This is a genomic window from Flavobacterium sp. UBA4197, assembly GCF_002379575.1.
Lineage (GTDB): Bacteria > Bacteroidota > Bacteroidia > Flavobacteriales > Flavobacteriaceae > Flavobacterium > Flavobacterium inviolabile.
Genome location: NZ_DFUB01000028.1, coordinates 1 through 53,951, shown reverse-complemented (window position 1 = coordinate 53,951; position 53,951 = coordinate 1). Strand labels below are relative to the sequence as shown.

Here is a 53,951-nt window from a genome sequence, read left to right as displayed (position 1 = left end):
CAGCATTTGGTGTACCGTTAAAGGTCAACACTGCTGTGTCACCCGAACAGATTGTTGTCGCTCCGCTGATCGTAGCGGTTGGCAATCCGTAATATACAATCGTTACACTTCCGGTCAAGGTATTATGACAGTTTGGTGTACCGTTGGAATCAACACTTACTAAAGTATAAGTAGTATCTGCAGTTACCGGAGGAGTTGTTACCGTTGCGTTACCGGTAGCATCCAACGTAACGTCTGCCGGGTTACCGTCTGCAGTATAATGAACTGTAGCTCCGGCAGGTCCTGAAAACACAATAGTTGCCTGACCTGAACAGATTCCGTTCGGACCGGAAATCGTTGCTGTTGGCAACGCCACAAGAATTAACTGGAATGACGTTGTTCCATAAACAATAGGATCCGACACTTTTTCCATACGAACATAAATTGTTTGTCCTGAACTTGGGAAAGCATTCGCCGGGGTTATAGGATTAATATCAGCATCGGCATTGGCCTGGCTGGTATGATAAGTAATGGTATAATCTGCAGCTAACTGTCCTCCTAATATCGTGGTATTTTGCTCCGTTAAATCAAATATTTCTGTATTATCCGAGTTAACATCACAAGCACGCATATCACCAGGGGTAACAGGATCGGCCGTGCAGGAAATTACATTCAAATTAAATTGTCTGATAACATAACAGGAATTTTCCCCTGTTGAAATATTCACAAAAATCGGAATAGTTACAGCAGTCGGATAATTTGCAGGATTCGGGATATAGTTCGCTCCTATTTCCGCATCGGCAAGGCTGGTATGATAGGTAATAATTGTACTCGGATCAAGACCCGCTAAAATATTAGCATAATTATCATTTAAATTAAAGGGAACCGGAGTTGTTCCGTCACCACATTTTGTCAGATCGACCGGATTACCCGCTGCAATCGGCGGGAATGCTTCAACGGTAATAGGTGTAGGCTGCTGGATACAAGATCCACCGTTATTATTAATAATCACCCCATAAACACCAGGAGCAGAAACACCATAAGAAGCTCCGGTAGCACCCGGAATATTCTGTCCGTTTAAGGTCCATTGAAAAGTATAAAAAGCAGGATTCAATCCTGTATCTAAAGTTCTGATTTCACCCGGACACAATGCCGCTAAATTGTCGATTGTTAAATCTCCGCCCAAAGTAGCCTGTCCAACATTAAAACTTCCCGCTTTAAGGAATACCGCAGAGTCAAATCCTGTATCGGTTCCGTCGGCAATTACCATTTTAATTTTATACAGCGTATTCGGAACTACGGTAGAAGATGCCGTCATTGGAATTGTTCTTCCCATATAGTTAATGGGAGAAGGCGGAAAACCGTTTTCCGGGTAATATGCTCCAAAGAATCCCTGATTCTGGGATACACAGATAGCATTGTACAACTGATTTTTAATTGTAAGGGAAGAAATCGGTGTTGAGGTACCCGGCACAACTGCCAGATTGGTAACCTGACCGGTAGCTGTATTGGTCAATATAAACGCAAAAGCATCAGCATAATCCCCGTTACACTGATATGTTCCATACTCTTCGGAAGCAAATAAAAATTCGAAACTAAAACTATCGGTTAAAGGAACGAAGTCGAATTGCAGATAGGTAGCATTTCTATAAACAAAGGCATTGTTCACTACTCCTGCAGCAACCATCTGCGCTTTCAGATCGGCATCTCCTGTCCAGGAATTAACCCCTTCACTTAAATTTCCGGTATTCGGACCGGGAGCAGACATGGCTCTACCAGTACTTAAAATAACTCCGGACTGAATTGGAAAACCAGCATTGGTATTTTGAAAAAAACCGATGCCGTTCTCAGAGTTCTGCCCGTTTGTATTACCGGTTCTCCAGGTAATATTTGAAACCTGAGCACACTGCGAATTAATCAACACGTCTTGCACTAACTGCGGAACAGTATACGTATTCGTATTAACGGTAATGGGTTGTGCAAATGCCGTAATTGATAATAACAAGACCACTAAAAAGTAGAGCTTCTTCATTGGCTATAACTGGTTATAAATGATTAATCCTTATCCTTATTTTAACGTTAAAACAACGCCTTAATGTTAATTTTTCCTTTAAAATTTCCAAATATACTTATTCAAACGATATATGTTCGTTAAATTTGCAAAAAATCACAAAAAAAATGTTAAAAGTAACAATACGAGATACGCAAAACCCGGCCATTGTAAAATTTGAATTTCCGGATTTCATCACAAAGAGCGAAAGTTTTGAATTTAAGAATATTGACGAAACGGCATCATCCCCTTTGGCCAAACAATTATTCTATCTTCCTTTTGTAAAAACGGTATATATCTCAGGAAATTTTATCGCAATTGAAAAATATTCTATTGTGGAATGGCATGAGGTAAAAGAATTGCTTGCCGAACAGATCGAAACCTTTGTTGACAAAGGCGGCAAGATCATCAACATTGATGAAAATAAAAACAAAAAAATTCCGGTAACCGTTTATGCGGAAACCACTCCAAACCCGTCGGTTTTAAAATTTGTTGCCAGCAAATTACTGACCAAAACAAGTGTGGAGTTTAAAAATATTGACGAAACGGCGGCTTCTCCCCTTGCCAAAGAATTGTTCAAGCTTCCTTTTGTAAAAGAGGTATTCCTTGATGAGAATTATATCTCCATCACTAAATATGAAATTAACGAATGGCAGGAAATCACTCAGGAAGTACGTACCTTCATTAAGAATTACATTGAAGAAGGCAAAACAATCATCGACGAAAGTCAGATCGTTAAAACAGCTAATCACGAGAAACAGCAAGAAGAGTATTTCAACAACCTGGATGTAACTTCACAGCAGATTATCAACATTCTTGACGAATATGTAAAACCGGCTGTAGCCTCCGATGGCGGAAATATTATTTTCGAATCCTATGACGAAACAGACAAACGTGTAAAAGTAATTTTACAGGGTGCCTGCAGCGGATGTCCGTCTTCGACCTTTACGTTGAAAAACGGTATCGAGAACATGCTTAAAGAAATGTTACACGATCACGATATCAAAGTTGAAGCGGTAAACGGTTAACATTCAGCCGAAATCGTTGTTTTTCATTCTTTAATACTGTACCTTTATTAGCTATAACCTTAAAAACTAGCAAATTATGGGAGTATTAAAAGTTATCGAACTGCTCTCCAGTTCAGAAGTAAGTTGGGAAGACGCTACAAGAAAAGCCGTAGCAGAAGCTTCCAAAACATTGAAACACATACGCTCCGTTTACGTTCAGGAACACAGCGCAGTGGTTAACGACGATCAGGTCACCGAATTCAGAGTAAATTTAAAACTCACTTTTGAAATAAAATAGTTTATACAGGCGTTCCTTTGAGAACGCCTTTTTTTAAAATTATGAACGAACTACAATACGAATCCAGCCCCTATTTACTGCAACACGCCAACAACCCGATTCACTGGAAAGCTTGGAACGATACTTCCCTTTCGGCTGCCAGAGAAGCAAATAAGCTTATCATCATCAGTATTGGTTATTCCGCCTGTCACTGGTGTCATGTTATGGAACACGAAAGTTTCGAAAACAGTGAGGTTGCTTCCGTAATGAACTCCGGATTTGTTGCTATAAAAGTAGACCGTGAAGAGCGTCCCGATGTGGATGCTATTTATATGAAAGCGGTACAGCTTATGACCGGACAGGGCGGCTGGCCATTAAATGTGGTTTGCCTGCCAGACGGAAGACCCGTTTGGGGCGGCACCTATTTCAAGAAAGATAATTGGATGGACATTTTGAGCCAGCTCGATAATTTATACCGCACCAATCCGGATAAAGTAATTGAATATGCCGAAAAACTGCATGAAGGTCTCTCTTTTTTAGGTCTTGTAAACCATGCCAATGCCGATAGCGATGCTCAAAATCCGCAGCATATCAAACCACTGGTCGAAAAGTGGTCCAAAAGTTTCGACTGGGATTATGGCGGTTATGCCCGGGCACCTAAATTTATGATGCCCAACAATTACCTGTTTCTTCAGCGTTATGGCTACCAGACTGCTTCGGCAGACTTACTGGACTTTGTAGACCTGACCCTGACCAAAATGGCACATGGCGGGCTTTTTGACGTGTTAGGCGGTGGATTTTCCCGTTATTCGGTCGATATGCGCTGGCATGTTCCTCATTTCGAAAAAATGCTTTACGACAACGGTCAGCTGGTAAGCCTTTATGCCGAAGCCTACAAACGAACCAAAAATCCTTTATATAAAGAAGTCCTTGAAAAAACACTTTCCTTTGTGGAAAGGGAATTGTGCAATCCTGATTTTGGTTTCTACGCTGCCCTGGATGCCGACAGCTTAAATGAAGTTGCCGTTTTGGAAGAAGGCGCTTATTATGTCTGGACAAAAGAGCAGCTGCAAACTTTATTAACAGCAGATTTCGATCTTTTTGCAGCCCTTTTCAATGTTAATGAATTCGGTTTTTGGGAACACGATCATTATGTGCTGATCCAGAACCGGTCTGTTCAGGAAGTTGCGGAGCAGTTCAACCTGTCTGAAGCTGCCTTACTGGCTAAAAAGAAAACATGGGAATCGCTATTGTTCAGCGAAAGGGAGAAACGTCCCAAACCACGTCTGGACGACAAATCACTGACTTCATGGAACGCCATTATGCTAAAAGGGTATGTGGATGCTTACAATGCTTTGGGCGATCTGCACTATATTGCCATTGCCAAAAAGAACGCCGCCTTTATTACCGGCAAAATGTGGTCGGAAGAAGGCCATTTGTGGCACACCTACAAAAACGGCAAAAGTACCATCGTGGGATTTCTCGAAGATTACGCCTTTACAATAGAAGCTTTTATTGCTTTATACCAGGCTACCCTTGAAGAAACTTATTTGCTGCATGCAAAACAATTAACCGATTATTGTTTGGATCATTTCTACAATGAAGAACAGCAATTCTTTTTATTCAAAGCAAAAAACACCACGGCGTTAATTGCTGCTCATTATGAAATTGAAGACAATGTAATTCCTGCCTCCAATTCGGTTATGGCTAATAATCTTTACATCCTCAGCACGCTGTTTCATAACGAATATTATGAAAAAACTGCCCTGCAGATGCTCAACCACCTTATCCCGAATATTGATTATGCTTCGGCCTATTCGAACTGGATGAACCTGTGGATGAACCTATCAAAAGACACTAAAGAACTGGCCGTTTGCGGACCTGATGCTCTGGAAGCTTTAGCAGCTGTTCACTCCGAATACCTGCCGCATGTAATTATTGCCGGTTCCAGACAACCGTCGGCAATACCTTTTCTTCAGAATCGGTTTGACGAAAAAAAATTACTGTTTTATATTTGTGAAAACAGGAATTGTAAACTGCCTGCCACCGCTGTTGAAACAACTTTAAACGAATTAAGAATTAAATAAATATGCCCCCCTATGGAAAAAATGAATAACTTTTTCATTCACTATCTCAACGTACTCCTTGACTATTCCCCAAAAGTAATTTCCGCCGTCATCATTCTGGTTGTCGGTATCTGGGGAATTAAGTTTATCCGGAAAATTGCCGAAACGGTCATGACCAAAAGAGAGCTAGAGCCTACGCTGATCAAGTTCTTATTAGACTTTTTGATCTGGGCATTGCGCATACTGCTTTTTGTATCGGTCATCTCAAAATTAGGAATCGAAACCTCTTCTTTTGTTGCTATTTTAGGAGCAATTGGTTTGGCTGTTGGTTTATCGCTACAGGGTTCCTTATCCAATTTTTCCGGTGGTGTCCTGATCATTCTTTTCAAGCCGTTTAAAGTGGGCGATACGATTGAAGCTCAGGCAGAAAATGGAAAAGTACTGGCAATACAGATTTTTTCGACTAAAATACTGACTTCCCAAAATCAGATCATCTATATTCCGAACGGTATTTTATCGAATGGAAAAATCAAGAACTTTTCGCAGAAACCAACCCGAAGAACCAATTTAGTGGTTCCAACGGCTTATACTTCAGACATACGGGCTATCAAAACACAACTGGAAGAATTGATCAACAATCATCCTGATGTATTAAAAACGCCTGCTCCGGAAGTGGTTATTGAAACGTTGGGTGAAAAAAATGTAAACTTTGCTATTCGTGCCTGGACAAAAAATCAGGATTTCGGAGCCGTTAGTTCCCAGCTTTTAGAACAAAGCAGCAAACTCGTTACCGTTACGGCTTAACAGCCTTGGTAGTCATCACAAAATCCTTTAGATAAAAAGGCTCAAAATAAGCGACATCAACAGTGTCGCTTTTTTTATACTTCTCAAAAGACACTTTGCTCATTTCTTTAGCAGAAGGATAAATAACCGCATCGTGATATATAAAATCTGGCGTGTTTAGGAGTTCCTTGCATTTTGCAGCACCGTCACCAACCAGGTGTATCGTTTCCCGAATGTCCTCATAAATAGTTTCGGTAATGATCTCCGCTTTAGTAGTTCGTAAGCGGGCAAACGATTTATCAAAAATAGCTGTAAATACTTCCATACGGCGGGCATCAATCATCGGGATAATCACACCGTTTTCGATCCGGAGCTGTCTTGCCAGTGTTTCTAAGGTATCCACCGCTATCAGTGGAATGCCCAAAGAATAACACAGTCCTTTTGCAGCCGAAACACCAATGCGCAGTCCGGTATATGACCCCGGTCCCTGACTTACCGCTACCGCATTTAAATCCTGAAAGCCAAGCCCGGCTTCTGCCAAAGCATCCTGAATGAAAACATGAAGTTTTTCTGCGTGCGAATAGCCTTCTTCTGCAATTTCCATAGAAACAAGTGTTTCTCCGTTTTTTGCAATTGTGATCGAACAATTTTTTGTGGCAGTTTCAATATTTAAAATATAAGTCATTCTGATAAAATTATTGGCAAAGATAGTTTATATTTTTTTGCCACGAACCGTATACTTTTCAGCTTCATGGCTAAAACATTTATACAGTTCGTGGCAAAATGGTTATCAGGAATCTTCCTGATGGCAATCAAAAAACTAAACTTTTTTATCTTTTTTCTTATCCGGAATCTCGTCCTTTTTAACAGTCACTCTATCACCCGGATTCAGATCTTTGGTAACCGTTGTATAGGGTCCTACAATGATAACATCGCCTTTTTTCAGTCCGCTTACAATTTCAATATTGGTATCATCCTGAATGCCGGACTTGATTTTACGCAATTCGGCTTTGTCGCCTATTTTTACGAAAACACATTCGAATTTCTTATCTGTTGATCCTTTTACTTTTTCTTTCTCTTCTTTTTCCAGTTCTTCCAGTACGTCTTTTTTACCGGAAATAGTATCCGTTTTCATTACAACAGCACTAATAGGAACTGCCAGAACATTTTCTTTTCGCTTGGTTTCAATATCAACCGTTGCAGTCATACCCGGACGGAAAGGTGAGAAATTTGCCGGTTTGCCCGCAATCAGATCTTCATACGATTCTTTTAATATTCTCACTTTAACTTTAAAGTTCGTTACCTGATCGGCTGTTAGTGTAGAACTTGCCGAGTTGGAAATACTGGTAACGATACCTTTAAATTCTTTTTTCAGGTAGGCATCCACTTCAATTTTTGCCGAATCCCCGATATTAACTTTAACAATATCGTTTTCGTTCACATCCACTTCAACTTCCATATTATTCAGGTTGGCCACTCTTAAAAGTTCTGTTCCTGCCATTTGCTGCGTTCCCAGAACACGTTCTCCCAATTCGACATCCAGTCTTGAGATCGTTCCGTCAACCGGTGCATAAATTGTGGTTCTGTTGAGGTTATCCCTTGCTTCTGTTACCGTAGCCGAAGCACTTTGAACGCTGTAATAAGCCGATTGCTTAGACGCTTGTGCCACTTCATAGGCCGAAACAATTTTATCCCATTCCGATTTGGAAATTACGCCTTTGGTAAATAATTTTTTATTTCTTTCATAGTTGGCTTTCGCTTCCTTAACCTGTGCTTCCGCCTGGCTTAATCCGGCTTTTGATGTAGACAGTGATGCTACCGTTCTGTTTAATCCCGATTCGTATAAATCCGGATTGATCTTAACCAGCAGGTCGCCTTTTTTTACTGTCTGCCCTTCTTTAACCGGCAGCGCAATAATCTCTCCCGATACTTCGGATGAAATTTTCACTTCTATTTCCGGTTGTATTTTTCCGGTTGCCGAAACAGTTTCAATAATGGTCATCTGATTTGCCTGAGCTACTTCTACCTCAGTTCCTTTGTCTTTATTCCCGATGACACCTTTTTTACTTAGTATTAACAACAAGGCAACAACAGCTACGACACCTCCTATTAAAAGAAATTTTGTACTCTTTTTCATGATTTTTTAATTTTGAGTGATCGGCATTCCAAAATAGAATTCTAATATTTTCGTTCTGAAGATATAATCATATTTTGTTCTCAATACTTCCGACTGTGCATTTACAAATAAGGTTTGCGCTTGTGTAAAATCGAAAACATTCATTAAGCCAACTTCATAACGTTCTTTTGCATAATTGAATGATTCCTGTCTTGCCTCTAAGGTTGAAAGCGCCGCTTCATAGGATTTTAACGATCCTTTTGTATCGGTATAAGCCGTATAAACCGTTCTTTCCAAATCCAGCTCCTGTTGTTCCAGGTTGATTTTGGAACGTTCCAAAGCAACTTTTGAACGCTCTACATTATTTCGAACCGACAAACCATTCAGGATAGGAACATTTAAAGAGAAACCGAAATTTTGTCCTTTGTTATCGCTAAACTGATCCAACACCGGAGCCGGACTTCCTAAAATCGGGCGGTAATTATTCTGTAAAACGCTTAATCCGTTTTCGGTAAAATATTGTGTTGCTATCGTCGGGTTGTTAGGATCCTGCTGATAGCCCACTACTCTGTCTGCATAAGCCGCACGGGTACTGAAACTATAGAATCCCTGCAAGGTAGGATGGTATTTTCCTCTTGCGATAGACAGATCTTTTTCGGCAATCGATACGTTTGCTTCCGCTATTTTAATATTCGCTCTGGTTTCCCTTGCTTTTTCAACAATCTTTTCCGGTTCTTCCATCATCACACTGCTGTTTTTCACCGGTGTTTCGTTATCCACGATATCGAATTCCCTGAAACCGTCTAATTGCAGCAATTGCGCCAGACTTAAGCGGGAGATCAACAATGCGTTTTCACTGGCAATCAATTTCTGATTGTCTGCCATTACCGTTGCTTTGACATCCAGAAGATCGCCTTTTGGCACCACTCCGGCATCAACAAGCTCCTGCGTTCTTTCCATCTGCTTGGTATCGTACGCCAGTTGCTCTTTCTGAACTTTCAGATTTTCTTTATTGAACAGGATCTGCAAATAGGCATTGACAATGTTTAACGACACGTCTTCCTGCATTTTCTGCAATTGATACTGTGACGCGATTATGGATAGATTGGCTTTTCGGAGTTGGTTCTGGTGTTGTAACCCTTTATAAATATCGATTCCTACGTTAAGCCCTGCAGAAGTAAACTGAACGGTTTGGTTTTCCAAAAGTCCTGTTGTAATATTCTGGTTCAAACCAACGTTCCATGAGTGGGAAGCCTGACCGTTAATTGTCGGCAGGAAACTACCATAAGCATCTTTTCTTGATATATGTGCTACCTGTTGATCTAAAACGGATTGTTTGATAGAAATATTCTTCTCCATTGCGTGGTTAACGCACTCTTCTAAAGTCCATTTTTTAGTTTGTGCTTTCGCTTGAATTGCCACCATCGACAAGCCCAAAAACAGCAATGTTGTACTCTTCATATCGTTTATTTTCCTACAAATATATAATTTCTGTTAGCATATCACTGCTATTTTTATTATGATTAGACGCTTTTCTTTAACAAACGTTACAATTTTATTTCAATAAAAACCTACTTTTACCGAAGATTTTTAGACGAACCCACTATGAAGCCTTTTTTTTCATTCATCGCTGTTTTTATCTTCGCGATGTTCTTTAGCAATTGCAGTACAACAAGCAGAATAGACGCCTTAAAACCGGAACCCAGCGACAACAAGCCCGCTGTTTTTGAAACCACCACTTCTTTCATCAGCTTACCGGTTGACATTCCTTTAAAAGAAATTGAAAACCAGTTAAACAAATCATTAAACGGTTTAATTTATAACGACAGTATTCTGGTTGACGATAAAACCGAGATGAAGATCTGGAAACAGGCTCCGATCAAGTTAACAGAAAAGGACGGCAAAATCCGTTCGGTACTGCCGCTTAAAATCTGGGCTAAAATAAAATACGGAACGGATTTCCTGGGCTTAAACGATACCAAAGAAATCAACTTAAACGGGCAGATCATCTTATTGAGTGATGCCAAATTATCCAACTGGAAACTGACAACATCTTCTGTAATTGAAGATTTCGAATGGAAAGACAGCCCGAGTATCGTTGTTGGCGGAAAAAATGTCCCGATTACCTATGTGGTCAATCCGACGATACGCCTTTTTAAAGCCAAAATCGCCAAGACAATTGACGATGCCATCAACAAAACAACCGATTTCAAACCTCAGGTATTAGCAGTACTTGAAAAAATAAGCACGCCTTTTAAAACAAGTGAACTATATGAAACCTGGTTTAAGGTTGCTCCGACAGAATTATATGTAACCGATGCCGTACTTTCAAAAAGTAAGATCACGATGGATATGGGACTGAAATGCAAAATGCAGACCATCGTCGGACAGGAACCGTTAAACACTTTTAAAAAGGAATCGATTGTTTTAAAACCGGTTTCAAAAATGCCGGATAAAATTGAAGCTACCGTTGCGGCTGTTTCGACCTATGAAAGTGCTTCCCGTATTATTACCAAGAATTTCCAGGGCAAAGAGTTCGCCTCCGGAAGCCGGAAAATTGTGGTTCAAAAAGTAGATTTATGGCATAAAGACGGCAAGATGATTATTGCCCTGAGCATGACCGGAAGCATCAACGGAATCATTTACCTTTCCGGAATACCCAATTATAACGCTTTAACCAAAGAGATCTATTTCGACCAGATGGATTATGTACTCAATACAAAAGGTATACTGACCAAAACCGCCAACTGGTTAATGCAGGGACTTATTTTAAGCAAAATACAGGAAAGCTGCCGCTATTCTATTAAGGAAAACCTGGAAGAAGGCAAGAAAAACATGCTGCCGTATTTAAACAATTATTCCCCTATGAAAGGTGTTTTTGTGAACGGCAAACTAAATGACTTTATTTTCGACAAGGTAGAAGTAACCGATAAGGCCATTATTGCTTTTATTAAAACTTCCGGACAAATGAGCATCAAGATTGACGGAATGGAGTAACATCCCGTTTATACCATAAAAAAAGCAACCTGATCGGGTTGCTTTTTTATTTAATTCGTTTCCGGCTGTTTGACTTTCTTCCTCGTCTTTAACCGGTAAATAGCATATCCTAAAACACCCACAAGGACATAAGGGATAATCATCAGGTATACAATTCCGTCATTTACCGCTTCCGCCTTTACACCGCCTTCTTCACTTTCCAAAGCAGCCCGGCACATTGCGCATTGTGCACTGGCACTAAATGAAGCCGCTAAAAACAATACTGCTATAAAAACAGACTGCAGGGAAAAAGCGCTTTTCTTTTTTTGTAGTTCTTTAGTGTGCATAATATGGTGAAATCATAAGGTAAACAATCACTCCGGTAACAGCAACATACAACCACATCGGGAATGTTATTTTCGCAAGCTTTTTATGTTTATCAAAACGCTCGGCCAAGGCTCTCACATAAGTAACCAAAACAAACGGTATGATAATTACCGACAGCAGGATGTGCGTTATCAGTATAAAGTAATAGATATACTTAATAGCGCCTTCTCCTCCAAACTTCGTAGAATCCGAAGTCATGTGATAGGCCACATACATTGCTAAAAACGCAACAGAGCACGCTATAGCCACTTTCATCAGGTTTTCATGCAGACTTCTCTTTCCGTTTTTAATCGCCATAACAGCGGCAACCAAAACCACCGCGGTAACACCGTTTATCGTGGCATAAATTGGCGGCAGGAACGATAGCGGTTCCACATCATACCCTAACTTTCGTAAGTTAACCCCAAAAAGCAAGGCTACCACAAGCGGAATAGCAACTGACAATACTACGATCCACTTATTATATTTCTTTTCAACTGAATTCTCCATTACTGTTATTCTTCTAATAATTTTTTGATATCTTCTTTTATTGCTTTTACTCCTGCTTCTTCCAATCCGTCATAATATAAAATCGGGTTGTCAAAGCTGTCTTTGCGGCATCGGATGTTTCCTTCTTTGTCCACCAAGGCAAACAAACCGGAATGTTCAAATCCTCCTGCCTGCTTATCATTTTCCCCGGCATACAGGTTAAATCCTTTTAAAGCCAAATCGTAAATGTATTTTTTATCGCCGGTAAGGAAGTGCCAATTGTAATTTTTAACGCCCAACTGGGTCGCATGTGCTTTTAAAACAGCCGGAGTATCATGAGCCGGATCGATTGTAATGGATGCAATACCGAATTTCGGATTACCATAAAACGCATCCTGCAGCTTTAGCATGTTCTGATTCATAATCGGGCAAATCGTCGGACAGGTTGCAAAAAAGAATTCCACTACATAAACCTTTCCTAAATAATCTTCATTGGATATTTTTTTATTGTCCTGGTCAATCAGTTCAAATTTCGGAACCGGACCGATAACGACTAAATCTGCCATCTGAAATTTATTCAGGATTTTAGGAACTACCCAAATACCAAAAATTAAAACAATAAACGAAATCCCAATGTATGACTTGTTCTTCATAATATATGATTTAAACGTGACAAGATAACCGGCAAAGACAGCTGTTGCTAATTACCTTCAGATGATTATATTTTTCTTTTGTTATTTTTTTTGAGTGCCAGGCGGTATTCTGCCAGAATGATCTTAACATCGTCACTCATTTCATTGTGAAGGTCGGCAGCAGAAATGGTGTTATAACCTTCTTTGTATTCGTCTTCTCCTTTTTTGTTTTTCCCTTTCCGGCCTCTGAGGTTTAAATCTTTATCGATGATAAAAACATTTGGCGTTCTGAGTTTGTCGTCCAGCTTGCCAACCAGTTTCAGGGAATTGTAGTAGGCCTGGATTTCCTCCGGTTTAGCAAACACATAATGCCACACCGCTAAATCGGAAATACCGCTAAGTTCACTTTTCAATTGCTTTGCCTGATCTTCTGTTCCTTCCGGAGCAATCATCACCACCTGAAAATCGGTAAACTCTCTGTTCTTATTATAAATCTTCTGGTCCAGGTTAAAAGCGTCTCCTTTGTTATACAGCATTTCCGAACCCGGAAAGCCAAGAATAGTGATTTTCTCTTTCATCTGAACTTTTTCGCCATCCAGCGATTTCCAATCGGAAAGTTCTTTAATGTTAGGGGTAACGGTGGGTAATTTAGCGAAGCTGTTCACACCGGAAGCGAAGAATAAATAAGCACAGATGGGAAGTGCAAAAAGAACCGTAAGAACAATATATTTTTTCATTATGTAAGGCCTTTATTTTGTGAGTACAAAAATAAAAAAAGGCGGTTGAATAACCGCCTTTTTTATAATTTAATATGCTATTAAAAAATCCATTTATATTCAGAATTTTTAAACACATCAAAGATATAATTACCTTCTACTAGCAAGATGAACACTAAATAGATAATTAAAAAAACTAACGGTCCAACTATTGACCATCTAAAATTACTTTTTTCTCCTTCAAGGTGCATAAAAGCCCACATAATATAGTATGCTTTAACAACAGTAAGAATTATGAAAATCCAGTTCAGTAAGTTCATAGACAGCAAATCTGTCATGTACAATGAATGTGGTTTTATAATACCTAAAATAACTTCTACAGTTGTAATGATGGATAGTAATCCGAAAACAACCCAGATTCTTTTTGTATTTGATTCGTGTGTATGTGCCATGATATTCTTTTGTAATAAATTATACTAAATAGAAGAATGTAAATACGAACACCCAAACTAAATCTACAAAGTGCCAATACAATCCAACTTTCTCAACCATTTCATAACTTCTTCTTTTTTCGTAAGTTCCCAACAATACATTAAAGAAGATCAAGATATTAATCAATACTCCTGTAAATACGTGGAATCCGTGAAATCCTGTGATAAAGAAAAAGAAGTTTGCAAATAATTTATGCCCGTATTCATTTCTGATCAGGTTCGCTCCTTCAACAACATACTTAACGTCGTCTAATTTTTTAAGCGATTCTTCTCTGGATAAAACCGTTTTAACTTTATCCTTAGTATTGAATTCTGAACGGATCAAGATATCCGGATTTGCTTTGAAACCTTCTACAACTTCCTGAACCGAATAGGTAGGAACCGAAGATTCTTTCATAAACCAGGTACCTTTATCTCTTGTTAATTGCTCTCTTTCTTTTGGAAGGTGTGCTGCAAAATCAGCTAATGCCACACGCTTTCCGTCTTTATCAACAAACTGAAGGATAGAACCTCCTTTTGTTTCTACCGCGCCATACGTTCCCTGAATAAAGTTTTTCCACTCCCAAGCCTGAGAACCTAAGAATATAAAACCTCCAACGATCGTTAAAAGCATATAAACGGCAACTTTTGTTTTCTTTAAGTGATGTCCTGCATCTACCGCCAATACCATGGTTACAGATGAGAAAATTAAGATGAATGTCATCAATGCCACATAGTACATTGGTGCATCCACTCCGTGCAAGAACGGAAAGTGATTAAAAACTTCGTCCGCAATTGGCCAAGTTTCAATAAATTTAAATCTTGAAAAACCGTAAGCTGCCAAAAATCCAGAGAATGTTAAGGCATCTGATACGATGAAAAACCACATCATCATCTTGCCATAACTCGCTCCCATCGGTTCATTTCCGCCGTCCCAAGTTTTTCCATTAGTAGCTGTTGTAGTAACTGTCGCTCCCATTATAAAGTTATTAGTTAAAAAGTTCCCAAATTTACATTTTTTTTCTATTTGTAGAAATAGAAAAATAAAAACAAATACACCCAAAGAAAATCCAAAAAGTGCCAAAACATCGCACCAAGCTCAATTCCAAGGGTTTGACCTGAATTGTATTTTTGTTTAAAATGATTATAAATTATAATTAAAAGTGCTATCAACCCTCCAAATAGATGGGCTAAATGCACGATAACTACCACATACAAGAATGACGTTGTGATCGTACTTTCACTTCCGGTAAAGAAATACCCGCTTTGAATTACCTGATCAAACCCCACAAACTGCAAAACAACAAACGCAATCCCTAAAGCAAGCGTTAGCAGCAGAAAATTGGAAGTTGCCGCTCTGTTGTCTTTCTGAATGGCTTTTTTAGCCAAATGAAACGTTGCACTGCTCAACAGCATTACTACCGTACTCGCTATAAAAGCACTTGGAAGCGTAAAATCCTTTAACCAATCCGGTCTGGATTTACTAATCACGTATGCACTTGTTAAGCCTGCAAATACCATAACGATGCTAATCATAGCAAACCAAAGCAGCATCTTGAATGACCTTGCTTTTCTATCGTTATGTTCCTGAACTGACATTTCCATATAATTAACGTAAAAATTTATCTATAACATAAATCAGCTGCAACAATGAAATATAAGTAACGCTAACGAGCATTAATTTTCTTGCTGCTTTCTCATCCATTTCCTTGTACAGCTTCACAGCATAATACAACATCCACAATCCTAAAAGCAATACAAACCCGGCGGCTACATAACTCAATTTCAAATCACCGGTAAATCCTACTACCGGAATTAACGAAGCCACAATAAGCCATACCGTATACAAAATGGTTTGTAAAGCGGTTTTCTTATCCTGTTTCCCTGTAGGTAACATAAAGAAACCGGCTTTCTCATAATCTTTATACAAGAACCAGCCAATAGCCCAAAAGTGAGGGAACTGCCAGAAGAATTGTATTAAAAATAACGTTCCCGCCTCTATACCAAATTCATTTGTTGCGGCTACCCATCCTAACATAAAAGGGATAGCTCCCGGAAAAGCACCCACAAAAACCGATAGCGGCGTCATGGTCTTTAACGGTGTGTAAACACTGGTATAAAGAAAGATTGAAATCGCCCCGAACATTGCTGTTTTAGGGTTGATCGTATACAGGATTGCCAATCCGATCACCGTTAGTACAGCACCTAAAATAAAAGCCGACTGTTTGGTGATTCTCCCTGATGGCAACGGACGATTTTTTGTTCGGTCCATTAAAGCATCCAGGTCTTTTTCTATAATCTGATTGAAAACATTTGAGGCGCCAACCATACAATACCCACCAATACCAAGCAAAACAAAGGTCATCCAGTCAAAAGGAAATTCAGCGGATACACCCAACAAATAACCTACTATTGATGAAAAAACCACACTAATCGCTAAACCAGCTTTAGTGATTCCCTTAAAATCAGTAAATAAAGAAGTGATTGAAATTGATTTTTCTGAAGCGTTCAAAGCAGTTTTCATTATTATTTCTAAAAACGGTGCGCAAATATACTCCAAAATTTACTTCTCATCAAAAGTATACTCTTAAAATCAATCTTTAACAGCACTTTTAACAAAAAAGAGGAACCCGGCAGGCTCCTCTTTTTAAATATTTCTTTTTTTGTGATTACGGTTTTTCAAGAATGGTTTTCAAATCTTTCAGTCCGGCATCTAAAGCACCACCCAATTCTTTATCCATATCCATAAACAACAGCATCAGATTCATCGGATAGTTCATCGTTCCTTTAAAGCCCCATTTCACTTTTGTTTCATTCGGACTAACGGCTTCCGTTATCATATAAGCATTATCTTCTGCCTCAAACGGTTCTTTAAAGCGTAATTTCATGTCGATTCTGTCCCCGTCCACTATATTTACGATTTCCTGTTCTCCTTTACCGACTTCTTTATCACTGCTGTCCCAGGCTGCCACAAATCCTACTTGTCCGTCATTCCCTTTATAGTCTTTTTTCATTGCAGGATCCTTCTTGTTCCAAACACTGTAATTATCCTGATTTTTAACAAACTTCACGTAGTTAAAAACTTCGGCTTTAGGCTTATTGATCACAATCGCCCTTTCTACCGCATACTCTTTTTTAACAAACAATCCCGCTATTAAAAGCAAAACGATTATTCCGATAAAAAAGAAAATAAGTTTTTTCAAGATTCTCATATCACATTATTTTCTGGTTACTTTTTAAAAGTACAAAAAAATATTAATAGTCATAGTACCAATTGAATAAATCCGCCCTTAAGCCAACTGAAAACCAGGTTGTTGAATTTTTAAGCGTTGTAGCGGTTTCCGCCATCGGGTCAAAGTTTCTATAGATGATATTTCCGAAGAATTTCAGATTCATTGCCGGATTAACCAGATACCCAGCCTGGAAGTCGCCAATCAGCACATTGGTTTTATTCCCCTGTCCCGTAACCACACCCGAATCATACGGTCTGTTTTCGTCATAATTTCTATAAATATTCCCTCCGTAGTTAAAGGTATTGTCGGCAGTATTGAAATCCAGACCTCTTTGTCCGTAAATCAGTTTGGCATCGGCAAACCATCGCCCGTAATAATATTTTGCGATCGCTACGACTTCTTTAAAGTTTCCACCCCACAAATGCCCCATGCTTTGGTTGTTATGCCCGTAATTGGTCAGCACATTGCTGTGTGCATAAACATAAGGGCGAACATGGTTGTATTCCAGCTGCAGCAACAGGTTTTTAACTTTAAAAGCATCATAATATTTTGCACCCAGCTGAAAGCCGTATTTATTTTTCCAGCTGTCGTTACCTTCTTTAACGTCTCCTAAAGAGAATTCATCTAACAGAAATTGTCCGTAAAGATTAAACTGGTTACTCAGCTTATATTTTGACGTTAATCCCAACACAGCATTTCCGCTTTTTGAAGAAGAGGAGAATTCAACCGCACGGTAAAAAATAATCGGGTTGACAAAATTGAAATCAAATCCACGGTCGTTGGTATTGCTCCAGATCACCGATTCGAAAAATCCTAAATTAAACCGTTTGGTAACATTCCAGCTCAAATAGTGGTTTGCCATGTATTTTGTAGCGTAGGTTTTCTCGTCGGTCACCTCGTTACGCACATCTTTCAGCCACATATAGGTGTTTGTATATTTGATCTTCCAGAAGGTGGTATTGATCTTAAAGTACGGATACGGACTTGCCGCATCACTAAGCAGTAACGAGCGGTAACCGTCGCCAATAAAGTTTCTTCCGTAACCCAGTTGCAGGTTGATGAATTTATTGGGCGTATAGGTCAGATTTGCTTCCGCCATCGGGAAGTCGTAAGCATCTGTCCGGAATTCTTTTGCAATACCGATACCCGGAATAATTGCCGGATTTCCGCCGGAAGGTTTTATGGATTCTGCATAGGCATTGTAATAATCGGCAAAACGTCCCTGACTTTCATAAACCGACGTCGAGAAACTAAGCTGCTCGCCAATGGCTCCCTGAACCTGAAGTCCGCGGGTATTCACATAAGTATATTTTAAATCACTTCCGAAATCTTTCCCCAACCGCAGGTCGAAAATAGGATTTATCGTAAACCAATAATCCTCACCCTGGATCGCTGCCATATTTTCATTCCACAGCTTTCTTCCCCACCAGGAGGTTTTATTTTTCAGCAGTTTTCGCTGTTCGGCTTCAAAATCATAGTATTTCGCCACTTCTGCATAAGAATACGGTTTGGATGCCGAGTGATTATTGCTTCCCACCTGATTTACAGCCGCATCAAAAACCATATAGTTCTGATGGGTAAACGGGATGTTCAGGTTGCTTTTGAATTGCGGGTTTTGAAACGGTTTGCTCACAATTTTGTCAAACTCTTCCAATTCCTTATTCACATCCGATGTCTTCCTGAACGTACCGGCAACAGCAGTACTGCCCGGCATGGCCGGTTTTACCAGCGGTATGGCAATATGAATGGTATATTTGGCATAGGTTGGTTTTCCGGCATATTTTGCCGGCTCCACTTTATCCAAAGCGGCGAAAACACGTTTGGTTTCTACTGTTAATTCCGGAAAAGCAGCATCGATATACAACGGTTTAAAAGCACCGGTTGTATCGACTTCAAAAAGCGCGATAACCGTTCCTTTATAGTTTTGCTGTACCAGTTCGTCCGGAACTTTAAAGTTGTTATAGAAAAAGTCCTGCACCTGATGGTTAAAACAGGCTTCTTTGTTTTCCTGCGCAACTTCTTTACAGGCTTTAAAAACAGGATACTGCTCTCTCGACATTGTCTGAGAAAATGTTTTGCCATTCATTAAGAACAACAGGAACACACACCAAAAATACCTCATTAACAACGCGTTTTAATAATCGTTTTTAGAAATTTCACCACTCGCTATGGCTTTTGCCGAAGAAGTACCGATTCGTTTTACACCCAAAGCAATCATTTCCAATGCCTCCTGATAGGTACGTACACCACCGGCCGCTTTAACAGATAGCGGGAAAGCATTTTCGATCATCAGTTTGATTGCCGGAACCGTGGCTCCGTTTGGTTTTCCTTCTTCCGTTTTGTAAAAACCGGTTGATGATTTTACAAAAACCGATTCGTATTGCTGTTCTTTAAAGTTGGCAATCACAATATTTTTTATCAAAGCCGAAAGCTGTACAATCTGATGATCGTTCAGTGCCGCAACTTCAATAATCCATTTTACAATTTTATTATGGAAAAGTCCTAAGCGTGTACATTCCAGAACCTGCTTTTTCACCGCATCCACTTCGCCGTTTTTAAAGGCTTCATAATCGAGTACAAAATCCAGATCATCGGCGCCGTCTTCTATAGCCTGTACCGCTTCCGTCAGTTTCTCTTCAAGCGTACCGTTTCCATTCGGGAAATCGATTACCGTTCCGATCGTAAGATTGGATTTCTTCTTTGTAATCATTTTTTTAGCCAGTGCTACCCTGTCCGGTCTGATCATGATCAGTTTAAAACCTTCTTCAATTGCCTCCTCAATGAAAGCGGTTGCGATTTTTATATTTTCTTGTTCGGAAACTCCTGCCTGTCCGGCAGTTTTCAAATAGGTCGAATCTAAATAATTTCTAATATCCATGGTATAAAAATAAAAAAATCCCACAGAAGTGGGATCGTTATATGGTAATTAATTTGGTCTTCTGTTTTTTATCTTTTCTAAAAAATACAAAACAATTACGGCAAACAAACCTCCTGTACTATTGGCTAAAACATCCATAATATCTGCCGATCGTGTTTGGGTAAACAGTCCCTGGCAAATTTCAATGGCTACCCCATAGGTAAAACCGAGAAGAAAGACCGTAATCAGTTTTTTATTCAGCGTCCACTGGTTCTGTTTTTTATCTAAAAACTTAAACCAAAAAAAGGTGAACAGGAAGTAAAAAACAAAATGAACAAACTTATCCTTATTTGGAATATCAATTCCGGTGTTATCATTAAACGTGATCAGACAGGCAATACCTATAAAAAGTGACCAGAATAATGCTAACCAAAGACTTAGTTTAGGCACCGATTAATTCTTTATAGGCATCACTGGACAACAATGAATCGAAATCAGCCACATCGGTAACTTTCACTTTAATCATCCATCCTGCTCCGTAAGGATCCGTGTTTACTTTTTCAGGTTCTGACTCTAATGAATCATTGAATTCAATAATCTCTCCTGTTAAAGGCAAGAACAAATCCGAAACCGTTTTAACGGCTTCTACTGTTCCGAAAACTTCATCTTTATCAAGTGTCTGATCTAAAGTTTCAACTTCTACATAAACGATATCTCCTAATTCTTTCTGAGCAAAATCAGTGATTCCTACCGTTGCAATATCGCCTTCAAGGCTTACCCATTCGTGGTCTTTTGTGTACTTTAAGTTAGATGGTATATTCATTGTGTTTATTTTTATTGGCAAATGTATATTTATTAGTGATAACTATAAAATCTTTTCTTTATTAATTTCCGAAGTTATAGCGCAATGTGAACCCGGCACGAATATTCGTCATTGGGAACGATGTTGAAATAACCGCCTGAGAGAACGAATGATCATAATAGAAAATCGCTGTCAGGTTTCTGCTGAACATATAATCGGCTGTTAGTTTTAGCGACCAGATATCCTGACCTCCTGCCAACTGGTTGTTATCATAATCCAGGTAACGGACAATCGTCTGGTTCTGACGCAATGATAAATCGGCTTTCAGGTTAATATCACTCTTAATGACACCCATTGGATTATCGGCCAGTTTGGAGTTGATCGTTACATCTTTAAAACGGTATCCTAATCCTACGATATATTCATTTCCTTTTACTTCTGTCAGCAATCCGTTATCAAAACTCAACGATAAGCTTCGGTCTTTTTTCATTTCCGCCAAAATCTTGAATGAGTTTTTCATTTCAAAATCCACTCTCATTAACGGGTTGAATTGTTCCACTAAGTTAACATTCGATACTATGGTTTTTACCGGATAATTCTGTGTGGTCTGATTCACAACATCCGGATTGGCATCATATTCAAAATTCGAACGGAAGGAGTTTACCGTATAGGACGCCCGGTATCCATGCTGTAAAGAGAAACGTTTGAAGTTATCTTTAAAGAATTTATAACGCATTAATCCGGTATATTTCACGGTCCAGTTCGGAATCGGAACATCACGGAAAATTCCTGTCGACACACTGGATGCATCCGCTCCGGTATAGGCCGCTAAGAATGCCGGCAACAATACTGCCTGGCTGTTTCTTCCGAATCCTTTCGGGAAACCGTCCGTACCGATATTGGCAGGGTTCGTTAAATCGATTCCTCTTTCTTCTGCCAAACGGTTTGCGATTACCAAACGGTTGCTTCTAAAGTCATTAAATGCTGCCGAGAAGTTTTCATCACTTTGTGAGAACGCCGTTTTAATCAGCACCGTCGAAATGGAGAAGTTACCAAAATCGTATGGCGAACGGGAATTATAATTACCATAAGCATCAACATCATATTGCTCAGAGAAATTCTGTGCATAGGTTCTGTTAGCATTCAAGTCGATTTTTAAATCCGGGAATAACTCTACCTGAGCGGTTACATCAAGGATTTTATTTTTAACCTGAGTAAAGCTCTGATTGAATTCCGGATAGTTGGTCAACCAGCCGTTTCTTGCCGCTTCATAACGAACATCCGACTGACTACCCATAATAAATCCAAGTGTAGGCTGCATCGTTCCGAAGAAACCGATACTTGGCAGGTAACCCGGAAGTACCGTACCACCATTTTCGGTATAATTGATCTGGATGTTTTTCACACTGGTAGCCACGCTGATCAAACCGTCTAAAATCAGATTTGGCTTGTTGTCAACCGGAGCATCCAGTTTAGTGATCTTCTGACCCGGAACCGGTTTCGGCGCTGGTCCTGCCGGTTTCGGCGCCACTTTTTTACCTTGCTTGGTCAATCCGATATATTTATAGAAGCTGTCCATCGTTAATACCGTGTTCAATCGGTGTGAACCGGCATTCTGAATGGTGTTTCCTAAATCATAGCCATCAATAGAAGAGAAGGCATCCGAAGAACGCTGCCAGTTGTAATCACCGGTATACGTATAGGTCGATTTCACAAAGCTTAAGAACGGCAGTTTATTTAACGGCAGGTCATAGTTGATATTCAACTGCTGCGTGTGATTATTCGGTTCTCCGATATCGAAATAGCTGTCCCAGATCGTATTGTTCGGATCCGGAATTTTGTTTTCATCCAGATAGTTTCTCACGATATTATTGGACGACGCATTGTAATTGATACGCAATGATTTTGTCAGGTTATAGTTAAAACCATACTGGTAGTTGAAGAAGTAATTTCTTCTGTATAACGGATCAATCGCAATACCTTCAACACCATCTACCTGACGGAATTGCTGTCTGTTGTACTGACGTAAAATTGTCGAACTGAATGAAATATTAGTCGGAAGGTAGTTAAAGTTAAAATCACTCAACATTTTCCAGTAACTGCTTTTCTTCATGAATTTCGTATTCTTTAACGGTTCAACCGCTTTCGGTTTAAACGTAAAGGCATAGTCGGCTGATGTTTTTACCTGCTGATCCAATAAATTCTCTACTTCAAAATCATGGTGTTCCGTTTCGTTAAAGGAATACGATAAAGTAAGGTTTTCCGGGTCGTAAACGTGTTGTTTCTGTTCCGGAGCCCTGTCTTTTTTCACGCCGATAAAGTTAATACTCTTCCGTTTTGTATAGTCGATCGCACGGTTACGGATATTGTCTTTTTCAGCACCGTCTGCCGTTACATCCAGCAATTGCTGTAATTTAATATCCTGGTTGAACGGATCATATTCCGGCGTGATTATCTCTTCACCGATACCATAGTTGAATGGCAGGTTGATTCCCCATTTCTTCGGCAATAATTTACCCAGGTTAATATTGGTAACGATATTATACTGTTTAACATCTTCACGGCTTCTTTCATTTGGTCCCTGTTCCAGTGTTCCGAATCCAACGGTACTCATTCTACCGGTAGCCGAAATGTTCATTAAATCGGCAAAGTTGGTATCCAGATTGGCAATAGCCGCCATACCGCCTTTGTTGTCCATTTCCGACATGCGCAGCTCGTTGAACCAAACTTCTCCCCTTACTTCCTGGGTTGAGATATTTTTCAATCCGACCATTAAGGTTCTTACCATACCGAAATTCGGATTACCTTTTATACCCAGCGTTAATTTATTCACTTTGGCAGACAAGGACGGATCCAGGATATCTTCCCGCACATAGGCAATTCCGGTAAGCGGGTCTGCCGGTACCGGCAGATTATTCTGTAAAGCCAATACTTTTAACTGTGTCAGCAATTCCAGTCGTAAATCGATTTCATTTTCAAGCGGCCAGATCTCTTCTGCCGAACGGGCTGAGAAAGCCGTTGGTTTTAAAGGAATCTCCACCTGGTAGAAGTTTTGTGTAAAGTCATTACCAAAACGGATGAAAGCAACCATCTGATCGGCCATTAACGGCTGTGTTTCTGCCGGTGGCTGCAATGCTTCTGCGTGCAGGAACATTCTTAGTTTTTTAAACTGACGCATGTCTACACTAACATTTTTAAACACCGCTCTTGCATCACCCGGTTCCAATCCGCCTAAGCCCGGAGATCCGGCCTCTTTTTTATAGACTCTTAGGGAAAGGGCCTGCTCGTTTTGGTTAATGATCGTATTGTTGTTATACAATTGCTCTCTGGTAACTCCCGGAGGGGTTACATAAGGAATTGGTGAACGGTTTCCGTTTTCCTGGATGTTTATCGCTACAACATCGAATCCGGTGTTGTCGTTTTCATTTTGTTCTTGTGTTTCGTTAGGATCCAATGTATTGGTATAACGTCTCCATTCTCCTCTAACCAGGTCTAAAGCTCCGAAACGCAACGTAATCTGATCGGAGAAGTTCGACATGAACATTCTCATAAAACGGATCGAACGGAAATCGGAAATTGTTCCTTCACGGTTAGCATCTGTCGCTTCCAGAATCGGGATTTTATACAGGATCCATCTTACCTGTCCGGTACCGCCATTGGCTAAATCCACGTTATTGTTGATTCGCACATCGGCAATAAAGTCCTGTCCAACCGGTACGTCGCCCGGATAGTATTTAATAGGCACTTCAAATTTCCAATAGGCATTAATCGTATTCATGGTATTGTCACGATTAATATCTTCCACATCCGGTAAGGTAGTCGATCCTCTGTTTGTATCGGACACGGCTATCGGTGAGTTTCCTTGTACACCGTTGTAGTTTCTGTAACGCTGGATAATATCACCCTGTGCATTCAGGAAGTATTGGTAGTTATCTGCAGCCGGATCGGGATTTCCAGCAAATGCCGGGAATTTAGCCGCTTCTTCTGCATCATTTAAACCGTCAAATCCGACATCCTGTGCCTCACGGTTGTTTTCATTGGTATCGAAAGCATAGATCAGGGATTGGGAAGCCGGAACGTTACCCCAAGGTCCCTGCGGCTGTACCAATATCTGATTTGGTCCTAAACCGTTTTCATAGAACTTTCTTCCGTCTTTTAAAATATCTTCCGAAATCTCTCCTAAGTTGAATGTCAGTTTTCCTTCATTGGTAAACAACGACGGGTTATTGGCGCCGTAATAAGGGTCCATCATCCAAAACTGGATGTATTCCACATTCGACTGTTCGAAGTTGGTCGAGTTAATCGCTCTCATGATACCACCCCAGTTGTTTTGCGGATTCGCCAAAGAGTTATCTGCCGGATTCGCAAGCGTACTAAAGTTATAAGGCCCTCTCTCACGAGGATAGTATGTTAAGTCTAAAGTGTTCACAACCGTACTTTGTCCCTGGGCAATATCGGTAACCGGGTAAAGTTCCTGGCTGAAAATTCTACGGGTTCTGTTTGAAGAAATATCATCTACAGATAAACCTGCCGGTAATTGTGACGAAGCATAAAATGTAGGGTCAATAGAGTACCATGACAATTTCGCTCTTCTGAAGCCATAGTCCGGAGCAGCTAGTTCATCGCCGTAACCAACCGGTGTACTGGCTAATGACCAGGCCTGGGCCGAACGCATGTCTATAGTTGTCTGTGAACCTTCAAAGTCATCAATATAGGTTGTTGCTTCTCCGTTAAACTGGTCGGCTGTTGAAGCACCCGGTTGCAGGTAAGCAATTTCTCCTCTAAAGGAAAGATTGGACGGTACATCGGTATCCACATTCGGAAGCTTGTTTACCAATCGGGTAAAGAATGGTACTTCTGTGGAGAAATTAGTATTTAATCCGAAGATCGTATTGTTAACGGATTCCTGTCCGTAGTTTGATTTTTGCGTGAACGGACGTTCCGATAGTCTCAGGAAGGTACCGCCTACCAGGAATTTATCCGAGAATTTATGTTCTACGTTCAATCCGTAGAAACGTCTTGTCTGCTGTCCGAAGATGGCATTGTTTTCCAAAGTTACTTCAATCGGAATGCTGGATGCCTGTAAGGAAGGGTCCAGAATCTGAACACGACCTCTCTGGTAATCAACTGTAAAATCGACACCTTCCACCAATCTTCTTCCTCCGGCTGTTACCACAACAGATCCCTGAGGAACGTTAAAGGCACCAATTGCGATACCGTCGCCTCCGGAAGATTTGAATTTACCTTTTAACTGGAATTTATTTTTATCGCTATCCTGTAATGCGCCTGCCTGTGTTGTTTTATAGAGGTTTCTAAAAACATATTTTTTCTGGTTCGCATTATAGTCGGATCCATTGTTTGGATTCCCAGTATAATCTTCTGTTGGTGATACTTTCAGTTTCTCGAATAGGTGTTTACCAAATGGTTCTACCGTGGTAAAGATAATCCGTCCGTTTTGCTGATCTACCGTAATACCCGGTACAAAGTCGAAGAAACCGTCTCCGCCAACCTGCGGGTCATTGGTATAATTCAGACGATCCAGGTTAAACACTTTAATCAACGGTGTATTTTCCACATCTGCCGGTAAAGGAACCGAAGGTTGTGTTACACCTCCTGCCGGAGCCTGAGTGATGTAATTTAACGGGGAAGGATCGGTATATAAAATATTAAAACGGAAATCTTCCTGTGTTAACTGGAAAGCTCCCGGAATCTGGTAGATATTTTTCATCATCAAATTCCAGACAGGCTGACTCACATTGGTCAAACTACTTTTCAACATCTTAAGGATAAGACTCTGTGTGTTTACAATTGGCTGATCGCCCTGGTTTGCTCCCGGCTGTACCACGGTACCGTCAATACCGTCTGTACCGAATTCTCCAACCTGGAAAACCTGATCGCCCATTGTATACTGGTAAGCTACCGCCAATACTTCATCGTTTGCCAAACGCTGGTTTAAGGAGATATATCCCAACTGCGGATGGAAGGTATATTCGTTTGAAGTCAGTTTTCTGGCATTTTCCAGTTTCGCAAAATCTTTTCCTTCAACAGCGGTATAAGCCGGAATATTAAAGGCTGTATTTCCACTGGAGATTTCCCTGATGCCCGATCCCAAATAGTTCGTACCGATATTTGCAGGGTTGAATTTGTTATTTTTATTGTCTACTGGCGATCCCGGCGGCTGGTTAAAAAATCCTGCCGAAGGAATACCGATAATATCCGTATCATTAACGCCCATCTGCTGCGCCTCCCCTAAATCCTGCAAGGCCATGATGTTTCTAAGGTTATTGTCTGTAGTACTAACCCTGTTCTGTTTGTTCGTTACCCAAACTTCCACACGGGTAATCTGTACACGGCTGTTGATTTGCGGATAGGGTTTTAAAGCATCGTCATAGCGGTTTCTAAAGTACTGTGACAGGAAGTAGTGTCTGTCTGCATCATAATCCATTGCGAATAACTGGAATTCCTGAATGGTTCCTCCGCCCTGGGCCGTAACCGTTTTGGTTTGCGATTTTTGTTCCGAGAAGACTCCCGTTACAGTTGTTTTTCCGAATTGGAACTGGGCTTTAACCCCAAAAAGACTTTGTGCTCCACGAATCAGGGAGCTGTTTAATGGTAAGCTTACGTTACCAACTTCTATTTTTTTGATGATATCATCTTCACCCGGAGCATATTCCAGTTTGATTAAGTTCTGGAACGCAAAGGTTGATTGGGTATCATAATTGGCATTTACGTTTAACCGGGTTCCTACTTTCCCCTGTAAACTCAAACTGATCCGCTGATCGAAATCGAATGTAAATGTCGATCTGTTTCGGGGTGAGAAAGCCGGATTATCCTGTTTGGTGTACCGCATTCCCAAATCGACTTCTACGGAACCTAACGGTTTCACATCGATGGTATTCCCTCCAAAAATGGCTTCAAAGAAGCTCGAATTCACATAATATCTTGGTAATAAATCTTTTTTAGCATTTTCACTTCCGGCTTTCTTGCCGTCAATCGCACTTGATTTTTGCTTGAAATAATCCCGCATTGATTCTCTCAAAACCAATTCTTCATATTCCTGTGGCGTTAGTATAATAGGGTAGTTAATATTAAAACCGTCAAAAGTTTTGGTATAGATATACCGATTCGTAACCGGATCATAGGTATAAGCCTCCAGAATACTTTTGGGATTCGATATATTAAGTTTCCCTAAGGATGCCCCAGTTTTAATAGAATCTTGTTCTTCTTCGTCTACCTGAGCTTGGATAGAAAAACAAAAGAATAAAACCAAAATTGTAAATCCGGTCTTTGTCTTCTTAAAAAAATCATGAGAGTAAAATGTTTCCAAGAATTATAAGTTTTTTAAGGCTAGTTTAATGATTGACTCCACAGAAGCATCGGGATTGTCCTTTACAATTTTATCGACCACTTTTTCGGCTGATTTTCTCATAAATCCTAAAACCTCCAAAGCTGATAACGCTTCATTTTTATTTGTATTGCTTTCTACAGCAGAAACTTCCTCCAGATTATAGACTTTTAGCACTTTATCTTTCAGGTCCAATATGATACGCTGCGCCGTTTTAGCACCAATTCCCTTAATGGACTGAACGGTAGCGACATCATTACCGGCTATAGCATGAATGATTTGCTGAGGTGTTATGGACGACAGCATGGTTCTTGCTGTACTTGCTCCCACTCCTGAAACGGAAAGTAATAGTTTGAATAGTTCTCTTTCGGCTTTTTCCATAAACCCAAAAAGTGTATGGGCATCTTCTTTTACCTGTAGAAAAGTATAGAGCTTTATGTTTTCTGAATTTGGCAATAACGAAAACGTATGGAGCGAGATATTTATGTGATACCCTACACCATTACAGTCTATAATTACCTCTGTTGGCGACTTTTCAGTTAGTCTCCCTTGAATATGTGCAATCATAATTACGTATTCGTTATTACCAAAAATAAGAAAAATCTTTTATTATCCTAATTTAAAAGGGATAAGTGTCAATTTATCCGATTTAGACCAAATTATCGTTTGGCTTGTTTTACCCTTTTTTCTTTTTCCTGAGCGTCCACTACAGCTACTGCTGCCATGTTTACCATTTCTTCCACACTGGCACCCAACTGGAAAATATGTACCGGTTTGTCCAAGCCCAGCATGATTGGTCCGATAGAAACCGCTTTATCCAGCTCTTTCAATAGTTTATAGGTAATATTCGCAGCATCCAGATTAGGGAAGATTAAGGTATTCACCTTCTTATTCGCTAATTTAGAGAACGGGAATTTGCTTTTCAGCATGTCGGAATTCAGGGCAAAATCGGTTTGGATTTCTCCATCAACAATTAAATCCGGGTAGTTTTTATGTAAATAGGAAACGGCCTCACGAACTTTGGAAGCACTTTCGTTTTTAGACGAACCGAAATTCGAGAAGGACACCATGGCAATTACCGGCTCCATTCCGAACATTCTTACTGTTTTTGCAGTCATTAAGGCAATTTTCGCCAGATCTTCCGATGACGGATTCGGATTGATTGCCGTATCGGCTAAGAAAAGCGGTCCTCTTTTGGTCATCATCAGGTTGGTAGTCGCCACTCTGGAAACACCATGTCCTTTTTCGATAAGTTCCAGCATTGGTTTTACAACCGTTGGGTAACTTCTGGAATATCCGGTAACCAAAGCATCTGCCTCGCCTTCGTTGATCATCATCGCGGCAAAGTAGTTACGCTCTCTCATCCATTTCTGAGCATCCAGCAAGGTTGTTCCTCTTCTTTGTCTGCTTTTCCAGTATGCTTCTGCGAAACGATTTCTTCTGGCTTCTTCTTCTTTTGTTTTCGGATCAATGATCAGTACTTCCTGTTCAAAGCCAATTTCTTCCATCAGTTCCTGAATGGTTTCTCTGTTTCCTAACAAAATAGGTTCACCGATTCCTTCTTCCGAAACAATTTGTGCTGCTTTCAACACATCCAAATGGTCCGCTTCTGCGAAGATGACTTTTTTAGGATCTATTTTAGCACGATTAATCAGCAATCGCAGCATTTTATTATCGGATCCCATTCTTTCCAGCAATTCCTCGCTGTATCTGTCCCAGTCAGTGATTGGTGCTGTGGCCACTCCGGATTCCATAGCAGCTTTAGCTACTGCCGGCGGTACCTGTGCAATCAATCTCGGGTCGAATGGTTTTGGAATGATATAATCCCTTCCAAAGTTTAGTTTTGTTTCGCCATAAGCGATATTCACCTGCTCCGGCACCGACTCTTTCGCTAAATTAGCAAGAGCGACTACCGCAGCTTTTTTCATTTCTTCATTAATTTTAGTAGCACGAACGTCTAAAGCACCTCTAAAGATAAAAGGGAATCCTAAAACGTTGTTCACCTGGTTAGGATGGTCCGAACGTCCGGTTGCCATAATAATATCTTTACGGGTTGCAATCGCCAGGTCATAATTAATTTCCGGACGCGGATTAGCCATCGCAAAAACAATAGGGTTTTCGGCCATACCTATTAACATATCCGGCGTTACGATATCGCCTGATGACAGTCCGATAAATACGTCAGCCCCCAGCATCGCATCTGCTAAAGATGCATATTCTTTATCTGTAGCATACACCCGCTGCATTTCCGAAATCTTCGGATCGTCTTTACGCAAGGCTCCTTTACTGTTGAACATGACAATATTTTCCTGCTTCACGCCAAAAGAAACGTAGAGGTTAGCACAAGCAATTGCTGCCGATCCTGCACCGGAAACAACCACTTTTACTTCGTCCATTTTTTTCCCGGCAAGTTCAACGGCATTTAATAAGGCGGCACTCGAAATGATAGCCGTTCCATGCTGGTCATCGTGCATAACCGGAATATTCAATTCTTCCACCAGTCTTCTTTCGATTTCAAAAGATTCCGGTGCTTTAATATCTTCCAGATTAATTCCTCCAAAAGTCGGAGCAATATTTTTTACGGTTTCAATAAATTTATCAACGTCTTTTGTATCAACTTCAATATCAAAAACATCAATATCTGCAAAGATTTTAAACAAAAGTCCTTTCCCTTCCATTACCGGTTTTGAAGCTTCCGGTCCGATATCACCCAAGCCCAAAACTGCTGTTCCATTTGAAATTACAGCTACTAAATTTCCTTTAGCGGTATACTTATAAACATTATTTACGTCTTTCTCAATTTCCAAACACGGTTCTGCTACTCCAGGAGAATAGGCTAAAGCCAGGTCTCTTTGTGTTGCATATTTTTTAGTTGGTACCACCTGGATTTTTCCCGGTGTCGGTTTAGCATGGTATAATAAAGCCTCTCTTCTTTTGCTGTCTTTATGCATAGTTTTTTATTTTACTAACAGACAAAGATAACGGTAAGTGTATAATTTTAGAAACTTTTAACAGCGAATCTTTTAAAAAAACACAACCCTCAAAAAAGCACAAAGGGCTGCCTGAAAAGACAACCCTTTGAGATACAATTAACTAAAATATTAATTAACAGTCATTCCAATCACTTCTTCCACATAAATAACGCATTTTGCCGTTGGTAATGTCGCTACCGTGCCGCCCGGATTAATGAACATAAATTCCACTCTCCAGAATTTATTGTAGTTCACATCGTCAACGGTAAGAGTGTATTGCCGTTTTTCACTGGTGCTTCCGCCGCCCGCCTGGATAAATCCGGATTCACCCCACCATGCCCAGGAGTTAGCAGGCAATGTCCGGGTATTGGGATTCGCCAGATTTGTAGCGGTATTGATAACCGTTCCGGAAGTATAGTTAATGGTTCCGCTGCCATTTCCGTAGTTCATAGCAGCAAAACCTGTTAAGTCGATATTCGATACTGTGTTATTCCGGATCTGAGGTGAAACATTTTCACTGGTCGTTCCACTTACAATATTGGGACTCAACAGTATTCTGAAAGAGAAATCACCAACATTGATACCGTTAGTACTTTGACCGGAGTACGGCCCGACATAGGCATAGGTTTTGATTTTAGCATTACTGCCGTTTGAGTTGGATGTTTCTGCGATATTGACCCATTTTGTACCGTTCCAGTAATGGTAGCCAACCGGCAGTTCATCATCTGTTCCAACAGCAACTGCTGTTGTATTATACACCATCAGGCCTACAGCCGGGTTGGGTATCGTGGCAATATCGGCATTCCCGGATAAGGATACCCGTGATAATAATGTTCCTTTGTTGTTTCCGGCAACATCCAACATAGCCGACTGATCCGGTGTTGCTGTTCCGATTCCTACCTGAGCAAATACGTTTACACAAAAAAGTATTAAAAGGGATACTAAAATTTTGGGGGGACTTTGTTTCATAGGATTATATTTATTAAAATTACTAAAAATTGCTTATTTCTCAAATTTTAGAAAATAAAGCAACCACATTATTAATAAATACAACAAAAAGCAGGCCAATAATATCAAGTTTTCATTAATTTAACAAATACTTATGCTGTCCGTTTAGTCTTTCAGGAATTTCAGGTTCCGAACCAGTCCCTGGTGTTTTGTTCTTTTAACGGCGGAGTTTTTAAATACTTTTCTGAAGGTGTCTTCCGTTATTTCTTCCCAATCTTTTTTAGAAAAAGAGAGTATGTCCCGATTGGGCTGCAATAGCGGTTCGTTATGAGGTTTTGAGAAGCGGTTCCACGGGCATACGTCCTGGCACACATCGCAGCCAAACATCCAATCGTCAAATTTTCCTTTGACTTCCGTTGGAATGTTTTCTTTTAATTCGATGGTAAAATAGGAAATGCATTTACTGCCATCTACAACATAGGGTGCTACGATTGCCTGGGTAGGGCAAGCATCCATACAGGCGGTACATTTCCCGCAATGGTCGGTAGTGGCATTATCATATTCCAGATCAAGATCCACAATGAGCTCTGCGATAAAAAAGAAGGAGCCCACCTGTTTGGACAACAGGTTACTGTTTTTTCCAATCCAGCCCAAACCGCTCTTTGCCGCCCAGGCTTTGTCTAAAACCGGAGCCGAATCTACAAAAGCCCTGCCGGACACTTCCCCGATTTCTGTTTCGATAAAGTGCAGCAGTTCCCTGAGTTTTTCTTTTATCACAAAATGGTAGTCTTCCCCGTAAGCATATTTTGAAATTTTATAGCTTCCGAAGCTTTGCTGTTCTGCCGGATAATAATTCAACAGTAAGGAGATAACACTTTTGGCATCATCAACAAGCAGTGTCGGATCCAGTCTTTTATCAAAGTGATTTTCCATATAGCTCATTTTTCCGTTTCTGTTGTTTTTCAGCCAGTCTTCCAGACGGGGTGCTTCTTCTGCTAAAAAACCGGCTTGCGAAATACCACATGACAAAAAACCGAGGCGTTTGGCTTCGGTTTTGATGAGATCTGTATATTTTGCTTTATTGTTAATCATGGTCTTAAAACAATCCTCCCTGAATATTGGTTCTTATTCTTCCCAGATGTTTATAGGCTTTATCGGTCACTTCCCGTCCCCGCGGTGTCCGGATGATAAATCCTTCCTGAATTAAAAAGGGTTCGTACACTTCTTCGATTGTTTCCCCGCTTTCCGATACGGCTGTTGCCAGAGTGGACAATCCCACCGGGCCGCCTTTAAATTTATCGATTATAGTGGTTAAGATGCGGTTGTCCATTTCATCCAGTCCATGGGCATCGACATTCAGGGCTTTTAGTGAGAAACGGGCAATTTCAATATCAATTTTTCCGTTTCCTTTTATCTGGGCAAAGTCACGAACACGTCGCAGTAAAGCATTGGCGATACGCGGTGTTCCGCGGCTTCTTCCTGCAATTTCAATGGCCGCTTCCATCGTGATAGGCATCTTCAAAATAGAAGAGCTTCTCTGCACAATGGTCGTGAGCAGTTCGGTATTGTAATATTGCAGCCTGCTCTGGATTCCAAAACGGGCACGCATTGGTGCTGTTAACAGTCCGGAACGTGTGGTTGCACCTACCAGCGTAAACGGGTTCAGGTTAATCTGAACTGTTCTGGCATTCGGACCGCTTTCGATCATGATGTCAATTTTGAAATCTTCCATAGCCGAGTACAGGTATTCTTCAACTATAGGACTCAATCGATGAATCTCATCAATGAACAAAACATCACGCTCGTCCAGATTTGTCAGCAAACCGGCTAAGTCTCCCGGCTTGTCCAAAACCGGACCGGAAGTAATTTTAATATTCACATCTAATTCATTGGCCAGAATATTAGCCAATGTTGTTTTCCCTAATCCCGGTGGCCCGTGAAATAAGGTATGATCCAGTGCTTCTCCACGCATGTTGGCAGCCTGAACAAATACTTTCAGATTTTCCAGTACCTGATCCTGTCCTGTAAAATCGCTAAATGACAGCGGTCTCAATTTTTTTTCTAAATCGAGTTCCTCTGCATTATATTTTTGGTTTGTTGGATCTAAATGTTCATTCATGCGGCAAAGATAGAAAATGTTTACTTGCCAAACCGTTTATTCGTTCTTCATACTGCTTTACCGTATTAATGTGCCACAATAGTTTCCCATTCCGGATGCCGTTTGATATAGGCCGCCACAAACGGACATAAAGGGACTAACGAAAAACCATTGTCTTTAATATAGTTCAGTGTTTTGAGCACAATTGCATTCCCCACTCCTTTTCCAGCCAGTTCCGCCGGAACTTCGGTATGGATGAGGTATATTTTTTTATCTTTTATTTTATAATCAATAAAGGCTGTGTAGCCTTCCACTTTCAGTTCAAAGCGGTTTTTTTCCTGATTATTGACTAATTTCAAATGATCATCCATTGTTTTCTTTTTTATTGTAATAAAACGATAAGGCACCCGAAGGACATTGTTCAATCTGATGGATTATTTCTCCGGAACTGGCCTTACGGACTTCGATCCAGGGGGTAATTTTAGGACGGAATACTTCCGGAAGTCCACGAACGCAATTTCCGGAATGTTCACATAATTGTTGCTTCCAAACCACAGTAACTTCTCCGTTGCTGTACTCTTTTACGTTTTCCATAATGTTTTGTTTTTGTCTTTATGAAAGTTACAAAAAAAAGAGCAACAAAACTCATTTTTCATATCTTTAACCCTAATAAATCATTAATTCTATATGCATAACGAAACCCCAACTTTAAAACGAGAATTAGGTCTTCTGGACGGCACCATGCTTGTGGTAGGCTCGATGATTGGTTCCGGAATTTTTATTGTGAGTGCCGGAATCACTCAGAACATAGGCAGTGCCGGATGGCTGATTGCGATCTGGATTGTTTCTGCTTTAATAACCATAACGGCTGCCGTTAGCTACGGAGAGCTGAGTGCTATGTTTCCGCATGCCGGCGGGCAGTATATTTATTTAAAGGAATCCTATAATAAGCTGATTGCTTTTTTATACGGCTGGAGTTTCTTTGCGGTCATACAAACCGGAACCATTGCCGCTGTTGGCGTCGCCTTTTCAAAGTTTACGGCCTATCTGATTCCTGCGGTAAGCGATGAGAATATCCTCTATGAAATCGGTTCATTTAAGCTTAATGCAGCACAGCTGGTTTCTATAGGAACCATTATTTTCCTGAGTTATATTAACAGTAAAGGGGTTCGAAACGGAAAATACATCCAGACTATTTTTACCATCACGAAGATCGCCTCCCTTTTTGGTTTGATCATTTTCGGTTTTATCCTGGCTGCCAAAGTCGATATCTGGAATGCAAACTGGACGGATGCCTGGAATGCACAGTCTTTCCAGAAAGACAGCAATTCATGGATTCCTGTTTCCGGATACGCCTTAGCATCGGCTATCGCTGCATCCATGGTAGGCTCCTTATTTTCCAGTGATGCCTGGAACGGGGTTACCTTTATTTCCGGAGAGATTAAAAACCCGGAACGCAATGTGGGTTTAAGCTTGTTTTTAGGGACTTTAATTGTGAGTGTCATCTATATCTTAGCCAACGTGATGTATCTTGCCGTAATGCCGCTGCAGGAAATTGCTTTTGCTCCATCGGAAAGGGTTGCCGTAGCCGCATCGCAGCACATTTTTGGTGCAACCGGAACCATTGTCATAGCGATCATGATCATGATCTCGACTTTTGGCTGCAACAATGGTTTGATCATGGCCGGATCCCGCGTGTATTACACGATGGCAAAAGACGGTTTGTTCTTTAAAAAAGCCGCCGAGTTAAACAAAGCCAGCGTACCGGGCTGGGGATTATGGATCCAGTGTATCTGGGCTTCCTTTTTGTGCCTGACCGGGAAATACGGGGATTTACTGGATTATGTAATGATCATTGTAATCATCTTTTACATACTGACGATATATGGTATTTTTATTTTAAGAAAGAAAATGCCGGATGCCAACAGACCATATAAGGCTTTTGCCTATCCGTTTTTACCGGCTTTGTATATTATCGTAGCATCAGCTATATGCATTGCTTTACTGATCGACCGCACCAGTACGTGTGGTTGGGGCGTACTGATCATGCTTGCCGGAATACCGGTTTATTATATCACAAGACCAAAAGAAACTGCGTAAATAAATTATCATTTATAAAAAAGGTTGGACATGTCCAACCTTTTTTCATTTAATTCTTAATTATTTTTTCAGTGTATATCTCACCATTCTCTGTTTGTATCATGAGTAGGTATATACCTACTTTAAAACTGGTTACATCGAGAAGAAAAGCATCATCAGCATTAGTGATTTTACTTCTAAACATTTCTCTACCATCAATCGAACTCACAATTAACTCCCTGCTATTTACTGGTAAAATAATATTCACAGAAGAACTGGAAGGATTCGGACTAACATTTAAGCTATTCTTTCTATCTACTTCTAATCCCCCGGAATCTTCCTTACTATTTTTACCTGCGTAATTTCCGGTACAACCTTCTATATACCCTCTAAATCTTGATCCATTTGCCGAATAAAAACCATTTGTTAATACAACCTGATCTCCGGCATGATAAATCGCAACAGCCCCGTTATTAACTTTATTAGAAGCCGTTATTAATGAAGAAGCCTGGTGGTTACTTTGCAAAGAGACTAATACATCATCCGAAGGAGACACCAGATTTTTCACTGCAACACATGTTGGCTCTGTTACAGAACATATATTCTCACTAATCATACTAATTTCCGCATTGGTCAGCACAAAGTTTGTTTTTGGCAAATAAAATCGGGGAGTCACACCCGATCCATCAGGATCTGCAGCATAAGTTTCCACAGCACCTGTATAATTCCCCCCAACACTTGCAATTGCAGCACCAGCTGATCTGCTTATATTGTTTGGAGGCACATGAGTAACTACAAACTTAGCATTTCTATTAATCTTAAAACTAGTATAATTTTGAAAAGCTATATCTGCACCTATACTTGCTGGAAATGAATTAACCAAGTAAGAATCATTAGAACTTTGGCTTCTTGATGCATCTGTAAACAGATATAATACTAAAGAGTTGCCTGGAGTTTGTATTAAGCTCTGGTTCCCAAAAATATTAGCATTAGGAATAGCATCTAAAGCATTTCCAATTAAACTTAGTGATTGATGAGCATCATCTCCAGTTCCTCCCAAAACATTTGTTCTTCTTACAAAAGAATTAGCAATATTCAAATCATTTGTAAAATTAGATTCGATATATATTCTCTTCAGGTATCCACCGGTAGAATATTGAATTACTGCCACTCTATTTTGAGGATTACACGACAATATATTTTGAATAATTTTCTCAATAGAAACTTTCATATCAACATATTCCTGATTATCTATTGATTCACTATTGTCAATCCAAATAATGACATCAGAACCTTGCGAAAAGCTTTTTAAAGAAAGAAAGAAAAGAAAGACAATCGAAAAATATAAGTTTTTCATAATTTACATTTTTAATTAAACTTATATTATTGTTTCTTATTTAACAACAATCTTACTTGCTCTTTTAATTCTTCAATCTCTTTATTTTGCTTGATCAAATAAAGCGTTAACTCTTCGATTTTTTCCTGTTGGATTTTAGTCATTTCACCTAAAGCAATTCCCTCTTCTTTTACTTGTTGCGCAGAAGGCACATTTGGTAAGTGTCCGTTTTTATTGATAAAACTTTCAACATCTTTCAGACTTAACAAGTTATAATCTTTATTAAACACATAATCCGCCCAGGTAGATTGTAAACTAATACGAACTTCTTCCGTAAGGATTCCTCCTTTTACAAACAGGTTGTAATTTGATACGTTTACCGCACCAGCAGTAGTTGGGAAGTTTCCGAAATTTATTGAACTATTGCCTCCAATCCCCACTTTACCGTGCAACTTCAAAATATCATTGGCAAAATCACCAAAAATCAAAGGATTAGATGTGTTTGAATTATCAATAAATAATTGATTATTTACATTAGAAGCATTTTCACCTGCATGAAAACCAATCATCACGTTATTACTTCCTGCCGCATAACCTGCTCGCTCTCCTATTAAAACATTTCCGCCTCCTGTAGCATTATATCCCGCAATAGCTCCATAGATAGAATTACTGTTTTTAGCAGGAATATTTTTACCCGCTTCAAAACCTGTCAGGACATTATAGTAACCGGAGTCATTACTTAAACCAGCTGTAAACCCAATAAAGACATTATTATTCCCGGTAACACTATTTTGCCCAGACAAAGACCCTAAGAAAACATTATTACTTCCGTTATTTTTATCACCTGCATTTACACCAATATAAACATTGTCATTTCCTGTAACATTGGCCAAACCAGAGTTAGCACCAACAAAAGTATTGGCTCTACCAGCTGTATTCGCTTTTCCGGAATAAGAGCCCAGGAAAGAATTATGACTACCTGTTATGTTATCCATACCTGCTACAGCTCCAAAAAATGAGTTATCATCAGCATTTGTATTTAAACCAGCCAAACCTCCAAAGAAACTATTACGGGTACCCGAAACATTTTGAAACCCTGAAGATCTTCCCACAAAAGTATTCCAACCGGCATTATTATTAGCTCCGGATTCAAACCCAACAAAAACATTTTCAGCACCATTAACATTTTTCAATCCACTATTAAACCCAATAAAAACATTATTTCCTCCCCCATCATTTATCGCACCTGTAAATGCTCCTAAAAAAGTATTATTGCCCGATCCTTTATTTAATCTCCCTGATTTATATCCAATAAATGTATTGGCATTAGCTCCATTTCTGTTGCCAGCCTCATACCCTACATAAGTTGATTGTGGAGCTCCTCCCGTTCCGTTTATATTAGCTCCGTTACTGATTCCGAAACCGGTACTTTCAGTTGATTCAATCGGTTGCGCATTTAAAGCAACAACAGACAAAAATAACAACGCTAACAATAATTTAGTTTTTGTTTTCACAATAGTATAATTTAAATTAATATTTATTTCATAAAAAAAAGAGTCATAATTATGACTCTTTTTTTATTATTCCTAGTGATGTAATTGTTCTTCACCCGGCTTCATTGGTACATTCTGAGGAACGAAATCTTCATCATGTCCTGGTTTGCTATAGTCATAAGACCATCTGTAAACTTCAGGAATTTCACCTGGCCAGTTTCCGTGAATGTGCTCAACCGGAGTAGTCCACTCTAACGTGTTTGATCTCCATGGGTTTTGCGTTGCTTTTTGTCCTTTGAAAATGCTGTAGAAGAAGTTCCATAAGAATACTAACTGGAATGCTGCTCCGATTAAAGCGAACATTGTGATTAATACGTTTACGTCTGCTAAATCATCAAATAAAGGGAAAGCGGTGTTGGTATAGTAACGTCTTGGTAAACCTGCCATACCGATAAAGTGCATTGGGAAGAATACTCCGTAAGCACAAACTGCCGTTACCCAGAAGTGAATATAACCTAAGTTTTTATTCAACATTCTTCCGAACATTTTAGGGAACCAATGGTAGATTCCGGCAAACATTCCGTAAAGAGCAGAAATACCCATTACCAAGTGGAAGTGTGCAATAACGAAATAAGTATCGTGAACGTTAATATCTAATGTACTGTCTCCTAAAATAATCCCGGTTAAACCTCCTGTGATGAATGTTGAAACGAATCCGATACAGAATAACATAGCAGGGTTTAACTGAAGGTTACCTTTCCAAAGTGTTGTAATGTAGTTGAATGCTTTTACAGCCGATGGAATTGCAATTAATAAGGTTGTAAAGGTAAATACAGATCCTAAGAACGGATTCATACCTGATACGAACATGTGGTGACCCCAAACGATAGTAGATAAGAATGCAATTGCTAAGATTGATGTAATCATCGCACGGTAACCGAAGATCGGTTTACGGGCATTCGTAGCAATAACTTCCGATGTAATACCCATTGCAGGTAAGATTACAATATATACCTCAGGGTGACCTAAGAACCAGAATAAGTGTTCGAACAATACCGGAGAACCTCCCTGGTAATGTAAAACTTCTCCGGAGATAAAGATATCCGACAAGAAGAATGATGTTCCGAAGCTTCTGTCGAAAATCAATAATAATGCAGCAGATAATAATACCGGGAACGATACGATACCAATAACAGCCGTAACAAAGAAAGCCCAGATGGTTAACGGAAGGCGTGTCATGGACATACCTTTTGTTCTCAGATTAATAACTGTAACTACATAGTTTAGTGATCCCATTAATGAAGAAGCAATGAATATTGCCATAGAAACCAACCATAGTGTCATACCTGTTCCAGAACCTGGAATCGCTTGTGGTAAAGCACTTAAAGGCGGGTAAATTGTCCAACCTGCAGATGCCGGTCCGGATTCTACAAAAAGAGAGATAATCATGATAACGGAAGAAAGGAAGAACAACCAGTATGAAACCATGTTCATAAATCCGGATGCCATATCTCTTGCTCCAATTTGAAGCGGAATTAAAAGGTTACTGAAAGTACCGCTCAATCCGGCTGTCAATACAAAGAATACCATGATGGTACCATGGATGGTTACCAATGCCAAATAAATATCATTTCGCATAACTCCTCCCGGAGCAAATTTATCGCCTAAAAGGATTTCAAAGATTTTGAAAGACTCTTCCGGCCATGCAATCTGCATACGGAATAATAGCGACATTATAATACCGATGATACCCATAACAATACCTGTAATTAAGTATTGCTTCGCAATCATCTTATGATCTATACTAAAGATGTACTTTGTGATAAAAGTATCTTTATGGTGATGTTCGTGCCCGTGATCGTGTTCGTGACTGTTATCGTGTCCTACTGCTGACATATTTTTTAATTTATATTAAAAGCAATTATTTTTTTACTACTTGTGCTAAAACTTTAGTTGTATCAGCTACAGGAGCAGTCGCTTCCGGAGCTTTAGCTTCAGATGCAGCAGCCGGAGCTTCCGTTTTGTTAGCATCTTTAATAGCACTAGCTAAAGTAGGTTTCCCTTTTAACCATTTTTTGTAATCTGCTTCGCTTTCAACTACAATTTTCATTTGCATGTTGTAGTGAGAAGGACCACAAATTTTATTACATAATAATAAGTAATCGAAAGTATATGGATCTAAAGCGGTTTCACCTTTAGCAACAAGTTCAGCACTTCTTTTTGCTCTAATCTTATTGATGTTTGCTACTTTTTCAACGATAGCAGGATCCTGACGCATCTGATCTGTAGTTACAGAAGGCGTGAAAGCAAACTGCGTCACCATACCCGGAACACAGTTCATCTGCGCTCTGAAGTGTGGCATATAAGCAGAGTGTAAAACGTCCTGAGAACGAATCTTGAATACTACTTTTTTACCAACCGGCAAGTGTAATTCATTAACTACTTTATCATCTTGTGCATTTGGATCAGCCATGTCAACACCTAAAGTATTCACACCCTGAATGAATCTAACGTTTGCTTTACCTAATGAGTTGTCTTCACCGGCATAACGTGCTTCCCAGCTAAACTGTTTTGCATATAATTCAACGTAGATCACTTCTTCTTCTTCATCAACAAACATGATATTTGTCCATGCATATAATCCGTAAAGGATTAATCCTGCCAATACAATTACCGGGATAATTGTCCAGATAAATTCTAATTTATCATTATCAGCAAAATATAATGCTTTTTTGTCTTTACTACCTCTGTATTTGAATGAGAAGTAGTGCAATAATGCCTGGGTGATTGTTTGAACGATGAAAATCAAAACCATTGAAATCATCATCAGGTTGTCATAATGTGTTCCGTGTTCCGAAGCCGGAGTTCCCAGAACCAAATGTCCCCATTTCAATAAAGAGTAGATAGTGAATATATAAATAAACCCTAAGAACCCAAACATTAAATACCCATTAACATTATTATCTCTTTCGTTGGCAATTTCTGATTTTTCAACAGAAGACTGTCCAATTTGAGTTAAATCGAATATCTTAGTCAATTGCCATATAGCAACTCCTAATAAAACTACAACTATAAGTACCAATAAACCTGTCATTTGTTTATTACTTTAAATATTAATAATGAAAATGTTTACTTTCTTCAATTAACGGATTACGTTTTGCCAGTAACGGTGCTTTTGTTAAAGCCGTAAATACTACAAAGATGAATAATCCAAAGAAGAATAATAATGAACTGATCTCAGATACTCCAATAAACCACTGATCTCCAACAGTTGCAGGCATAATCATATTAAAGAAATCAATATAATGTCCAGTTAAAATAAGAATACCAGCCATTACTACAACCCATGTCAGACGTTTGAAATCTGTATTAATTAAAATTAATATCGGGAATACAAAGTTAAGCGCTAACATACCGAAGAATGGTAATTTGTAGTTCTCAATTCTTGTAATAAAATAAGTAACCTCTTCCGGTATATTAGAATACCACATTAACATAAATTGTGAGAACCATAAATACGTCCAGAATACAGAGATACCAAACATGAATTTTGCTAAATCGTGAATGTGGCTTGTATTTACATATTCTAAATGTCCTTTTGATTTTAAGTACAAAGTAACGAATGCAATAGTCGTAATACCGCTTACAAAGAAACTTGCAAACACATACCATCCGAATAATGTACTATACCAGTGTGGATCTACAGACATAATCCAGTCCCAGGAAGCAATAGATTCTGTTACGATGAAGAATACTAAGAATCCAGCCGCTAATTTGAAGTTCTTTTTGTAGAAAGAATCATCATTAGCATTGTCCTGTGCAAGGGAATTTTTTCTTGACAAGAAACGGTAAAGATTCCAACCTGCTAAGAAAATAGCAGCTCTGATCAGGAAGAAAGGAACGTTTAGGAATCCAACTTTACCCTGAATCAATTCATCGTGTTTTACTACTTCCGGATCCATCCAGATAAACAAGTGGTTTAAATGCATTCCGCTTGCAATTAACAGGATAAAGAAAATGATCGAACCCGGTAATAAATAACTGGTGATCCCTTCCATAACTCTGAAAAGTACCGGAGACCATCCTGCCTGTGCAGCCCATTGGATTGCATAGAAAGCAAGTACTCCAACAGAGATTAACATGAAGAAGATACAGGCAACATATAAGGCAGCCCATGGTTTGTTTTGCAACTGGTGTAAAACGTGTTCTAAATGTTCTTGATGTTCAGCATGTGCATCAGCTCCCTCATGTCCATGAGCGGCTTCAACTTTGTGATTATCGTTATGGTGCTCGTCAACTACAGGTGTAGCTGCGGCTTTAACAGTATCTTGTGCTGTTGTTTTTAATGAATCTGAAACTACCGCTTCAGTTTTAGCAGCCTCGTGGTGTGCCACATCGGTTGCAGCATGATCGTCGTGCGATTCATGTGCTACAGCCTCTGTATGATGTCCACCATGATGACTATCGGCTAAAATTTTCTCTACGTCTTCAACGGTCTTAGGTGCAGTCAAAAAACCAAATGCAATCCCTACTAACCCTAAAGCCATTAAGACAAATGCAAAAGTTTTTAATTTGCTTGAAAATGTGTACATATCTAATACTTTCAAATGTGTTCTACAATTATAATCCTGCTTTTAATTTCAACACGTGATCCACAACTTGCCAGCGTTCTTCCTGGTTCAATTGGTTTGCGTGAGATCCCATGGAGTTCAAACCATAAGTAATTACATGGAAAACACTTCCCTCTGTAACTTGTCTGTCGGCGTAACTTGGTACCCCTAAGAATTTTTCTCTTTTAACCAATTTCCCTTTTCCGTCTCCGTTTTCACCATGGCAAATTGCACAGTAAATATTAAAAAGTTGTGTTCCTCTTTCAGAATCAATGGTTGTAGAATCCAAAGGAGATTTCAGGTTTGCTTTAGCTAATTCATAGCCTGCTGTTGAATTTTCATATTCATAAGGTGTAAATCCTCTTGGGATAGAACCTTTTGCAGGTAACTGACCTTCCTTACCATTTTTGAAAGCTGCAGATTGTGAATACGTTTCATAAGCTACAGACTCGTACATATTTGGAAAGAACTGATAGTTAGGCTTTGATTTGTTAAAACAAGATGTTGTAACAATCGATACACCTACTAATGCTACTATTTTATATAAGGCTTTCATATCTTCTATTAATGCTTATCAATTACTTTAACTTCTACAGCACCCGTGTTTTTGAAGAAAGAAACCATATCTTCTTCGCTTCCGTGAAGTGCAACTTCCATTAAGAAGTGATCATCTGTAGTTCTTACATCAGGGTTTTCAGCTGCTTTGAAAGGCCATAATTTACTTCTCATATAGAAAGTAATAACCATTAAGTGGGCAGCGAAGAACACTGTTAATTCAAACATAATAGGCACAAAAGCAGGCATATTATCAATGAAGCTGAAACTTGGTTTTCCACCAATATCTTGTGGCCAGTCTACAATCATTACATAATTCATTAATGATGCAGCAACAGATAGACCAACTAAACCGTAAAGGAAAGAAGCGATAGCAATTCTTGTAGGTGCTAATCCCATTGCTTTGTCCAACCCGTGAACCGGGAATGGCGTGTAAACTTCTTCAATATGATGATGAGCGGCACGTGTTGCTTTAACAGCATCCATCAGGATGTCATCATCATTGTATATAGCATGTATAACTTTATTACTCATGATCTATTAATGATTATGTGAATTATGTCCTTCTTGTTCTCTTTGTCTCTTGTAATTATCTCCGGATGTTTTCAAGATTGTTTTCACCTCTGCCTGAGCAATTACCGGGAAGCTTCTTGAATACAATAAGAATAATACAAAGAAGAAACCGATTGTTCCGATATAAATACCAGCATCAACAAATGTTGGCTGGAACATTGTCCAAGATGAAGGAAGGTAATCTCTGTGTAATGAGGTAACGATAATTACGAAACGCTCGAACCACATACCGATGTTTACAACGATAGAGATAATGAATGAGAACATGATACTTGTTCTTAGTTTTTTGAACCACATGAACTGTGGAGAGAAAACGTTACAAGTCATCATCAACCAGTATGACCACCAGTAAGGTCCTGTTGCTCTGTTTAAGAAAGCATATTGCTCATACTCTACTCCGGAATACCAGGCAACGAATAACTCTGTAATATACGCGATACCTACGATAGATCCGGTAATCATTACAACGATATTCATTAATTCGATATGCTGAACAGTAATGTATTCTTCAAGATTTGAAACTTTTCTCATGATGATCAACAAGGTATTAACCATTGCGAATCCGGAGAAAATCGCTCCTGCAACGAAGTACGGAGGTAAGATTGTCGTGTGCCATCCAGGAATAACTGAAGTAGCAAAGTCAAAGGATACGATCGTGTGTACAGAAAGTACAAGTGGTGTTGCTAATCCGGCTAATACTAAAGATACTTCTTCAAAACGTTGCCAGTCTTTTGCTCTACCGCTCCATCCGAAAGACAGGATAGAATAAACTCTTTTAGTAAAAGGTGTTACCGCTCTGTCACGTAGCATGGCAAAGTCAGGTAATAAACCAGTCCACCAGAAAACCAATGATACTGATAAATACGTTGAAATCGCGAATACGTCCCAAAGTAACGGTGAGTTAAAGTTCACCCAAAGAGATCCGAACTGATTCGGGATTGGTAATACCCAGTATCCTAACCATGGACGACCCATGTGAATAATTGGGAATAAACCTGCTTGTACTACCGAGAAGATAGTCATCGCTTCCGCAGAACGGTTAATTGCCATTCTCCACTTTTGACGGAATAACAATAATACTGCAGAAATTAGAGTTCCGGCGTGACCGATACCAACCCACCAAACGAAGTTAGTGATATCCCATGCCCAACCTACTGTTTTATTTAATCCCCATGTTCCGATACCTGTAGTAATGGTGTAAGTCATACAGCCAACTCCCCAAAGGAATGCTGTTAAAGCGATAGAAAAAACTATCCACCATTGTTTGTTTGCTCTACCTTCAACCGGTCTAGCCACATCTACTGTTACATCGTGATAAGTTTTATCACCTATAACCAAAGGTTTTCTAATGGGTGCTTCGTAATGAGACGACATAATCCTTTATATTGATTCTTAATTAATTTATTTTACTTTTTTAGGTATTTCTAACTTTTACGTGATAGAATACATTTGGTTTTGTTCCGATGTGCTCCAATAAATGATACATTCTGTCATCTTCAGCTAATTTAGCTACTTTGCTTTCTTTATCATTTACGTCACCAAAGATCATGGCACCACTTGAACAAGCTGCAGAACAAGCCACATCAAATTCATCTTTACCTACTGCTCTGCCTTCGCGTTTCGCTTTAAGGATAGTAGCCTGAGTCATTTGGATACATAGTGAACATTTTTCCATTACCCCTCTTGAACGAACGTTAACATCCGGGTTCAATACCATACGACCTAAATCGTCATTCATGTGGTAATCGAATTCGCTGTTTTTGTTGTATAAGAACCAGTTGAAACGACGTACTTTATAAGGACAGTTGTTTGCACAATAACGAGTACCAACGCAACGGTTATATGCCATGTGATTTTGTCCCTGACGACCGTGTGATGTTGCCGCTACCGGACAAACTGTTTCACAAGGTGCGTGGTTACAGTGCTGACACATTACTGGTTGGAATGCTACCTGTGGATTTTCTGACGGATCTTCCATACCTGTAAAAGTATCGATAGAGTTCATTAATCCGGAAGCACCTTCTTTTAACTCCACATCACCTTTGAAGGTATCCTGAGAAGAGTAGTATCTGTCAATACGCAACCAGTGCATATCACGGCTTCTTCTTACCTCTGATTTACCAACAACAGGAACGTTGTTTTCAGCGTGACAAGCAATAACGCAAGCTCCACATCCTGTACAAGCATTCAAATCGATCGATAAGTTAAAGTGGTGACCGATAGAACGGTCGAAAGAATCCCAAAGATCTACTTTAGTTGCAGGTGTTTCTTTGTGATCTAAAGATACCATTGGAACAATATTCCACTCTGCAGCATCTTTAGTATTGAATATTTCAAGGGTAGTTTCTTTGATGATATCACCTCTACCCATTAATGTTTTTTGTAACTGAACACAAGCAAACTCGTGATCTCCGTTAGCTTTAGTAACCTTAGCTACCTGGTCAGATTTCATACCTGCATAAAGCGCATAAGCATTAACCCCAACCTGCATTTCCTGCTTCATTGCTTCTTTACGGCCATAACCTAAAGCAACTCCGATTGTTCCAACAGCCTGACCTGGTTGAATAATTACAGGAACGTTTTCTAACTTAACACCGGCAACTTCAATAGTTGTGTAACTTCCGTTCAAACCTCCGTTTGCAACATTGTAGTTTACCAATCCTAATTTTTCAGCATCTTTTTTAGCTACTGTTACATAGTTATCCCAAGACACACGGGTAATCGGATCCGGGAACTCTTGTAACCAAGGGTTATTTGCCTGTTGCCCGTCTCCCATTCCGGTTTTAGTATACAATACTAATTCTAATCCGCCAGCATTTTTAGCTTGTGCTAATTTTCCGGCAGCAGAACCGAAATCAGCAGCAGAACCTGCAAGAGGTGCTACTTCCGAAACAAAAACACCATCGTGTACCAAGCTATTCCAGGTTGTTCCGGTAGCGATAGCAGCGCTGGTTGCTTTTAGGAAATCATAATAAGAAGCCGGATTTCCTGTCCAGGACAATAATGCTTCCTGGAATTGTTTTGTATCAAACAACGGACGAATTGTTGGCTGCGTAATACTGTAGTGACCTTTGGCGATGGTTACATCACCCCAGGACTCCAGGTAGTGCGGCACAGCAACTGCGACAGCTGATTTTGAAGCTGTTTCATCTTCTTTTAATGAAAATGCAACCGATAATTTTACTTTACTAAGTCCTTCCAAGAAGTCTTTTGCATTTGGTAAAGTATAAACCGGGTTAACACCGTTCATAATTAAAGTATGAACTGCTCCCGATTTCATATCGTTAACCAATTGCGCTACCGCCTTAGCATCCCCCTTACGGATTAAACGGGTTGCAGCCGTGTTGAACGCTTCAGAACTTAAAGCTCTGTTAATAGCCAATACTAATAATTGTGCATTAACATCGTCCAATCCTGAAACTAAAACTCCTTTTCCTGCAGCAGCTTTTAATTGCTGAGCAGCTTTCATTACCGCTTCTTCATTGGCAATTTTTGAAGTTGCAACAGAAGCACCGGTAACTACATTGAATATTTTTACTAAAGCAAGTTTTTGATCTGTAACAGTCAAAGGAATACGCTTGTCTGCATTTGCACCCGCTAAAGACATGTTTGCCTCAATCTGGATGTGTTTCGACATTTTCCCGTTTTTAGGAATACGTCCTTTTGCATAACCTGCATCATATCCTCCACCTTGCCAATCTCCTAAGATATCAGCACCAACAGAAACAATAACATCTGCTTTTGAGAAATCATAATTTGGTAATGCTCTTTCTCCATAAACCATCTGGAAAGCATCAAGAGCATCAGAGCTTGATACTGCATCATAAACAACGTGTTTAGCCGTTGGATTTTTTGCAATGAAATCAGCAATCAATTTATCTGTTGACGGGCTTGCCATAGTTCCTGTTAAAAGAACGATCTGACCACCTTTAGCTTTTGCGTCAGATAAAGCTGCTCTTACTTTCGTATCTACTTCAGACCACGAAGCATCTTTACCTGCAATTTTTGATTGCTTTAAACGAAGACTATCATACAGTGACAATACAGAAGCGTGAACTCTTGCATTAGCACCGGTTATAGCATTTGGTAAGTTATTATTTTCTACTTTAATAGGACGACCTTCGCGGGTTTTGATCAGGATGTTTGCAAAATCAAAACCATCAGCAATAGTAGTTGCATAAAAATCTGCAACACCAGGGATGATTTCCTCAGGTTGAACTACATAAGGAATAGACTTGATTACCGGACCTTCACACGCAGCTAAAGAAGCTGCTGCTGTAGAAAATCCTACGTATTTCAAAAAGTCACGACGAGTAGTTGATGAAGTCGATAAAGTATCTTTATCTCCTAAAAATTCATCTGTTGGAATTTCTTCAACAAACTCATTGTTTCTTAGCGTCTCAACAATAGAACTATTTTCGTTTAGTTCTTCAACACTTTTCCAGTATTTTTTGTTTGATGCCATTGTATATAGATATTAGCTTCTTAATTTATTTATTAATAGTGACATTTACCACACTCTAAACCTCCCATTTGTGCAGCAGTCAATTTATCTACACCGTATTTTTTAGAAAGTTCTTCGTGTATTTTTTTGTAGTATTCGTTACCTTCAACCTTAACATTGGTTTCTCTGTGACAGTTCACACACCATCCCATTGTTAACGGAGAATGTTGTCTCATAATTTCCATAGTCTCAACCGGACCGTGACATTTTTGACATTCAAGACCAGCAACAGAAACGTGTTGTGAGTGATTGAAGTACACAAAGTCAGGAAGATTATGAACACGAACCCATTTAACAGGTTTCACTTTTCCTGTATATTTTTGAGCTGTTTTATCCCAACCTACCGCATCGTAAAGTTTTTGAATTTCAGCAGTATAGAATTCTTTTGTATGATCCACATAAGTAGAATCTGCATCCCCCTGGAATTCATTAATGTTTTTATGACAGTTCATACAAACATTCAACGAAGGAATACCTGAAGTTTTACTTACTCTGGCAGAAGAGTGACAGTATTTACAATCAATACCGTTATCACCAGCGTGAATTTTGTGAGAGAAATGGATTGGCTGAATCGGCTCATACCCCTGATCTACACCTACCTGCATTAAATATCCGTAGATAAAGTAAGCTCCTACCAAAAGCATAAGTATTACAGAAACAAGCACTAAGAACTGGTTTCTGGCAAAAGCAATCCATAACGGAATTGATTTTTCTTTTACCGGCAGCTCTACACCGTTAGCCTTTGCAATCTTGTTAAGTACATTCTTAACAAACAGCAACATCGCTACCAACATAGCCAATACTACACCCAATACTCCTAAAACCAGATTATTAGAAACTCCGCCTTCCTGAGCAGCTCCCGTAGCTCCTGCTGTTGTAGCAGCCGCTTTAGGCTCTTCTTTAGGCTGAGAAGTATACGCTAAGATATTATCAATATCCGCATCTGACAATTGAGGGAAAGCAGTCATCGCTACTTTTCCATTTTCTTCAAACACTTTGATAGCCTTAGCATCACCTGATTTGATTAATTCCGGACTGTTTTTAATCCATTTATGCAACCAGGCTTTATCATATTTTTCCGCAACATTACGAAGCGCAGGCCCCGTCATTTTTGCGTCCAGCTTATGACAAGCGGCACAGTTAGAATTAAAAAGCGCTTTACCTGCAGCCGCATCCTGAGCTTTTGAGGTAAAAGAAAAAGATAGCACAAATGCTAAACTGAACAATAAAATCTTTGAAAACGATTTATGGTTACCCACTTTTTTCATAGTTAAAATGATTATCAACTAAATTTGGCATGATTTTATCAGAAACCTAATTTCAGATAAATAAATACCTTATTTATAAACTCCGACAAAAATACGACTTATGTATTATTCTAAAAACCTTAAATTTGTCTTAATTGTAATTTATACCCATTCTAAATAAACCTGAGAAAATTCTTTTAATTATATAATTGTATTTTTGCAGTAAACAGACTTCATTATGAGAATCTTAAGAGTAAACAAAAACCACTTCCTTCCTTTAATAGCACTATTTTTAGGATACACTTCCAACGCGCAGACCGCAAAAATTAACATTGATCAGGACCCGAAATTTGAGCAACTCCTGAATGAGAAAAGAAAAATCAATTCCTCTATAACCGTTAACGATCGCTATAAAATTCAAATTTTTTACGGCACTAATGAAGAAGCCAAAAAAACACTGGCGAGTTTCAGAAAAGAATTCCGGAATATAGACGGTACCATCGTTTATAACAATCCAACCTACAAAGTATGGATTGGCAGCTTTAAGACCCGCATAGAGGCCGAAAAGAACCTTAACGACATTAAAAAGAAATACCCGAACGCTCTTTTAATACGGCCGAATAAATAATGACCAGTCTAAAACAGGCTGATACGTTTTACAATATCATTTACAGTAACCAGTCAGGATTTCCCGGCTGGTTTTTTTAATGCATAACCTTAGGTGTTTGTACAGATAAACCCCAATGAGGTCATGTATGGTTTTAACAGTTATAATCTGCTTCAGGGATTTTAACCGGCTTTTTCGTCATTTGCTTCAATTGCTTAGCAAACGGATCAAAGAAATAAGTGTCGTCCTCAATAAAAATGTCCCGATAATTTTCTGTTTTAAGACGAACAATAAAAACTGCATATCCAGGACCTTTTGCAGGAAGAACATTCTGAAATGTAAAACATTCAATTTTTTCAAGGTCCAGAATCAATGCAGTATCTATTCCTGCAAATCCGATTTTATTATTAGCACTATCGAGCCAGATACCACTTTTCTCTTTCAGTAATGCTTTTACTTTTTGTGGAATATGTTTAACGTCATCATTATCAATATACCTGACTTTCAGATCCAATTTATTATGGAAGGATATTAATCCGGATATTTCCATTACTTCTTCATACTCTTTATTTTCCAAAAAATACCTGTATTCCCGTTTGTTACAGAAATGAAGCGATGTACTGCCATCGTCATAAGCAGAACCTTTATCGTAGGTATAACAAATAGAAACATCTATACCTTTTGCCAAAGCAAATTGCAGATAACACTGGTCTTCTCTTTCATAGCCGTATTGATTAATATTAATATCAACATCGTCACCGATCCAGAGTCTGCGTAGTTTTTTATAGCTCTCATCGGTATTGGTTGCATCATACAGGTCTACGAAAAACTCCTGTACAGGGCGATTAGTACTGGCGTTGCCTGCATATACTTCTAATTGATCGATAAGAATACCTTCTATTCTAACCGGATATTTGAATCTTAAATATTTAGCGCCGTAATCGGTAAAATAAACTGCGACACAACCCGATGCTTCCAATTGCTCGTAAGTAGTATCCCAGGATATCATCTGTCTGGACGCTGCATATACTTCGTAGCCAGAATCACCATCATCCGGATATTCGTCCAGAATCTGATAATTTTGGGGCATTTTTTTTGCCCAGATTTTTACTTTCTCATCTTCTTTTCTTGCTCTGCACACTCCAAAAAAGGTTTCGTCATCAAAACAAAACCGATCTGACAGTTCGCGATACACCTCTTCAAATCCCTGTAATTCAGTGGATATATAGTGTTGATAATCTGCAAAAACAAACAGAAAGGCTACATTTCCTAAAACCTGTACATAAGCATATTTTAGTGAATTAATATTTGCTTTTTCAATGCTGCTATGATCTTTGTAAAAAAGTGTATCTCCTTCTATCCAGGTTTCTTTATTTACCATTTACTGTTCTTTTATATATTTAGTAAAATCATTATCAACATCTTTATTAATAAGCACCACTCTATAGCCTGTGCTTTACAGGAAAAAAGGAGAGAAACTAACAGTATTGTGAATATAGTTTTCATTACGGTTGTTTTATCAAAACATATTCACCGTATGGAAGCCGCATTTCATCAGGAGCGTTATCAGGTGGCATAAATGAAGTACCGTTTTTAAAGATTTTTGCAATTATCTTTTCAACACCATTTTCATTTTTATAACGTAATACAATTGCATTATCCAAATACTCTCGTTCAGAATCATTTATAAAAAGAATAACTCGTTTTTCATTTAAAAGGCACTCAGGACATTGTGGATATACTCCCCTATGGACAATACGATTCCCATATATATTATATCCTCCCGTGGTTGATGGAGGATTGCTAAGGATACTTAAAGTATTAACTTTCTCTATTCCATTTTCTATATATTTATATTCTCCAATCAGTAAGTCCTCGTAATAATTTTTCTTTTGGTAGTAGTCAAAAATAATTTTCTTAAACACAATAGTTAAAGTCGTATTCCCTTGTTGAAACTTCCATGTACCTGTATATTTATCAAATTCATTATCAACATCTTTAGTGTAAGTATTCGATTTATGATACATATCACTATGATCTTGTGAAAGAGGTACGATGGTTTGCGCCTTGCATGAAATAGCAATAAAAAAATAAACAGTAAATACAAATATATTATTCATGATAATTTAATTACAGTTAGTCTTTATTATAGGTTCGTTGGTGTTGGTATTCGAATCATTATTAAGAGATAATTTAGTCCAACCAGTTAAATCATCATTGGCATTATATAATGATATATTCAAATCATTTTCTTTTAAAAATTCTAAAAAAGTTTTCTGATAATTCTGTAAATAACCTATAGGTAATAATGTATTTTCATCAGCTAATTTATCATATCTTTTTCCAATATCGTTAATAAATTTCTTTCTTGAATCTTTATTCGAATAAATATCTAATAACTTTTGTATACTAACATGATCATCTGCACTGATAGCATAAATTCCTTGATTAGTTACTACAATATGTACTGGAATCGTTGGATCTGCAACTCCATTATTCCCTATAAAATTATGACGGGTATAAAAACCACTTAGTATAGCAACATCGTCATGAGAAAACATGGGAGCATGGCTACGGAGATGACAATGAATCCCTCCAAAAAGCATGGCAGACTGAGAATACCGAACAGAACTCTCTCCTGTACTCTGATAAGGCACTTCGGTTGCTATTAGTTTATTTTGCGGGTTTAGCGCCAGGTTATAGCCTTTTTCTTTAGTGCCGCCAAAAACCTGTTCACTATTCAGGGCACGAATAGCATTTTTAAC

At 39.2% G+C, this 53,951-nt stretch carries 45 protein-coding genes; 7 read left to right on the top strand and 38 right to left on the bottom strand.

Features of this window, described 5'->3' with window-relative positions; genetic code table 11:
- Nucleotides 1-2,011 (bottom strand): choice-of-anchor L domain-containing protein (locus B3394_RS15155; RefSeq protein WP_286926450.1); only part of this gene is annotated, 2,011 nt, incomplete at its 3' end.
- 146 nt (nt 2,012-2,157) lie between these two features.
- Here B3394_RS15155 and B3394_RS15150 point away from each other — a divergent pair.
- From B3394_RS15150 to B3394_RS15135, 4 genes are all read left to right on the top strand, one after another.
- On the top strand, nt 2,158-3,057 hold the full coding sequence (locus B3394_RS15150) for a NifU family protein (RefSeq protein ID WP_286926448.1): 900 nt from the start codon (nt 2,158-2,160) through the stop codon (nt 3,055-3,057).
- Nucleotides 3,058-3,133: 76 nt separating this feature from the next.
- Nucleotides 3,134-3,334, top strand: a complete 201-nt coding sequence (locus tag B3394_RS15145) for a dodecin family protein (RefSeq protein ID WP_177731731.1) — start codon at nt 3,134-3,136, stop codon at nt 3,332-3,334.
- A gap of 41 nt (nt 3,335-3,375) precedes the next feature.
- On the top strand, nt 3,376-5,400 hold the full coding sequence (locus tag B3394_RS15140; RefSeq protein WP_286926446.1) for a thioredoxin domain-containing protein: 2,025 nt from the start codon (nt 3,376-3,378) through the stop codon (nt 5,398-5,400).
- A 12-nt stretch (nt 5,401-5,412) separates the two neighbouring features.
- Nucleotides 5,413-6,183, top strand: coding sequence for a mechanosensitive ion channel family protein (locus tag B3394_RS15135; RefSeq protein WP_246297040.1), 771 nt, complete (start codon nt 5,413-5,415; stop codon nt 6,181-6,183).
- Here B3394_RS15135 and tsaB read toward each other — a convergent pair.
- The 3 genes from tsaB to B3394_RS15120 form a co-directional block, all read right to left on the bottom strand.
- Nucleotides 6,173-6,847: a tRNA (adenosine(37)-N6)-threonylcarbamoyltransferase complex dimerization subunit type 1 TsaB gene (gene tsaB, locus B3394_RS15130; RefSeq protein WP_286926443.1), complete on the bottom strand. Its 675-nt coding sequence runs from the start codon at nt 6,845-6,847 to the stop codon at nt 6,173-6,175. The two genes, B3394_RS15135 and tsaB, sit on opposite strands and share 11 nt — an antisense overlap.
- A gap of 135 nt (nt 6,848-6,982) precedes the next feature.
- Nucleotides 6,983-8,299 carry an efflux RND transporter periplasmic adaptor subunit gene (locus B3394_RS15125; protein WP_286926407.1) on the bottom strand — a complete coding sequence of 439 codons (1,317 nt, stop codon included), beginning with the start codon at nt 8,297-8,299 and terminating at the stop codon, nt 6,983-6,985.
- Between the two features lie 6 nt (nt 8,300-8,305).
- Entirely contained in the window at nt 8,306-9,739 is a 1,434-nt protein-coding gene (locus B3394_RS15120; protein WP_177731719.1) for a TolC family protein, read from the bottom strand.
- A gap of 144 nt (nt 9,740-9,883) precedes the next feature.
- On the opposite strand from B3394_RS15120, the gene B3394_RS15115 reads away from it, so the two are divergent.
- The gene (locus tag B3394_RS15115; RefSeq protein WP_286926405.1) at nt 9,884-11,275 is read left to right on the top strand and encodes a DUF4403 family protein; all 1,392 of its coding nucleotides are present in this window, start codon (nt 9,884-9,886) and stop codon (nt 11,273-11,275) included.
- Between the two features lie 50 nt (nt 11,276-11,325).
- Here B3394_RS15115 and B3394_RS15110 read toward each other — a convergent pair whose 3' ends face one another.
- The 21 genes from B3394_RS15110 to B3394_RS15010 form a co-directional block, all read right to left on the bottom strand.
- The gene (locus tag B3394_RS15110; protein WP_286926403.1) at nt 11,326-11,601 is read right to left on the bottom strand and encodes a hypothetical protein; all 276 of its coding nucleotides are present in this window, start codon (nt 11,599-11,601) and stop codon (nt 11,326-11,328) included.
- Complete coding sequence (locus tag B3394_RS15105; protein WP_177731714.1) at nt 11,591-12,130, bottom strand: DUF420 domain-containing protein; 540 nt, start codon at nt 12,128-12,130, stop codon at nt 11,591-11,593. Before B3394_RS15105 ends, B3394_RS15110 begins: the two co-directional genes overlap by 11 nt.
- A gap of 5 nt (nt 12,131-12,135) precedes the next feature.
- Complete coding sequence (locus B3394_RS15100) at nt 12,136-12,762, bottom strand: SCO family protein (protein WP_286926401.1); 627 nt, start codon at nt 12,760-12,762, stop codon at nt 12,136-12,138.
- A 65-nt stretch (nt 12,763-12,827) separates the two neighbouring features.
- Complete coding sequence (locus B3394_RS15095; protein ID WP_177731708.1) at nt 12,828-13,478, bottom strand: hypothetical protein; 651 nt, start codon at nt 13,476-13,478, stop codon at nt 12,828-12,830.
- An 80-nt stretch (nt 13,479-13,558) separates the two neighbouring features.
- Nucleotides 13,559-13,909, bottom strand: a complete 351-nt coding sequence (locus B3394_RS15090; RefSeq protein WP_177731704.1) for a cytochrome C oxidase subunit IV family protein — start codon at nt 13,907-13,909, stop codon at nt 13,559-13,561.
- 19 nt (nt 13,910-13,928) lie between these two features.
- Nucleotides 13,929-14,906: a cytochrome c oxidase subunit 3 gene (locus B3394_RS15085; RefSeq protein ID WP_177731701.1), complete on the bottom strand. Its 978-nt coding sequence runs from the start codon at nt 14,904-14,906 to the stop codon at nt 13,929-13,931.
- Between the two features lie 44 nt (nt 14,907-14,950).
- A complete protein-coding gene (locus tag B3394_RS15080; RefSeq protein ID WP_177731698.1) occupies nt 14,951-15,532 on the bottom strand; it encodes a cytochrome c oxidase subunit 3 in 582 nt (193 codons plus the stop codon).
- A 4-nt stretch (nt 15,533-15,536) separates the two neighbouring features.
- The gene (gene cyoE, locus B3394_RS15075) at nt 15,537-16,439 is read right to left on the bottom strand and encodes a heme o synthase (protein WP_177736193.1); all 903 of its coding nucleotides are present in this window, start codon (nt 16,437-16,439) and stop codon (nt 15,537-15,539) included.
- 157 nt (nt 16,440-16,596) lie between these two features.
- A complete protein-coding gene (locus B3394_RS15070) occupies nt 16,597-17,139 on the bottom strand; it encodes an SRPBCC family protein (RefSeq protein WP_286926397.1) in 543 nt (180 codons plus the stop codon).
- A 43-nt stretch (nt 17,140-17,182) separates the two neighbouring features.
- The gene (locus B3394_RS15065; protein WP_286926395.1) at nt 17,183-19,282 is read right to left on the bottom strand and encodes a gliding motility protein RemB; all 2,100 of its coding nucleotides are present in this window, start codon (nt 19,280-19,282) and stop codon (nt 17,183-17,185) included.
- A gap of 12 nt (nt 19,283-19,294) precedes the next feature.
- Nucleotides 19,295-20,038: a deoxyribose-phosphate aldolase gene (gene deoC / locus B3394_RS15060; protein ID WP_286926394.1), complete on the bottom strand. Its 744-nt coding sequence runs from the start codon at nt 20,036-20,038 to the stop codon at nt 19,295-19,297.
- 48 nt (nt 20,039-20,086) lie between these two features.
- On the bottom strand, nt 20,087-20,467 hold the full coding sequence (locus B3394_RS15055; RefSeq protein WP_177731687.1) for a VanZ family protein: 381 nt from the start codon (nt 20,465-20,467) through the stop codon (nt 20,087-20,089).
- Entirely contained in the window at nt 20,460-20,840 is a 381-nt protein-coding gene (gene gcvH, locus B3394_RS15050) for a glycine cleavage system protein GcvH (protein ID WP_177731684.1), read from the bottom strand. The genes B3394_RS15055 and gcvH overlap by 8 nt, the downstream gene beginning before the upstream one ends.
- 61 nt (nt 20,841-20,901) lie before the next feature.
- Nucleotides 20,902-28,146, bottom strand: a complete 7,245-nt coding sequence (gene sprA, locus B3394_RS15045) for a cell surface protein SprA (protein ID WP_286926352.1) — start codon at nt 28,144-28,146, stop codon at nt 20,902-20,904.
- A gap of 3 nt (nt 28,147-28,149) precedes the next feature.
- Nucleotides 28,150-28,731, bottom strand: a complete 582-nt coding sequence (ruvA, locus tag B3394_RS15040; protein WP_177731678.1) for a Holliday junction branch migration protein RuvA — start codon at nt 28,729-28,731, stop codon at nt 28,150-28,152.
- Between the two features lie 92 nt (nt 28,732-28,823).
- A complete protein-coding gene (locus tag B3394_RS15035) occupies nt 28,824-31,115 on the bottom strand; it encodes an NADP-dependent malic enzyme (protein WP_273246454.1) in 2,292 nt (763 codons plus the stop codon).
- Nucleotides 31,116-31,265: 150 nt separating this feature from the next.
- Nucleotides 31,266-32,105 carry a hypothetical protein gene (locus B3394_RS15030; protein WP_286926348.1) on the bottom strand — a complete coding sequence of 280 codons (840 nt, stop codon included), beginning with the start codon at nt 32,103-32,105 and terminating at the stop codon, nt 31,266-31,268.
- A gap of 144 nt (nt 32,106-32,249) precedes the next feature.
- Nucleotides 32,250-33,176 carry a tRNA epoxyqueuosine(34) reductase QueG gene (queG, locus tag B3394_RS15025; protein WP_177731668.1) on the bottom strand — a complete coding sequence of 309 codons (927 nt, stop codon included), beginning with the start codon at nt 33,174-33,176 and terminating at the stop codon, nt 32,250-32,252.
- A 4-nt stretch (nt 33,177-33,180) separates the two neighbouring features.
- Nucleotides 33,181-34,203: a Holliday junction branch migration DNA helicase RuvB gene (ruvB, locus tag B3394_RS15020; protein ID WP_177731665.1), complete on the bottom strand. Its 1,023-nt coding sequence runs from the start codon at nt 34,201-34,203 to the stop codon at nt 33,181-33,183.
- 65 nt (nt 34,204-34,268) lie between these two features.
- The gene (locus tag B3394_RS15015; protein ID WP_286926300.1) at nt 34,269-34,553 is read right to left on the bottom strand and encodes a GNAT family N-acetyltransferase; all 285 of its coding nucleotides are present in this window, start codon (nt 34,551-34,553) and stop codon (nt 34,269-34,271) included.
- Entirely contained in the window at nt 34,546-34,776 is a 231-nt protein-coding gene (locus B3394_RS15010) for a (4Fe-4S)-binding protein (RefSeq protein WP_177731660.1), read from the bottom strand. Before B3394_RS15010 ends, B3394_RS15015 begins: the two co-directional genes overlap by 8 nt.
- A gap of 93 nt (nt 34,777-34,869) precedes the next feature.
- On the opposite strand from B3394_RS15010, the gene B3394_RS15005 reads away from it, so the two are divergent.
- Entirely contained in the window at nt 34,870-36,282 is a 1,413-nt protein-coding gene (locus B3394_RS15005; RefSeq protein WP_286926256.1) for an APC family permease, read from the top strand.
- Between the two features lie 49 nt (nt 36,283-36,331).
- Here B3394_RS15005 and B3394_RS15000 read toward each other — a convergent pair whose 3' ends face one another.
- From B3394_RS15000 to B3394_RS14955, 10 genes are all read right to left on the bottom strand, one after another.
- Complete coding sequence (locus B3394_RS15000) at nt 36,332-37,618, bottom strand: vWA domain-containing protein (RefSeq protein ID WP_286926241.1); 1,287 nt, start codon at nt 37,616-37,618, stop codon at nt 36,332-36,334.
- Nucleotides 37,619-37,644: 26 nt separating this feature from the next.
- Nucleotides 37,645-39,111: a hypothetical protein gene (locus B3394_RS14995; RefSeq protein ID WP_286926239.1), complete on the bottom strand. Its 1,467-nt coding sequence runs from the start codon at nt 39,109-39,111 to the stop codon at nt 37,645-37,647.
- A 72-nt stretch (nt 39,112-39,183) separates the two neighbouring features.
- Complete coding sequence (locus B3394_RS14990; RefSeq protein WP_177731649.1) at nt 39,184-40,986, bottom strand: cytochrome c oxidase subunit I; 1,803 nt, start codon at nt 40,984-40,986, stop codon at nt 39,184-39,186.
- Nucleotides 40,987-41,011: 25 nt separating this feature from the next.
- Nucleotides 41,012-42,184 carry a cytochrome c oxidase subunit II gene (locus B3394_RS14985; RefSeq protein WP_177731646.1) on the bottom strand — a complete coding sequence of 391 codons (1,173 nt, stop codon included), beginning with the start codon at nt 42,182-42,184 and terminating at the stop codon, nt 41,012-41,014.
- A 19-nt stretch (nt 42,185-42,203) separates the two neighbouring features.
- Nucleotides 42,204-43,682 (bottom strand): quinol:cytochrome C oxidoreductase, encoded by a 1,479-nt coding sequence (locus tag B3394_RS14980; RefSeq protein WP_286926236.1) that lies wholly within the window; start codon nt 43,680-43,682, stop codon nt 42,204-42,206.
- A 28-nt stretch (nt 43,683-43,710) separates the two neighbouring features.
- Nucleotides 43,711-44,256 (bottom strand): c-type cytochrome, encoded by a 546-nt coding sequence (locus tag B3394_RS14975; protein ID WP_177731640.1) that lies wholly within the window; start codon nt 44,254-44,256, stop codon nt 43,711-43,713.
- Between the two features lie 8 nt (nt 44,257-44,264).
- Nucleotides 44,265-44,789 carry a DUF3341 domain-containing protein gene (locus B3394_RS14970; protein WP_177731637.1) on the bottom strand — a complete coding sequence of 175 codons (525 nt, stop codon included), beginning with the start codon at nt 44,787-44,789 and terminating at the stop codon, nt 44,265-44,267.
- Nucleotides 44,790-44,795: 6 nt separating this feature from the next.
- The gene (gene nrfD / locus B3394_RS14965; RefSeq protein WP_177731634.1) at nt 44,796-46,202 is read right to left on the bottom strand and encodes an NrfD/PsrC family molybdoenzyme membrane anchor subunit; all 1,407 of its coding nucleotides are present in this window, start codon (nt 46,200-46,202) and stop codon (nt 44,796-44,798) included.
- Between the two features lie 40 nt (nt 46,203-46,242).
- Entirely contained in the window at nt 46,243-49,293 is a 3,051-nt protein-coding gene (locus B3394_RS14960) for a TAT-variant-translocated molybdopterin oxidoreductase (RefSeq protein ID WP_286926234.1), read from the bottom strand.
- Nucleotides 49,294-49,325: 32 nt separating this feature from the next.
- Entirely contained in the window at nt 49,326-50,600 is a 1,275-nt protein-coding gene (locus B3394_RS14955; protein ID WP_177731628.1) for a c-type cytochrome, read from the bottom strand.
- 217 nt (nt 50,601-50,817) lie between these two features.
- Here B3394_RS14955 and B3394_RS14950 point away from each other — a divergent pair, with 217 nt between their 5' ends.
- Nucleotides 50,818-51,207, top strand: coding sequence for an SPOR domain-containing protein (locus tag B3394_RS14950; protein WP_273246460.1), 390 nt, complete (start codon nt 50,818-50,820; stop codon nt 51,205-51,207).
- A gap of 133 nt (nt 51,208-51,340) precedes the next feature.
- On the opposite strand, the gene B3394_RS14945 is transcribed toward B3394_RS14950, so the two are convergent.
- From B3394_RS14945 to B3394_RS14935, 3 genes are all read right to left on the bottom strand, one after another.
- The gene (locus tag B3394_RS14945; RefSeq protein ID WP_286926232.1) at nt 51,341-52,567 is read right to left on the bottom strand and encodes a hypothetical protein; all 1,227 of its coding nucleotides are present in this window, start codon (nt 52,565-52,567) and stop codon (nt 51,341-51,343) included.
- A gap of 124 nt (nt 52,568-52,691) precedes the next feature.
- Entirely contained in the window at nt 52,692-53,306 is a 615-nt protein-coding gene (locus tag B3394_RS14940; RefSeq protein ID WP_286926230.1) for a DUF6705 family protein, read from the bottom strand.
- A gap of 6 nt (nt 53,307-53,312) precedes the next feature.
- Nucleotides 53,313-53,951: hypothetical protein (locus B3394_RS14935; protein ID WP_286926228.1), on the bottom strand; the 639-nt coding region annotated here is incomplete at its 5' end.

Coding starts and splice junctions, on each gene's coding strand:
- B3394_RS15095 (WP_177731708.1), bottom strand. CDS start 13,478: ATGAAAAAATATATTGTTCTTACGGTTCTTTTTGCACTTCCCATCTGT.
- B3394_RS14980 (WP_286926236.1), bottom strand. CDS start 43,682: ATGTACACATTTTCAAGCAAATTAAAAACTTTTGCATTTGTCTTAATG.
- B3394_RS15140 (WP_286926446.1), top strand. CDS start 3,376: ATGAACGAACTACAATACGAATCCAGCCCCTATTTACTGCAACACGCC.
- B3394_RS15000 (WP_286926241.1), bottom strand. CDS start 37,618: ATGAAAAACTTATATTTTTCGATTGTCTTTCTTTTCTTTCTTTCTTTA.
- B3394_RS15125 (WP_286926407.1), bottom strand. CDS start 8,299: ATGAAAAAGAGTACAAAATTTCTTTTAATAGGAGGTGTCGTAGCTGTT.
- B3394_RS15065 (WP_286926395.1), bottom strand. CDS start 19,282: ATGAGGTATTTTTGGTGTGTGTTCCTGTTGTTCTTAATGAATGGCAAA.
- deoC (WP_286926394.1), bottom strand. CDS start 20,038: ATGGATATTAGAAATTATTTAGATTCGACCTATTTGAAAACTGCCGGA.
- B3394_RS14940 (WP_286926230.1), bottom strand. CDS start 53,306: ATGAATAATATATTTGTATTTACTGTTTATTTTTTTATTGCTATTTCA.
- B3394_RS15110 (WP_286926403.1), bottom strand. CDS start 11,601: ATGCACACTAAAGAACTACAAAAAAAGAAAAGCGCTTTTTCCCTGCAG.
- B3394_RS14970 (WP_177731637.1), bottom strand. CDS start 44,789: ATGAGTAATAAAGTTATACATGCTATATACAATGATGATGACATCCTG.
- B3394_RS15030 (WP_286926348.1), bottom strand. CDS start 32,105: ATGAAACAAAGTCCCCCCAAAATTTTAGTATCCCTTTTAATACTTTTT.
- B3394_RS15070 (WP_286926397.1), bottom strand. CDS start 17,139: ATGAGAATCTTGAAAAAACTTATTTTCTTTTTTATCGGAATAATCGTT.
- ruvB (WP_177731665.1), bottom strand. CDS start 34,203: ATGAATGAACATTTAGATCCAACAAACCAAAAATATAATGCAGAGGAA.
- B3394_RS15035 (WP_273246454.1), bottom strand. CDS start 31,115: ATGCATAAAGACAGCAAAAGAAGAGAGGCTTTATTATACCATGCTAAA.
- B3394_RS15090 (WP_177731704.1), bottom strand. CDS start 13,909: ATGGCACATACACACGAATCAAATACAAAAAGAATCTGGGTTGTTTTC.
- B3394_RS15010 (WP_177731660.1), bottom strand. CDS start 34,776: ATGGAAAACGTAAAAGAGTACAGCAACGGAGAAGTTACTGTGGTTTGG.
- tsaB (WP_286926443.1), bottom strand. CDS start 6,847: ATGACTTATATTTTAAATATTGAAACTGCCACAAAAAATTGTTCGATC.
- B3394_RS15100 (WP_286926401.1), bottom strand. CDS start 12,762: ATGAAGAACAAGTCATACATTGGGATTTCGTTTATTGTTTTAATTTTT.
- B3394_RS15115 (WP_286926405.1), top strand. CDS start 9,884: ATGAAGCCTTTTTTTTCATTCATCGCTGTTTTTATCTTCGCGATGTTC.
- B3394_RS15005 (WP_286926256.1), top strand. CDS start 34,870: ATGCATAACGAAACCCCAACTTTAAAACGAGAATTAGGTCTTCTGGAC.
- B3394_RS15080 (WP_177731698.1), bottom strand. CDS start 15,532: ATGGAAATGTCAGTTCAGGAACATAACGATAGAAAAGCAAGGTCATTC.
- B3394_RS15145 (WP_177731731.1), top strand. CDS start 3,134: ATGGGAGTATTAAAAGTTATCGAACTGCTCTCCAGTTCAGAAGTAAGT.
- queG (WP_177731668.1), bottom strand. CDS start 33,176: ATGATTAACAATAAAGCAAAATATACAGATCTCATCAAAACCGAAGCC.
- B3394_RS15105 (WP_177731714.1), bottom strand. CDS start 12,130: ATGGAGAATTCAGTTGAAAAGAAATATAATAAGTGGATCGTAGTATTG.
- B3394_RS14950 (WP_273246460.1), top strand. CDS start 50,818: ATGAGAATCTTAAGAGTAAACAAAAACCACTTCCTTCCTTTAATAGCA.
- B3394_RS15120 (WP_177731719.1), bottom strand. CDS start 9,739: ATGAAGAGTACAACATTGCTGTTTTTGGGCTTGTCGATGGTGGCAATT.
- nrfD (WP_177731634.1), bottom strand. CDS start 46,202: ATGTCGTCTCATTACGAAGCACCCATTAGAAAACCTTTGGTTATAGGT.
- B3394_RS14985 (WP_177731646.1), bottom strand. CDS start 42,184: ATGACAGGTTTATTGGTACTTATAGTTGTAGTTTTATTAGGAGTTGCT.
- B3394_RS14975 (WP_177731640.1), bottom strand. CDS start 44,256: ATGAAAGCCTTATATAAAATAGTAGCATTAGTAGGTGTATCGATTGTT.
- B3394_RS15135 (WP_246297040.1), top strand. CDS start 5,413: ATGGAAAAAATGAATAACTTTTTCATTCACTATCTCAACGTACTCCTT.
- B3394_RS15150 (WP_286926448.1), top strand. CDS start 2,158: ATGTTAAAAGTAACAATACGAGATACGCAAAACCCGGCCATTGTAAAA.
- B3394_RS15015 (WP_286926300.1), bottom strand. CDS start 34,553: ATGGATGATCATTTGAAATTAGTCAATAATCAGGAAAAAAACCGCTTT.
- ruvA (WP_177731678.1), bottom strand. CDS start 28,731: ATGATTGCACATATTCAAGGGAGACTAACTGAAAAGTCGCCAACAGAG.
- B3394_RS14960 (WP_286926234.1), bottom strand. CDS start 49,293: ATGGCATCAAACAAAAAATACTGGAAAAGTGTTGAAGAACTAAACGAA.
- B3394_RS15085 (WP_177731701.1), bottom strand. CDS start 14,906: ATGGGAGCGACAGTTACTACAACAGCTACTAATGGAAAAACTTGGGAC.
- B3394_RS14990 (WP_177731649.1), bottom strand. CDS start 40,986: ATGTCAGCAGTAGGACACGATAACAGTCACGAACACGATCACGGGCAC.
- B3394_RS14945 (WP_286926232.1), bottom strand. CDS start 52,567: ATGGTAAATAAAGAAACCTGGATAGAAGGAGATACACTTTTTTACAAA.
- gcvH (WP_177731684.1), bottom strand. CDS start 20,840: ATGAATATACCATCTAACTTAAAGTACACAAAAGACCACGAATGGGTA.
- B3394_RS14955 (WP_177731628.1), bottom strand. CDS start 50,600: ATGAAAAAAGTGGGTAACCATAAATCGTTTTCAAAGATTTTATTGTTC.